Origin of the sequence: Salinigranum halophilum (assembly GCF_007004735.1) — an archaeon.
Taxonomy (GTDB): Archaea; Halobacteriota; Halobacteria; order Halobacteriales; family Haloferacaceae; genus Salinigranum; species Salinigranum halophilum.
The window spans coordinates 112190-166472 of the sequence record NZ_SSNL01000008.1 but is presented as its reverse complement, the minus strand read 5'-3'; the positions used below and the strand labels follow the sequence as shown (position 1 = coordinate 166472).

The 54283-nt window shown below is 67.7% G+C and carries 59 protein-coding genes and 2 tRNA genes (2 of these 61 cut by a window edge); 29 read left to right on the top strand and 32 right to left on the bottom strand.

Features of this window, described 5'->3' with window-relative positions; translation table 11 throughout:
- On the bottom strand, positions 1-325 hold the 5' portion of the coding sequence (locus E6N53_RS19810; RefSeq protein WP_142861145.1) for a DUF8124 family protein. Its footprint begins 50 nt before the window's first position; 325 of the gene's 375 nt are visible here — the first part of the coding sequence; the start codon lies at positions 323-325; its stop codon lies beyond the left edge, outside the window.
- 171 nt (positions 326-496) lie between these two features.
- On the opposite strand from E6N53_RS19810, the gene E6N53_RS19805 reads away from it, so the two are divergent.
- Positions 497-1687, top strand: coding sequence for a redox-regulated ATPase YchF (locus E6N53_RS19805; protein WP_142861144.1), 1191 nt, complete (start codon positions 497-499; stop codon positions 1685-1687).
- Positions 1688-1767: 80 nt separating this feature from the next.
- Complete coding sequence (locus E6N53_RS19800) at positions 1768-2403, top strand: universal stress protein (RefSeq protein ID WP_142861157.1); 636 nt, start codon at positions 1768-1770, stop codon at positions 2401-2403.
- 5 nt (positions 2404-2408) lie between these two features.
- Here the strand turns inward: E6N53_RS19800 and E6N53_RS19795 are convergent, their stop codons facing one another.
- Together E6N53_RS19795 and leuS are read right to left on the bottom strand one after the other, a co-directional pair.
- A complete protein-coding gene (locus tag E6N53_RS19795; RefSeq protein ID WP_142861143.1) occupies positions 2409-2939 on the bottom strand; it encodes a CinA family protein in 531 nt (176 codons plus the stop codon).
- A 45-nt stretch (positions 2940-2984) separates the two neighbouring features.
- Positions 2985-5681 (bottom strand): leucine--tRNA ligase, encoded by a 2697-nt coding sequence (leuS, locus tag E6N53_RS19790; protein ID WP_142861142.1) that lies wholly within the window; start codon positions 5679-5681, stop codon positions 2985-2987.
- Between the two features lie 105 nt (positions 5682-5786).
- On the opposite strand from leuS, the gene E6N53_RS19785 reads away from it, so the two are divergent.
- Positions 5787-6491, top strand: coding sequence for an HNH endonuclease (locus E6N53_RS19785; RefSeq protein WP_142861141.1), 705 nt, complete (start codon positions 5787-5789; stop codon positions 6489-6491).
- A 1-nt stretch (position 6492) separates the two neighbouring features.
- Here the strand turns inward: E6N53_RS19785 and E6N53_RS19780 are convergent, their stop codons facing one another.
- Entirely contained in the window at positions 6493-7200 is a 708-nt protein-coding gene (locus E6N53_RS19780; protein WP_136591934.1) for an HAD family hydrolase, read from the bottom strand.
- Positions 7201-7319: 119 nt separating this feature from the next.
- Between E6N53_RS19780 and E6N53_RS19775 the strand changes: the two genes are divergently transcribed.
- Complete coding sequence (locus E6N53_RS19775) at positions 7320-7955, top strand: DUF7344 domain-containing protein (protein WP_449421041.1); 636 nt, start codon at positions 7320-7322, stop codon at positions 7953-7955.
- Positions 7956-7976: 21 nt separating this feature from the next.
- Here the strand turns inward: E6N53_RS19775 and E6N53_RS19770 are convergent, their stop codons facing one another.
- Positions 7977-9155 carry a thiolase family protein gene (locus tag E6N53_RS19770; protein WP_142861139.1) on the bottom strand — a complete coding sequence of 393 codons (1179 nt, stop codon included), beginning with the start codon at positions 9153-9155 and terminating at the stop codon, positions 7977-7979.
- Positions 9156-9366: 211 nt separating this feature from the next.
- On the opposite strand from E6N53_RS19770, the gene E6N53_RS19765 reads away from it, so the two are divergent.
- From E6N53_RS19765 to queC, 4 genes are all read left to right on the top strand, one after another.
- Positions 9367-10653 (top strand): hypothetical protein, encoded by a 1287-nt coding sequence (locus tag E6N53_RS19765; protein ID WP_142861138.1) that lies wholly within the window; start codon positions 9367-9369, stop codon positions 10651-10653.
- Between the two features lie 24 nt (positions 10654-10677).
- A complete protein-coding gene (locus E6N53_RS19760; RefSeq protein WP_142861137.1) occupies positions 10678-11136 on the top strand; it encodes a 6-pyruvoyl trahydropterin synthase family protein in 459 nt (152 codons plus the stop codon).
- Positions 11137-11138: 2 nt separating this feature from the next.
- Positions 11139-11924, top strand: a complete 786-nt coding sequence (locus E6N53_RS19755) for a 7-carboxy-7-deazaguanine synthase QueE (RefSeq protein ID WP_142861136.1) — start codon at positions 11139-11141, stop codon at positions 11922-11924.
- A 133-nt stretch (positions 11925-12057) separates the two neighbouring features.
- On the top strand, positions 12058-12753 hold the full coding sequence (gene queC / locus E6N53_RS19750; RefSeq protein ID WP_142861135.1) for a 7-cyano-7-deazaguanine synthase QueC: 696 nt from the start codon (positions 12058-12060) through the stop codon (positions 12751-12753).
- Positions 12754-12901: 148 nt separating this feature from the next.
- On the opposite strand, the gene E6N53_RS19745 is transcribed toward queC, so the two are convergent.
- A tRNA-Glu gene (locus E6N53_RS19745) sits at positions 12902-12976 on the bottom strand.
- A 151-nt stretch (positions 12977-13127) separates the two neighbouring features.
- Between E6N53_RS19745 and E6N53_RS19740 the strand changes: the two genes are divergently transcribed.
- Positions 13128-13862, top strand: a complete 735-nt coding sequence (locus E6N53_RS19740) for an SDR family oxidoreductase (protein ID WP_142861134.1) — start codon at positions 13128-13130, stop codon at positions 13860-13862.
- Between the two features lie 14 nt (positions 13863-13876).
- Here E6N53_RS19740 and E6N53_RS19735 read toward each other — a convergent pair whose 3' ends face one another.
- From E6N53_RS19735 to E6N53_RS19725, 3 genes are all read right to left on the bottom strand, one after another.
- Positions 13877-14713, bottom strand: coding sequence for an MOSC domain-containing protein (locus E6N53_RS19735; protein ID WP_142861133.1), 837 nt, complete (start codon positions 14711-14713; stop codon positions 13877-13879).
- A gap of 5 nt (positions 14714-14718) precedes the next feature.
- Positions 14719-15465, bottom strand: coding sequence for an archaeal proteasome endopeptidase complex subunit alpha (gene psmA / locus E6N53_RS19730; RefSeq protein WP_142861132.1), 747 nt, complete (start codon positions 15463-15465; stop codon positions 14719-14721).
- Positions 15466-15568: 103 nt separating this feature from the next.
- Positions 15569-15760, bottom strand: a complete 192-nt coding sequence (locus tag E6N53_RS19725; protein WP_136591924.1) for an HVO_2922 family protein — start codon at positions 15758-15760, stop codon at positions 15569-15571.
- A 191-nt stretch (positions 15761-15951) separates the two neighbouring features.
- Between E6N53_RS19725 and sufB the strand changes: the two genes are divergently transcribed.
- Positions 15952-17385: a Fe-S cluster assembly protein SufB gene (gene sufB, locus E6N53_RS19720; protein ID WP_142861131.1), complete on the top strand. Its 1434-nt coding sequence runs from the start codon at positions 15952-15954 to the stop codon at positions 17383-17385.
- Between the two features lie 302 nt (positions 17386-17687).
- Here sufB and E6N53_RS19715 read toward each other — a convergent pair whose 3' ends face one another.
- From E6N53_RS19715 to thrS, 5 genes are all read right to left on the bottom strand, one after another.
- Positions 17688-20009: a bacterio-opsin activator domain-containing protein gene (locus E6N53_RS19715; protein WP_142861130.1), complete on the bottom strand. Its 2322-nt coding sequence runs from the start codon at positions 20007-20009 to the stop codon at positions 17688-17690.
- Positions 20010-20144: 135 nt separating this feature from the next.
- Entirely contained in the window at positions 20145-21530 is a 1386-nt protein-coding gene (locus E6N53_RS19710) for a hypothetical protein (protein ID WP_142861129.1), read from the bottom strand.
- Between the two features lie 61 nt (positions 21531-21591).
- Positions 21592-22101 carry a dihydrofolate reductase gene (locus tag E6N53_RS19705; RefSeq protein WP_142861128.1) on the bottom strand — a complete coding sequence of 170 codons (510 nt, stop codon included), beginning with the start codon at positions 22099-22101 and terminating at the stop codon, positions 21592-21594.
- A gap of 1 nt (position 22102) precedes the next feature.
- Positions 22103-23104 (bottom strand): thymidylate synthase, encoded by a 1002-nt coding sequence (thyA, locus tag E6N53_RS19700; RefSeq protein ID WP_136603371.1) that lies wholly within the window; start codon positions 23102-23104, stop codon positions 22103-22105.
- Positions 23105-23106: 2 nt separating this feature from the next.
- The gene (gene thrS / locus E6N53_RS19695; RefSeq protein ID WP_142861127.1) at positions 23107-25032 is read right to left on the bottom strand and encodes a threonine--tRNA ligase; all 1926 of its coding nucleotides are present in this window, start codon (positions 25030-25032) and stop codon (positions 23107-23109) included.
- Positions 25033-25188: 156 nt separating this feature from the next.
- On the opposite strand from thrS, the gene E6N53_RS19690 reads away from it, so the two are divergent.
- Complete coding sequence (locus E6N53_RS19690) at positions 25189-25608, top strand: VanZ family protein (RefSeq protein ID WP_142861126.1); 420 nt, start codon at positions 25189-25191, stop codon at positions 25606-25608.
- Between the two features lie 19 nt (positions 25609-25627).
- On the opposite strand, the gene E6N53_RS19685 is transcribed toward E6N53_RS19690, so the two are convergent.
- Together E6N53_RS19685 and E6N53_RS19680 are read right to left on the bottom strand one after the other, a co-directional pair.
- Entirely contained in the window at positions 25628-26989 is a 1362-nt protein-coding gene (locus E6N53_RS19685) for a sensor histidine kinase (protein WP_142861125.1), read from the bottom strand.
- Between the two features lie 45 nt (positions 26990-27034).
- Entirely contained in the window at positions 27035-28546 is a 1512-nt protein-coding gene (locus E6N53_RS19680; protein WP_201741209.1) for an ATPase domain-containing protein, read from the bottom strand.
- 162 nt (positions 28547-28708) lie between these two features.
- On the opposite strand from E6N53_RS19680, the gene malQ reads away from it, so the two are divergent.
- On the top strand, positions 28709-30178 hold the full coding sequence (malQ, locus tag E6N53_RS19675; protein ID WP_136591915.1) for a 4-alpha-glucanotransferase: 1470 nt from the start codon (positions 28709-28711) through the stop codon (positions 30176-30178).
- A gap of 108 nt (positions 30179-30286) precedes the next feature.
- Here malQ and E6N53_RS19670 read toward each other — a convergent pair whose 3' ends face one another.
- Positions 30287-30547 (bottom strand): hypothetical protein, encoded by a 261-nt coding sequence (locus E6N53_RS19670; protein ID WP_142861124.1) that lies wholly within the window; start codon positions 30545-30547, stop codon positions 30287-30289.
- Positions 30548-30698: 151 nt separating this feature from the next.
- Here E6N53_RS19670 and E6N53_RS19665 point away from each other — a divergent pair, with 151 nt between their 5' ends.
- Positions 30699-31652, top strand: coding sequence for a mechanosensitive ion channel family protein (locus E6N53_RS19665; protein ID WP_142861123.1), 954 nt, complete (start codon positions 30699-30701; stop codon positions 31650-31652).
- A 10-nt stretch (positions 31653-31662) separates the two neighbouring features.
- Here the strand turns inward: E6N53_RS19665 and E6N53_RS19660 are convergent, their stop codons facing one another.
- On the bottom strand, positions 31663-32097 hold the full coding sequence (locus tag E6N53_RS19660; protein ID WP_142861122.1) for a DUF488 family protein: 435 nt from the start codon (positions 32095-32097) through the stop codon (positions 31663-31665).
- A 91-nt stretch (positions 32098-32188) separates the two neighbouring features.
- On the opposite strand from E6N53_RS19660, the gene E6N53_RS19655 reads away from it, so the two are divergent.
- The 3 genes from E6N53_RS19655 (at position 32189) to E6N53_RS19645 (ending at position 35212) form a co-directional block, all read left to right on the top strand.
- A complete protein-coding gene (locus tag E6N53_RS19655; RefSeq protein ID WP_142861121.1) occupies positions 32189-33598 on the top strand; it encodes an APC family permease in 1410 nt (469 codons plus the stop codon).
- A 157-nt stretch (positions 33599-33755) separates the two neighbouring features.
- Positions 33756-34718, top strand: a complete 963-nt coding sequence (locus E6N53_RS19650) for a DNA-3-methyladenine glycosylase family protein (protein ID WP_142861120.1) — start codon at positions 33756-33758, stop codon at positions 34716-34718.
- A 23-nt stretch (positions 34719-34741) separates the two neighbouring features.
- Positions 34742-35212, top strand: coding sequence for a DUF555 domain-containing protein (locus E6N53_RS19645; RefSeq protein WP_142861119.1), 471 nt, complete (start codon positions 34742-34744; stop codon positions 35210-35212).
- A 99-nt stretch (positions 35213-35311) separates the two neighbouring features.
- On the opposite strand, the gene E6N53_RS19640 is transcribed toward E6N53_RS19645, so the two are convergent.
- The gene (locus E6N53_RS19640) at positions 35312-35548 is read right to left on the bottom strand and encodes a UPF0058 family protein (RefSeq protein WP_136591908.1); all 237 of its coding nucleotides are present in this window, start codon (positions 35546-35548) and stop codon (positions 35312-35314) included.
- A gap of 171 nt (positions 35549-35719) precedes the next feature.
- On the opposite strand from E6N53_RS19640, the gene E6N53_RS19635 reads away from it, so the two are divergent.
- Positions 35720-36127, top strand: coding sequence for a translation initiation factor IF-2 subunit beta (locus E6N53_RS19635; protein ID WP_142861118.1), 408 nt, complete (start codon positions 35720-35722; stop codon positions 36125-36127).
- Between the two features lie 2 nt (positions 36128-36129).
- On the opposite strand, the gene E6N53_RS19630 is transcribed toward E6N53_RS19635, so the two are convergent.
- The 9 genes from E6N53_RS19630 to trpB form a co-directional block, all read right to left on the bottom strand.
- The gene (locus E6N53_RS19630; RefSeq protein ID WP_136591906.1) at positions 36130-36309 is read right to left on the bottom strand and encodes a DUF7836 family putative zinc-binding protein; all 180 of its coding nucleotides are present in this window, start codon (positions 36307-36309) and stop codon (positions 36130-36132) included.
- 80 nt (positions 36310-36389) lie between these two features.
- The gene (locus E6N53_RS19625; protein WP_142861117.1) at positions 36390-37364 is read right to left on the bottom strand and encodes a transcription initiation factor IIB; all 975 of its coding nucleotides are present in this window, start codon (positions 37362-37364) and stop codon (positions 36390-36392) included.
- Positions 37365-37765: 401 nt separating this feature from the next.
- Positions 37766-38746 (bottom strand): magnesium/cobalt transporter CorA, encoded by a 981-nt coding sequence (gene corA, locus E6N53_RS19620; protein ID WP_142861116.1) that lies wholly within the window; start codon positions 38744-38746, stop codon positions 37766-37768.
- Positions 38743-38898, bottom strand: coding sequence for a hypothetical protein (locus E6N53_RS21190; RefSeq protein WP_201740282.1), 156 nt, complete (start codon positions 38896-38898; stop codon positions 38743-38745). The genes corA and E6N53_RS21190 overlap by 4 nt, the downstream gene beginning before the upstream one ends.
- Before the next feature lie 64 nt (positions 38899-38962).
- Positions 38963-39598 (bottom strand): DUF6517 family protein, encoded by a 636-nt coding sequence (locus E6N53_RS19615; protein WP_142861115.1) that lies wholly within the window; start codon positions 39596-39598, stop codon positions 38963-38965.
- A 45-nt stretch (positions 39599-39643) separates the two neighbouring features.
- Positions 39644-40087 (bottom strand): hypothetical protein, encoded by a 444-nt coding sequence (locus E6N53_RS19610; protein ID WP_236642433.1) that lies wholly within the window; start codon positions 40085-40087, stop codon positions 39644-39646.
- Positions 40088-40123: 36 nt separating this feature from the next.
- Positions 40124-40600: a DUF8009 family protein gene (locus E6N53_RS19605; RefSeq protein ID WP_142861114.1), complete on the bottom strand. Its 477-nt coding sequence runs from the start codon at positions 40598-40600 to the stop codon at positions 40124-40126.
- Between the two features lie 71 nt (positions 40601-40671).
- On the bottom strand, positions 40672-40827 hold the full coding sequence (locus tag E6N53_RS21185) for a hypothetical protein (protein WP_201740281.1): 156 nt from the start codon (positions 40825-40827) through the stop codon (positions 40672-40674).
- Positions 40828-40902: 75 nt separating this feature from the next.
- Positions 40903-42078, bottom strand: a complete 1176-nt coding sequence (trpB, locus tag E6N53_RS19600) for a tryptophan synthase subunit beta (protein ID WP_136591901.1) — start codon at positions 42076-42078, stop codon at positions 40903-40905.
- A gap of 326 nt (positions 42079-42404) precedes the next feature.
- Here trpB and E6N53_RS19595 point away from each other — a divergent pair, with 326 nt between their 5' ends.
- From E6N53_RS19595 to E6N53_RS19565, 7 genes are all read left to right on the top strand, one after another.
- A complete protein-coding gene (locus tag E6N53_RS19595) occupies positions 42405-42599 on the top strand; it encodes a cold-shock protein (RefSeq protein ID WP_136591900.1) in 195 nt (64 codons plus the stop codon).
- Positions 42600-42877: 278 nt separating this feature from the next.
- The gene (locus E6N53_RS19590) at positions 42878-43741 is read left to right on the top strand and encodes an NOP5/NOP56 family protein (protein WP_142861113.1); all 864 of its coding nucleotides are present in this window, start codon (positions 42878-42880) and stop codon (positions 43739-43741) included.
- Positions 43738-44367, top strand: coding sequence for a fibrillarin-like rRNA/tRNA 2'-O-methyltransferase (locus E6N53_RS19585; protein ID WP_142861112.1), 630 nt, complete (start codon positions 43738-43740; stop codon positions 44365-44367). The genes E6N53_RS19590 and E6N53_RS19585 overlap by 4 nt, the downstream gene beginning before the upstream one ends.
- A gap of 53 nt (positions 44368-44420) precedes the next feature.
- Positions 44421-45494: a glutamate--cysteine ligase gene (locus E6N53_RS19580; protein ID WP_142861111.1), complete on the top strand. Its 1074-nt coding sequence runs from the start codon at positions 44421-44423 to the stop codon at positions 45492-45494.
- A gap of 104 nt (positions 45495-45598) precedes the next feature.
- Entirely contained in the window at positions 45599-46204 is a 606-nt protein-coding gene (locus E6N53_RS19575; RefSeq protein ID WP_142861110.1) for a winged helix-turn-helix transcriptional regulator, read from the top strand.
- 57 nt (positions 46205-46261) lie between these two features.
- Complete coding sequence (locus tag E6N53_RS19570; protein WP_136591895.1) at positions 46262-46765, top strand: phosphopantetheine adenylyltransferase; 504 nt, start codon at positions 46262-46264, stop codon at positions 46763-46765.
- A gap of 83 nt (positions 46766-46848) precedes the next feature.
- Positions 46849-47097, top strand: a complete 249-nt coding sequence (locus E6N53_RS19565; RefSeq protein ID WP_136591894.1) for a hypothetical protein — start codon at positions 46849-46851, stop codon at positions 47095-47097.
- Here E6N53_RS19565 and E6N53_RS19560 read toward each other — a convergent pair.
- Positions 47079-47387, bottom strand: a complete 309-nt coding sequence (locus E6N53_RS19560; RefSeq protein ID WP_136591893.1) for a cyclin family protein — start codon at positions 47385-47387, stop codon at positions 47079-47081. The genes E6N53_RS19565 and E6N53_RS19560 overlap by 19 nt on opposite strands.
- A gap of 95 nt (positions 47388-47482) precedes the next feature.
- Between E6N53_RS19560 and E6N53_RS19555 the strand changes: the two genes are divergently transcribed.
- The 5 genes from E6N53_RS19555 (at position 47483) to E6N53_RS19535 (ending at position 51664) form a co-directional block, all read left to right on the top strand.
- Positions 47483-47566, top strand: a tRNA-Leu gene (locus tag E6N53_RS19555).
- A gap of 156 nt (positions 47567-47722) precedes the next feature.
- Positions 47723-48538 carry a diadenylate cyclase gene (gene dacZ / locus E6N53_RS19550; RefSeq protein ID WP_136591892.1) on the top strand — a complete coding sequence of 272 codons (816 nt, stop codon included), beginning with the start codon at positions 47723-47725 and terminating at the stop codon, positions 48536-48538.
- A 2-nt stretch (positions 48539-48540) separates the two neighbouring features.
- Positions 48541-49314: a mechanosensitive ion channel domain-containing protein gene (locus E6N53_RS19545; RefSeq protein WP_142861109.1), complete on the top strand. Its 774-nt coding sequence runs from the start codon at positions 48541-48543 to the stop codon at positions 49312-49314.
- A 272-nt stretch (positions 49315-49586) separates the two neighbouring features.
- Positions 49587-50339, top strand: a complete 753-nt coding sequence (locus E6N53_RS19540) for a hypothetical protein (protein WP_142861108.1) — start codon at positions 49587-49589, stop codon at positions 50337-50339.
- Positions 50340-50602: 263 nt separating this feature from the next.
- Complete coding sequence (locus tag E6N53_RS19535) at positions 50603-51664, top strand: ATP-binding protein (protein ID WP_142861107.1); 1062 nt, start codon at positions 50603-50605, stop codon at positions 51662-51664.
- A gap of 8 nt (positions 51665-51672) precedes the next feature.
- On the opposite strand, the gene E6N53_RS19530 is transcribed toward E6N53_RS19535, so the two are convergent.
- The 3 genes from E6N53_RS19530 to purD all read right to left on the bottom strand — a co-directional run.
- The gene (locus tag E6N53_RS19530) at positions 51673-52122 is read right to left on the bottom strand and encodes an acyltransferase (protein WP_142861155.1); all 450 of its coding nucleotides are present in this window, start codon (positions 52120-52122) and stop codon (positions 51673-51675) included.
- 157 nt (positions 52123-52279) lie between these two features.
- Complete coding sequence (locus tag E6N53_RS19525; protein ID WP_142861106.1) at positions 52280-53302, bottom strand: Acg family FMN-binding oxidoreductase; 1023 nt, start codon at positions 53300-53302, stop codon at positions 52280-52282.
- Between the two features lie 44 nt (positions 53303-53346).
- Positions 53347-54283 carry the 3' portion of a phosphoribosylamine--glycine ligase gene (purD, locus tag E6N53_RS19520; protein WP_142861105.1) on the bottom strand. It continues 350 nt past the right edge of the window, so only the last 937 of its 1287 coding nucleotides appear in the window; its start codon lies off the right edge, out of view — the gene reads right to left on this strand; its stop codon occupies positions 53347-53349.

Here is a 54283-nt window from a genome sequence, read left to right as displayed (position 1 = left end):
GCGTGTGGTCGACGACTGTGCCGTCGGGCAACAGGGTGACGGTACCGAGCGTGACCGTCTCGCCCGTCGTGGCCGACACGGCGATTTCGCGGAGCGTCGACTCCTGCTCGAGGTGGTCCCAGACGACACGCTCGACGAGCCGCTGGAACGCCTCGGGGTCGGTCCACCCGGAGCCGATCGAGGAGGGAACGTGGACGACGAACTGGAACTCCTCGTCGGTGACGTGGATACCGACGCCGAACGTGTCGGCCTCGTCCGCATCGGCAGCCTGCCGCGTGGCCCCGGAGTCGGTCTCCCCGTCGTGATCCGGGTCGGCGTCGCTCATGTCACACCGTCCGGACGCGCGCGGCAAATACCTCGCGGTCGTCGGCTCCACCGCCCGTGCTCACACACCGCCGCCACTCGGACGCGTCCACACTATGCGTGCCAGGAGACGACGTGGCACTGCCGGTCCGGATAGCGGCGTTTTTGCCCACCGACGGGCGAGCGTGACACAATGAGCTATCGCATCGGTCTCGTCGGCAAGCCCTCGGTGGGCAAGTCGACGTTCTTCAACGCAGCGACGATGAACGACGTCCCGGAGGGAGCGTACCCGTTCACGACCATCGACCCCTCGATCGGCGAGGCGTACATCCGCGTCCCCTGTGCGGCCCCGGAGTTCGAGGAGACGTGTACGCCGTCGGTCGGCTTCTGCGACGACGGGACCCGGTTCGTCCCGGTGAAGCTCATCGACGTCGCGGGGCTCATCCCCGGCGCACACGAGGGGAAGGGCCTCGGCAATCAGTTCCTCACCGACCTCAACGAGGCCGACGTGCTGGTGCACGTCGTCGACTTCTCCGGCGAGACGGACATCGAGGGCGAACCCACCGAGGGTCACGACCCGCGCGAGGACATCGCCTTCCTCGAGGAGGAACTCGACCAGTGGTATCTCGACATCCTCGAGAAGGGGCTCGAACGCTACCGCTCGGGCTACCACGGCACCGAGGGCGACGTCGAGGTGGACCTCGCGACGCAGATGGACGCCTTCCGCACCTCCGAGGAGGAGATCAAACAGGTCATCCTCGCGCTCGGGCTCGACCTCGACCCCGACAGCTGGAGCGCGGACGACAAGCTCGAAATCGCCCGCGAGCTCCGAACCAGAACGAAGCCGATGGTCGTCGTCGCGAACAAGATGGACACTCCCGCTGCCCAGGAGAACTACGCCGACATCACGTCCGACCCCGCGTACGACCACCTCACCATCGTCCCGGCGTCCGCGCACGCCGAGAAGGCGCTGAAAGAGGGTGCGGAGGCGGGCGTCGTCGACTATCAGGCCGGCGAGGACGGCTTCTCCGTCGAGGGCGACCTCTCTGACGACCAGCTGAAGGGGCTCGAGCGGATCCGTGGGTTCGTCTCCGAGTACGGCGGAACCGGCGTCCAGCAGGCGCTCGAGACCGCGCTGTTCGACGAACTCGGTGCGCTCGCGGTCTTTCCCGGCAGCGCGAACGGCCGAGCGGACACCCAGGGCGTCTTCCGTGACTGCTTCATCCTCCCGGAGGGGGCGACGACGGAGGACTTCGCGTACCACATCCACTCGGACATCGGCGACGGCCTCTTACACGGTATCGACTGCCGCTCGGGGCGACAGATCGGCGGCGACCACGAACTCGACCACCGCGACGTGGTCGAACTCGTCACGACCAGCTGAGTGGGGGCTCGATTCTCACGGGGTCGGAAGCGGAGCCAGCTATTTGTGAACTCGTCGGGACGCTTCGAACGGTGAGTCTCATGTACGACACGCTACTCGTCCCGACCGACGGGAGCCCAGGTTCCGAACGTGCCGTCGAGCACGCCGTCGAGTTGGCGGAGACCTACGATGCGACGCTCCACGCACTGTACGTCGTCGACGACAGTCAGGTTCCCGTCGCGGGCGCGGAGGCGCTGGACGACGACCTGTCCGCGCGGGGGAAGGAGGCCATCGACGTCGTCCGCACACGGGCGGCCGAGAGCGACGTCGCGTTCGTGAGTGCGCTCCGTCGAGGCGACCCTACCCAGGAGATACTCGGCTATCGTGACGAAATCGGTGCCGATATGATAATCATGGGAACGCACGGCCGGACGGGCCTCGAACGCCACCTGCTCGGGAGCGTCACGGAACAGGTCGTCCGGTCCTCTCCGGTCCCCGTCGTCACCGTCGGACTCCGGACCCCGACCGACGCGGTCCCGTCCGAGGAGTCGGCGCGAACGGTCGCCCGTGAGGCGCTGGTCGAGCGGTACGGCGAGGAGGCGGTCGCCCTCGACGAGGGGGCGTACAACGAGCGCCACGCGTGGGTGTTCGAGGGGAACGTCGAGGACAGACACGCCACCGTCTACGTCGACCGGTCGACGGGTGAGCCCCGTATCGTCACCGCGCCCGAGGACTGAGACGGTCAGCCCTGGCCGTCGACGGCCTCGACGGCAGCGAGCAGGTCCGAGAGCGCCTGGGTCGCGCTCCGTGTCTTCACCTCGCCGCGGTCTCCGTCGAAGACGTACCGGTCGGCTCGAGTGTACGACTCGCCGCTCCTCCACGGGGCGGCGTAGGCGACGCCGACGTAGACGAGGCCGACCGGTTTCTCCGCGGTCCCGCCCGTCGGGCCCGCGATGCCCGTCGTCGAGACACCCCAGGTCGTGCTCGCGGTGTCGCGCACCCCCTGTGCCATCTCGCGCGCGACGGCCGCGGACACCGCGCCGTGGGCGTCGAGCGACTCGCGCGACACCGCGAGCGCGTCGAGTTTCGCGTCGTTCGAGTAGGTGACAGCCCCGCGTTCGAGGTAGTCACTCGACCCGGGAATGTCGGTCAGTCGAGCGCAGACGAGACCGCCAGTGAGCGACTCGGCGACGGCGACGGTGTGGCCGCGCTCGCGAAGCGCCTCGCCGACGCGGGCCTCGACGGCGTCAGCTTCGTCGTCTCGTTCGGACATACGCTCTGGCGGACCCGCGAGAACATGAATCCCCGCGCTGTGCTCTCAGTCGATGTGGATGGCCGGCTTGTCGGGGCGGGCCTTGCGAGCGAGGTCGTCGTCGGGGTCGTCCGTCGCCCGCCGCACCACGACGTCGGCACCGAACTCCTCCTCGAAGAGCCAGGTAGCCTGTTCGAACAGCGCCTGCTCGGTCTCGGGATCGAGCGCCGGTTCGAGCCCCGGCTTCTGCTCGGCGACGTCGGCGGCGAACTCCGCGGCCGCCTCTCCTCGGGCCTTGACCTCGCTGTCCGCCATCACCGTCCCGACGACCGCCGCGTCGGGGTCGGCGTCGCGGGCAATCTCGTACGCGCGGTACTTCCACGGCTGGGCGACCACGAGTTCGATTCGCTCGGGGGCGTCGATTCCGACGACGTCGGTGATGCCGCGAACGTCTTCGAGCGTCTTGCGGACGAGTTCCCGCTCGATGCGGTAGTCGGGGACGTCCTGGAGCGGTTCGGGCCAGCGCGCCTCCGCGACGAGGCCGTCCTCGCCGAGCATACTCCACAGCTCCTCCCCGAGGAAGGGCGTGATGGGTGCGATGACGCGCGTCAGTGCCCGCAGTCCCCGTTCGTAGGGGTACTTGTACGGCGTGTCGTACGCCTGGTAGCGGCGGAGGAGGCGGACCACCCCGTGAATCTCGCTCACGACGCGGTGGAACCGGAACCGGTCGTAATCGGCGGTGATGGCCGCGATGGTCCGGTCGAGTTCGCGTTCGAGGTAGGTGTCGTGCGGCGCGTGTTCGTCACGGGCGGCCACCTCGTCGCTCTCGGTGTACGACCGGACGAGCCCGTACACCTGCTGTTGGAGGTCGTACGACGTCGAGACCTTCTTCGCGGTCCACTCGAAGTCCTGTCTCGGGTGCGCTGCCGAGAGCACGAACAGCCGCGTCGTCTCCGCGCCGTACTCGTGGGGGGCGATGGCGTTCCCCTTCGACTTCGACATCTTCTCGCCGTCGTAGAGGACCGTCCCTTGGTTGACGAGTCGGTCGATGGGTTCGCGGACGTCGAGGAGCCCGAGGTCACAGAGCGCCCGGGTAAAAAAGCGGATGTAGAGGAGGTGGAGCACGGCGTGTTCGTCGCCGCCGACGTAGACGTCGATGGGGAGGAGGTCGTTCGCCCGGTCGGTGTCGAACGGGGCCGTCTCTAGCTGTGGTGAGAGAAAGCGGAGGAAGTACCACGAGGAGTCGACGAAGGTGTCCATCGTGTCCGTCTCGCGTCGTGCCGGCTGGCCGCAGTCGGGACACGCCGTCCGGACGAACTCGTCACTCGCGTCGAGCGGGTTACCCGTCGTCTGGACGAACGCGGGGAGTTCGACGGGCAGGTCCTCGTCGGGCACGAGGACGTGTCCACAGTCGTCACAGTGGACGACGGGGATGGGCGTCCCCCAGTAGCGCTGTCGCGAGATGAGCCAGTCGCGGAGGCGGTAGGTGACGTGCGCTTCCACCCCGTCCGCGTCGAGGAGTCGCTCGCGGGCGGCCGCGCTCGCGAGGCCGTCGTACTCGCCGCTCCCGGTGAGCATCCCGTCCGCGGTGAAGGGCTCGTCGGGGAGGTTCGCCCCCGACCCGTCGACGGGTTCGACGACCTGCTCGACGGGGAGGTCGTGCGTCCGTGCGAAGGCGTGGTCACGCTCGTTGTGGGCCGGGACGCCCATCACCGCGCCCGTGCCGACGTCGTCGAGGACGTAGGCGGCGACGTAGACGGGGAGGGACTCACCGGTGAGCGGGTGTGTCGCTCGCACGCCCGTGTCGAGACCCGACGTGCGCTCGCCGTCCGGCCCGTTGCGGACCATGTCGACGTACTGTGCGACGGTCTCGTCCTCGGTGGCGAGTTCCCGAGCGAGGTCGTGTCCCGGGGCGAGCGCGACGAACGTCCCGCCGTAGACGGTGTCGAGGCGCGTCGTGAACACGTCGACGGTGGCGTCGCGTCCGTCGACGTCGAACGTCACCGTCGCGCCCTCGCGGCGGCCGATCCAGTTGCGCTGTATCTCGCGGACGCCCTCCGACCAGCCGCCGAGGTCGTCCAGGCCCTCGTGAAGCTCGTCGGCGTAGTCGGTGATTCGGAAGAACCACTGGTCGAGGTCGCGCTGGCTCACCGGCGTCTCACACCGCCAGCAGACCTCGACGGACTCCGCGTCCTCGGTGTCGACGTCAGCGTCAGCGTCATCGTCGGCGCCCCCGGAATCGACCGCCTTCGTCGCCACCTGTGCGTCGGCGAGCACCGTCTCGCAGTCCGGGCACCAGTTGACCGTCGCGGCCTCGTAGTCGACCAGGCCCGCCTCGTAAAAGCGCGTGAACAGCCACTGGTTCCACCGGTAGTAGTCGGGGTCGCAGGTCGTCACCTCCCGCGACCAGTCGTAGCCGAACCCCATCGTCTCCATCTCCTCGCGCATCTGTGTGATACACGTCTCGGTCCACGACCGGGGGTCGGTGTCGCGGTCGTAGGCGGCGTTCTCGGCCGGGAGGCCGAAGGCGTCCCAGCCCATCGGGTGGAGCACGTCGTCGCCCTGCATCCGTCGGTAGCGGGCGTACGCGTCGGTGATGGTGTAGTTCCGGACGTGACCCATGTGGAGTTCGCCGGAGGTGTAGGGGAACATCCCCAGCACGTACGTCGGGTCCGACGCGTCGTCTGCGCGGTAGACCCCCTCGCGTTCCCACACCGACTGCCAGTACTCCTGCACCCGCCCGTGACTGTAGCCCTGAGACATGGTAGAACGTCTTGAACCTCCCTGCGGCGCGGAGGGATATGATTGTTCGGGCGGCCCCCCGAACTCCGCCGACAGATCAAAGCTCACTGCCCGTCTCGTCGAACTATGTCGGAGTGGCGTGATGCGGTTCGGCGTGAACTGGACCGGTTCCGACGTGAGACAGGGTCGTCGTCCGTCTCGCGGCAGGAACTCCTCGAACAGGCGCTCCCGCGATTCGAGCGACAGTTCCCCGGCGCGCAGACGCCGGGGCAGACGATGAGCCGTGTCCTGCAGGAACTCGGCAGACGCGACGAGATTACGCTTCACGGGGGCGGACTGTACGAGATACACACCCTTTCGTACGAACACGGCACGCCCGACGTCGAGGTCGAATCGGACGGCGAACCGTACCACGCCGAGACGTCCGACACCGTCGTCGGTGCGCGGTCGCTCCCGACGAGCTTCCGACGGACTACACTCGCACGGTTCGGCTGTCGCTGTCCCGTCTCCGGTGTCGACCACGAACGCCTGCTGGACGTCGCCCACGTCCTCTCGTGGAGTGAGCATCCGGACCACCGACTGGACCCGGGTAACGTACTCGTCCTCGACCGGACCCACCACGCCGCGTTCGACCGCGGCCTGTTCACCATCGACGCCGGGCTCACGCTCCGGACGAACCCCTCGCTCGAGACCGACAGTGCGGTCCTCGAACGAACCCTCGTCGAGGCGGACGGGTCGACCCTCACACTCCCCGACCCGGTCGTGCTGGACACCTCCTACCTCTCGGCGCGAAACGAACACCACGAGAACCTCGACTGGTTCCCGGCGTGAGTTACGGTGAGGTCGGCCCCGCGCCCGCGTCGTCGAGCACGTCCGGAAGGTCGTCCATGCGTTCGAGGACGTACGCCGGTCGCTCGACGCCACCCCGTGTCTCGGCGTCCCACTCGGTTTCCCCCGCGAACCACGCGGCGTGGAGTCCTGCCCGGTGGGCCCCGGCGACGTCGTACTCGACCGAATCGCCGACGTAGAGCGCCGCGCCCGGCTGCACGCCGAGGGTCCCGAGCGCCGCCTCGAACGGCTCCGGAAACGGCTTCCGCCGCGACAGGTCGCCCGCGTAGACGACGACGTCGAACGCCCCTTCGATGCCGAGCGCCTCGAGCTTGACCGCCTGCCGCGACGACGGCCCGTTCGTGAGCAGTCCGACGGGGCCGTGCTCGCGCGCCGCGTCGAGTGCCCGCTCTGCCCCCGGAACGAACGAGACGGCGCGGTAGTCGACAGTCGCGAGGAACCCCTCGGCGAGACGTCCCGCATCCACCGCCACCCCGTGCGTGGCGGCGACCCGCTCGAACCCGTCGGCGAGGTAGTCGGTCGGGTCGTGCGGCGGCGGGTCACCGTCGAGCGCCCCCCAGAGGTCCGACGGACTCCCGACCGGGTCGACGTCGGCCCACTCGAACGCGCCGAAATAAATCGTCTCCGCCGACTGGTCGCCGCGACAGAGCGTGTTGTCGAGGTCGAACAGGACGGCGTCGAAGACGGACACGCTCCGACTACGCAGGGAACGAACAAAAACGCACTCGCCCCGGGGGTGTGTGATGAACACTCACACCGACACAGTTCGGGCATACGACTACGTGGCTTGGCCACGAAGCGTCACACGTGATGGGGAGCACGGAACGGGGAGACGAGTCACCCGAGGGGAACCGAGCGCGGCGAATCTACGCGGTGTTGAGCGACGCTCGCTGCCGAACCATCCTGTCGACGCTCGACCGCGACGGGCCGATGCAACAAGCGCGGCTTGCGGCGGCGGTGGTGGCCGACGAGCGCGGCGTCTCGGTCGAGGCCGTCCCCGACAGTGACGCCGAACGCGTGCTGTGTGAACTGTACCACCTGCACCTGCCGAAACTCGACCGGGCCGGACTGATCGCGTGGGAAGACGAGACGGTCCGGACGCGCCTCTCCGAGCCCCGCCCGGTCGTCCCGGACGCACAGGCGTTCCTGGAAGCCGACCGAACCCGAGCGGCGCGTTGCTTTCGGCTGCTCGCCGTCGACGAACGGCGCGCGGCCCTCACCGTCCTCTCGCGGATAGACGGGCCGGTGGCGCTGTCGACGCTGGTGACGGCGGTGCAACACGCCGACGCCGTCGATACGAGTGGACGCGACCTCGACGCGCTCCGCCTCGCGTTCCACCACCTACACCTGCCGAAACTCGACCGGGCCGGACTCCTCCGGTACGACGCCGAGCGCAAGCGGGTCGAACCCGTCGCGGCAGGGGCGGTCGTCGACGACGTGGTCTGACTGGCCCCTCCCACCAGCCGTTCACGTGCGCTGCCACAGCGACATGACGGCCCCGCCGCCGCCGAGACTCATGCCGACCAGGCCGTACTCGAGGTCGTCGGCGACGAGCTGATACGCGAGCGACGTCGCGAGCATCCCACCCGACGCGCCGATGGGGTGGCCGAAGGCGACGGCACCGCCGCAGGGGTTCATCTTCTCGCGCGGGATGTCGAGTCGCTGTTGCACGTACGTCGACTGGGCGGCGAACGCCTCGTTCACCCAGAACGCGTCGACGTCGTCGACGGCGACACCGGTCGAATCGAGCAGGCGTTCCGTGACGTCGCCGACGGCCTCGTTGAACTCGTCTGGCGCACGGTAGACGAAGTCGTAGTCGACGAGGCGGGCCATCGGTTCGAGCCCTGCGTCCGCCGCCGCGTCGGCGTCCGCCAAGAGCACGATGCCCGCGCCGTCGGAGAGCTTCGAGGCGTTCGCGGGGGTGATGGTCCCGTCGGGACGGAACGCCGGTGCGAGCCGCGCGAGGTCCTCCATGGTCGAGTCGGGACGCGGCCCCTCGTCGCGGTCGACCACCTCACGTCCCGTGTCGACCGGGACGAGTTCGGCGTCGAAGCGTCCCTGGTCGATTGCCTCCGCGGCGCGTCGGTGACTCTCCAGCGCATAGGCGTCCTGTGCCTCGCGCGAGAGGTCGTACTCGTCGCCGAAGCGGTCGACGAGCCGTTCGGTTATCTCGCCCATGTGGATGTCGAGGTTCACGTCCCAGAGCGCGTCGAGCAGCATCGAGTCCTTCAGCGTGACGTCACCGTGCCGTCTCCCCTTCCTGAATCCGGGCAGCACCCACGGGGCGTTCGTCATCGACTCGAACCCGCCGGCGACGGCGAAGGAGGCCCGTCCCGCGGCGATGCGGTCGGCGGCGAGCGTGATGGCTCGTAGCCCCGACCCCGAGGCCTCGTTGACCGTCGTCGTCGGCGTCGACTCCGGGAGGCGTGACTCGACGACCACCTGTCTCCCGGGGACCTGTCCGATGCCGGCCTGGATGGCGTTGCCGAGACACACCCAGTCGACGACCGTCGGGTCGAGGCCGACGCGGTCGAGCAGACCGTCGAGGGCGACACGTCCGAGTTCGACGCTCTCGACGGCGGCGAGCGAGCCGAGGAGGGTTCCGTGTGGGGTCCGCGCGCCGTCGACGAGGACGATATCGCTCATACCACTCCCCTCGTCCACGACATTCATCAGTGTTTGTGCGGCTGCCGGTCTCCGTCTCGGCCGTCCGCACCTCCCGTGATGGCCGCTGGCCCGCGGGTTGCAGACCAACCGCGTTTGTCTCCCTCGTACGCCCGTGCTCGAACCGAGAGACGGATGGCTGAACCACCAGTCGGCACCGAAGCTTCTTCACCGTCGACCGGGAGCCGTGCGCATGGCCAGTGCCGCATCGCTCCCCGAACCACACGTCCTCGCGCATGCGAAGCGGCGGCTGTTCCCCGACGCCGACGAACCGGACACCTACTCGGTCGTCGACACGCAGTTCGCGGCCGACGAGTGGCTGCCGGGAACGCCGATTCCAGCCGACGTCCGCGCGCAGTTGGCCCCGTTCAACCACGTCCAACTGGGCGGGGGGTATCCGGACCTCGTCGGGGTGCGCCGACTCGAACCGGACCTCCTGGCCGTCGAGCGGTTCGGCGAGCACCCCCCGCTCGTCGCTGTCGAGGCGAAAGGACACACGGCGGACGGGTTCGTCGACGTCGAGCGAGGAATCGTCCAGGCGTACGACCGGCTTCACGAGGCCAACGCGGCGTACCTCGCGGCACCGACCTCGGCGCTCTCCCAGTCGGCGCGCACACTCGCTCGCGAACTCAACGTCGGGGTGCTGGGTGTCGCGGCCGACGGGAGCGTCGAACCGCTCGAGGTGCCACGGGTCGTCGGCAACCGGACGTCCGACGACGCGAGCGCCATCCGGTTTCAGGCGACCGCGCAGGGCGTCGCGAACCGGTCGTTCGGCCTGAACCACCCGAAGAACTACCTCGCGTATCCGCTCGCGCACTACCACGCCGGTGACACCGAGACCGTCCTCGAGGAGCACGTCGTCGGGGCGACGGTCAGCGCCCGTCGGGGGGCGGCGTTTCTGGGGCTCGTCGAAGACGCCCCCGCCGGCGTCACCCTCACGCCACTCGGCGAGGAGGTGATTCGGTTCGCGCTCCATCGGTACGAGTCGGTTGACGCGTCGCTCGAGGCCGTCGCGGAGTGGAAGGGGTCTCGGAGGCGCTTTTGCGACCTCGCTCCGGAGTGGGGGCTGCTGGCTCGGCGGGTCGTCTGGGCGTACCCGGCGACGACGCTGCTCGTCGAAGAGCTCCAGGCAATGCACGACGAGGGCGTTCACACCCCGTCGCTCGTCGACCTCGTCGAGTGGCTCTTCACCCACCATCCGACGTTCACCGTCGAACTCTTCGTCCGCGGAACCGACGACGTTCGGTCGCGCGTCCTTGACGCGGAGGGGGCCCTCCGCGCGGCCGCGCTCGCCGACGGCAACGTCTATCACTCGCCGACGGTCTTCCAGCTGAAGACCATGCTCTACCACGCCGGCATCCTCACCGACCGCGGGCGTGAACCGAACCGCCTCGACCCGACGGCGGACGTGTGGTGCCTGCGGGAACCGCTGGACCCCGGCCGACGGGTCGCGGCTCTCGGCCGGGATGAGCATCGTTAAGTAGCCAATCGGTAAGTGCTGAGTATGGCTGGGAGAGTACTCGAAGAATACCAACCGGACGTCATCTCGGCCGCCGGCGAGCGGACCCTCCACGTCGGCCGCGACCGTCCCATCCGAATCAGCGCCGGCCATCGAATCCTCCACCACGACGGCAAGTGCTCGCGCCCGCACGGACACAACTACGAGATATCGGTGACGGTCACGGGCGAACTCACCGAGGAGGGGTGGGTCGTCGACAAGGGCGACGTCACGAGCGTCGTCGACGAGTGGGACCACCGGTTCCTCCTCGAAGCGACCGACCCGCTCGTCGACGCGTTCGAGCAGTCGGGTGACGGCGACGCCGTGGTCGTCCTCGACCACCCGCCGACGGCGGAGGTGATGGCGGTCGTCCTCGAACGGAAGCTGCGCGAGGCGTTCCCCGACACCGTCTCCGACGTCGCCGTGGCGGTCGCCGAGACGAACGAACTCTGCGCGAGTCGCTGACCGTGCCCGTCAACGCGGACGCGAGCGACTTCGACGCTCCGAACACCGTCGGCGACGACGCCCTCCCCATCAACGAGGTGTTCCACTCGCTCCAGGGGGAAGGAACGTTGGCGGGCGTCCCGAGCACGTTCGTCCGCACCTCCGGCTGTAACCTCCGATGTTGGTTCTGCGACTCGTACCACACCTCCTGGGAGCCGACGCACGGCTGGGTCGACGTCGAAGGCCTCGTCTCACAGGTCGACGAGTACGGCGGCGACCACGTCGTCGTCACCGGCGGCGAACCGATGATACACGACCCGGTCGAGTCGCTCCTGTCCGAACTCTCGGACCGTGGGTATCACACCACCGTCGAGACCAACGGGACGGTCTTCCGCGACGCGCCGATCGACCTCGTCTCCATCAGCCCGAAACTCGCCTCGTCCACTCCGACTGCGAAGCGACCGCCCGACGGCGGCGACGCCGACATCGGCGTGTGGGAGCGACGTCACGAGGCGGACCGCCTCGACTTCGACGCGCTCGCGGCGCTCGTCGACGCGTACGACGTCCAGCTGAAGTTCGTCGTCACCGCTCGGGCGGACGTCGACGAGGTTGAGGCGCTCGTCGACACGCTCCGCTCGGTGAGCGACGCTCGCATCCGGAACGACGACGTGCTGTTGATGCCCGAGGGGACGACGCGCGAGCGATTGGCCGAGACCCGTGCGTTGACCGCCGAACTGGCACTGGAGTACGGCTACCGCTACACGCCGCGCCTGCACGTCGACCTCTGGAACGACGCGCCGGGAACGTGACCACGAACACCGAGACGGAGACGGAGCCACCGATGACGATGACCACGAAGACGAAGACGAAGCTGACCCCGAACCCGACGAGACACGTGTCCACGAAACAGCGATTACGCACGACGAGTTGGAGCCACCGCCCATGAGTCGCGACGAGACCGCAGTCGTCTTGGTGTCGGGCGGGATGGACAGCGCGACGGCCGTGTACGAGGCGAGTGAGCGCGGATACGACCCGCTCTTCTTGCACACCTCCTACGGCCAGCGGACCGAAGACAGAGAGTACGAGTCTGCGCGGACACTGGCCGACGTCGTCGACGCCGCGGACTTCCTCCACATCGAGACCGAACACCTCGCGCGCATCGGCGCGTCGTCGCTCACCGACGACGACATCGACGTCGACGACGCGGACATGGAGAGCGAGGAGATTCCGACGTCGTACGTCCCCTTCCGGAACGCGAATCTGCTGGCGATGGCCACGTCGTACGCCGAGGCACAGGGAGCGTCGGCCGTCTTCATCGGCGCTCACGCCGAGGACTTCGCGGGCTATCCGGACTGTCGACCGGCGTTCTTCGAGGCGTTCCAGACGGTCGTCGACGTCGGAACGAAGCCGGAGACGAACATCACACTGGAGGCTCCGTTCGTCGAGTGGTCGAAGACCGACATCGCCGCCCGCGGGCTGGAACTGGGCGTGCCGTACGAACACACGTGGTCGTGTTACCGCTCCGAGGCACCGGCGTGTGGGACGTGTGACTCGTGTGCCTTCCGCCTGCAGGCCTTCCAGCGGGTGGGCGTGCGGGACCCCATCGCGTACGACGAACGGCCAGACTACGTCGACTGAGCGTCGGCCTGTCCACTACTGTCTCTTCTCGGGGAGACGCTGCGCTGGTTTCATTCGCTTCGGCGTGAGTGGTGCGTCGAACTCGACACGACCGGGAGTCGTTCGGAGGGCCGTGTCACTGGATATCTGTGAATTCAGAGAGGAGAAGTGCTCCGTCAGGGATTCGAACCCTGGTCCTTGCCGTGAGAGGGCAAGATGATTGGCCGGACTACACCAACGGAGCGTGCACTCTTTCGTAACGCTGAGATACGTAAAACGCTTCCGTTTCACGCCTGCTGTGTGCCGGTTTGACGCACGTCGCGGGCGCTTCCAGACGGGTCGGCAGGCGCGGTGGCAGGGGTCGGACTCAAGTGGGTCGCCCGTGCACAGCCCCTATGCACGACTTTTCGACGCGATCGGTCCTCGTCACCGGAGCGAGTTCGGGAATCGGCGAAGCGACGGCGCACGCCTTCGCAGAGGAAGGTGCCGCCGTCGCGCTCGCGGCCCGACGCGAATCGCGCCTCGACGCGCTCGCCGACGAACTCACGGACGCGTACGGCGTCTCGACGGCCACCCTTCCGACAGACATCCGCGAGGAGAAGCAGGTTCAGCGAATGGTCGACGAAACCGTCGACGCTTTCGGCTCACTGGACGTCGTCGTGAACAACGCCGGCCTGGGGAGAGGCTCGGACGTCGAGTCCCTCTCGACCGACCAGTATCGACAGATGATGGCGACCAACACTGACGGGTCGTTCTTCACGACCCGAGCGGCCATCCCCCATCTCACGGAGTCGGCGGGCAACCTCGTCTTCGTCGGGAGCTTCGCCGGGCAGTACCCCCGGCCGTTCAACCCCGTGTACGCGGCGACGAAGTGGTGGCTCCGTGGCTTCGCCCACAGCGTCGCCGCCGAACTGGGTGAGAGCGGTGTCGGCGTGAGCGTCATCAACCCGAGCGAGGTCCGCACCGAGTTCGGGAGCGAGGACGGCGAACCGTTCGAGGAACGCTTCGAGGCCGGCGAGGTGACCGAACCCGACGAGATCGCCGACGCCATCGTCTTCGCGGCCGCGCAGGACCGCTCGACGGTGCAGGAACTGGACCTCTACCGCCGCGACAAGTTCAGCGGCTTCTGACCCGTCCGAGGGCGCTATCGGTCCGCGGGACGGGTCTCCCCGACGGTGACCGGGTCGCCGACGGACACGGACGGTTCTCGGCCGACCGCTTCGACACGAGTGTTGACCATCACCCGGAAGGTGTGGTCGAACCAGTCACCGCCGCTCCAGGGCGGCATCGTCTCCTCGCGCCGCGTGACGAATCGTCGTCGGAACCCCGCCGTCTCCTCGCCGGTGTCGGGGTCGCGACTCGGGACGATACAGCGCTGGCAGGGGTTTACCCCTTCGAACTCGACGTCACCGACAGTAAACGAGACGACGTGGTCGCGGTTGTCGAAGAGGGTGTCCTCCCAGAAGGCGGGGACGCCGCCGATCTCGAGGTTCGCGCGGAGGCGGCGTCGCATCTCGTCGGGCGAGATGTCGGGATACCACGACGCGACCTCCCGGATGGTCGCCGTCGAGATGACGGTGGGTCCCGAGGCGTCCGTGTCGTCGGGGAAGCCGTGTGTTCGGTCGTGGCGGAGCGACACGGGGTAGCCGAAGTACGCCGAGAGCCACTCGGTGAGCGCTTCGGTGTCCTGTGGGTCGCCGGCTTCGTCACGCGTGAGGTCGAACGCGGTCGACTCGCGGTCGGGTGCGGAGAGTTCCAGGGTTCGCGACTCGACGTCGAACTCGCTCCGGAGGCGGTGGACTCGGCGTTCGCGCTTGCCGTTGACGTACTCGCCGTCCGCGTCGACGAGGGCGTATGTACGGTCGTGTTCGAGCGCGCCGCCGGAGACGAACCGCGCGCTGTCGAGGGCGACACCGTCGAGCGACTTGACGGGATAGACGGTGATGCGAGCGAGGCGTGGGTCGGGGTCCCTGTCGCTCACGCGTCCTACTCGTCTTCGCCTTCGTCGGCGGCAGCGTCTTCGGGCAGGACGTCTTCGAGCACCTCGTCGACCTCGTCGACCGAGAGATGCCGGTAGCCGTCAGCCGTGACGACGGCGACGCTCGCCTCCTCGCCGGTGAGGGAGTCGACGCCGGAGAGCAGTGCTTCGAGGGCGAGCGTCACCGCGTCGTCCGTCGAGAGGTCGGCCGACCAGTTCTCCTCGAGGAACTCCTGAATCTCCCCGCGCGACCCGCCGATGGCGACCGCCTTCCACTCCTGGGGGGTCCCCGATGGGTCGGTCGCGAACAGGCCCGGCTCGCCGCCGTCCATGCCGCCGATGAGCAGTGACGCGCCGTATGGGCGGGTGCCGCCGAACTGCGTACTCTCCTGGATGTCGTCGGTGAGCGCCTTCGTGAGCGTCTCGAGGCCGATTGGCTCGCCGTAGCGGAGACGGTTCACCTGACACTCCTGCCGAGCGTCGTCGACGAGTTGCCGCGCGTCGGCGACGTGCCCGGCGCTGGCCGCGCCGATGTGGTCGTCGAGCTTGTGGAGCTTCTCGACGCTCTCGGTCTCCATGAGCGACGAACTCGTCCGCGTCTGTGCGGCGAGGACGACACCATCGCTCGCGCGGACGCCGACGGCGGGTGCGCCGCGCTTGACGGCCTCCCGTGCATACTCGACCTGGTAGATGCGGCCGTCGGGAGAGAACAGCGACGTCCCGCGGTCGTACGCCTGTTGGTCGTTCCGCTTCATTACCGTCTTCTCGTCGCTACGGACGGATAAAGGCTCTCGAGTCGGCCGTGGTTCCCGTGTCCGACGGCGTTTAATGTGCTCGTTCTCGAGCCCCTGCTGGGCCTCACTCGTCGTCGACGACGACGACCTCGGCTCCCGGGGCGTTCTCTTTGACGCTCTCGAGCCCCTGCTGGGCCTTCTGCCGCGACGCGTACCCCTCGCCGCTGTCGGCGATGACGTTCCCGTTGTCGTGGACGAGCCGCCAGCGGTGCTCGCCCGCTCGGTCGACGAACAGCTCGAACGTGGCGTTGCTCATATCTGGGGGTCGTGGCGGTGACACAAAAACTACCTGCCGGCGAACACCGGTGTCCGCGCCCGTCCGGTGTCTCGTCGCGCCGGCACCGCTCGACCCGGTCACCACCTCCTACGGTTCACGTCTCGTTCTATTATCTCGAAATAAATCACGAATAAGATATCTTCATGCCCGCTCGGACCCGAGATGAGAACATGAGCACCCGCGAGGAGCAACACTTCAAGCAGACGGACGCACAGGCCCGCTTCGACTTCAAGAAGGAACAGCGTGCGGCGTTCGCCGCGGAGAGGGGCCTCACCGAGGAGACGGTCAGGGTCATCTCCGAGGACAAAGACGAACCGGAGTGGATGCTCCAGCGACGGCTCCGTGCGCTGAAACAGTTCCACGCGATGCCGATGCCGACGGGCTGGACGAACCAACCCGACCTCTCGGAGGTCGACGTGAACGCCATCATCCCGTACATCCGGCCCGACGTCGACGTGCGTGGTGGCGTCCGCGACTGGAACGACCTCCCCGAGGACATCCGTGACACCTTCGACAAACTGGGCATCCCCGAGGCCGAACGAAACGCGCTCTCGGGCGTCGGTGCCCAGTACGAGTCCGAGATCGTCTACCAGAACATGCGCGAGGAGTGGGAGTCTCAGGGCGTCGTCTTCATGGACATGGACAAGGCGGTGCGAGAACACCCCGACCTCGTCGAGGAGTACTTCATGACGAAGTGCGTGCCCCCGTCGGACAACAAGTTCGCCGCGCTCCACGGCGCTATCTGGTCGGGCGGGTCGTTCGTCTACGTCCCCGAAGGCGTCACCCTCGACATGCCCATTCAAGCCTATTTCCGCATGAACTCGGCGGGGATGGGACAGTTCGAGCACACGCTCATCGTCGCCGAGAAGGGCAGCGAGGTCCACTACATCGAGGGCTGTTCGGCTCCCAAATACTCGGTGTTCAACCTCCACTCCGGCTGCGTCGAGGTGTTCGTCAAGGAGGACGCCCACGTCCAGTACTCGACGGTGCAGAACTGGTCGAAGAACACCTACAACCTCAACACCAAGCGCGCCATCGTCGACCGCGGCGGGCGGATGGAGTGGGTGTCGGGGTCGATGGGTTCGAAGGTCACGATGCTGTACCCCGCGACCATCCTCAACGGCCGCGGTGCGTCTGACAATCACATCACCATCGCCTTCGCCTCCCGCGGGCAGGACATCGATACGGGGGCGAAGGTGTACCACAACGCACCCGAGACCAACTCGACCATCGTGTCGAAGTCCATCGCCCGCGAGGGCGGTCGTACCAACTACCGCGGACTGGTCCGTATCGCCGACGGTGCCGTCGACTCCTCCTGCACCGTCGAGTGTGACGCGTTGATGTTCGACAACGACTCGCTCTCCGATACGATGCCGCACATCGAAATCCTCGAAGACCGCGTCGACGTCGCCCACGAGGCCACCGTCGGCAAGATCGGTGACGAGGACGTCTTCTACCTCCAGTCTCGGGGGCTGGGCGACGACGAGGCGAAACAGCTCATCGTCTCGGGCTTCATCGAACCGATCACCCGCGAGTTACCCATCGAGTACGCGGTCGAACTCAACAGGCTGGTCGAACTGGAGATGGAAGGCAGCCTCGGCTGAGCGGCGTTCGCCCGGCGCGTGACTGGTGGGACGACCCTCCCGAGTTCGTCCCACTCCGCGCTGCCCCGTTCGTCCCACTCCGCGTTGTCCTGTTCGTCCCCCTCCGCACTGCCACCGTCGTCGTTCCATGCGGGGCCAGTCTCGAACCACGGCGCACCCCGAGACTCGTCTGGGTCGTGGGTCGTGACCCTCTTCACCGCGCTCAGACCGTTTCTCGCGTTGGACGCGGACTGTCCGAGACGCGGAGTCCGGCGAGGCGAACGGGTGAGCGTCCTCCGGCCACACGAGCGTCGCCGCCGACGCTACCGGAAGAACGCCCCGACGAGTTTCCCCTCGGCGGCGCGGAGGTGCTGGTGGTAGGTCGCGGGAGCCACCCCGAGCGCTTCGGCGAGTTCCTGTGCGCTGCTTCCGCGCCGGGGCCAGTCGTAGTACCCGCCGGCGTACGCCGCCCGGAGCGCGGCGAGTTGCTTCTCGGTGAGCGACCGTGTCGCGTCGTCGGTCGTCGAGAGTCCCCCGCCGACGTAGCCCGCACGCGTCGTCGAGCGGCGCTCTGTGAGTTTACGCACGAGCCGCGTCTGTGGGTAGTCCGCGACCAGGCCCGAGACGAGGTTCCTGACGTTCGACTCCGCCGGCACCTCGACGACGAGTGTCCCCTGGCCATTCGTCGAGGTCACTGTCCGGACGTGCGTCCCCTGCGCCTCGAGCGCCAGCGCGGGCGAACTGTCGGCGTGTACTTCGAGTTGGATGTCGTCGTCGGCCGAGATGATGCGGCAGGCCCCGACCCCGTCCAGCGATTCGACCGCCTCACAGAGCGTCTCGGCGTCCCACTCGTCCGTGACGTCCGAGCCGTCCATCGTGAGATAACACGCGTGTCGACCGTCGGCGATCGGGACGAGCGCGGTCACCGTCACCCTCGCATCCACTCGTCGACTCAGTTCGTTGAAGACGTCGTCGGCGTCGTCGACGGTGAACTCCAGGGTCACCACCTCGTCCGCGTGGAGGAGGCGGCGGGCAGTCACGGCCGTGATGGCCTTCCCGACGGTCGTGCCGAGGTCGTCGAGGAGATGCTGTTCCTCCCCGACGAGGACGGGTGTCTCGCCGCTCCGGTCCGCCCCGATCACCAACACCCCGTGGACCGTCTCCCCGTACGCGAGCGGGAAACAGCCGAACACGTCGGCGTCGACCGTCGAGCGGACCACCGCCGGCGTCGGCGCGATGACCGACGTCGCGCGCCGGCCGGCCGCCGTCAGTTCGCGCTCGAACGCGGCGACGACGGCCTCGGCGGCCCCGGCCGTGAGCCCCGACGCGGCCGCGACCTCGAATCGACCCCCGGCCGTCTCGGTGGCGACGAGCGCGTGCTGGTAGACGTCGGCGGCGACCAGCCGTCGACAGACCCCCGACAGGACCTCGTTCGGCGTGTCGGCCCCGACGATGGCCAGATTCACCTCCCGGACCAGCCGGTTGATGTGGTTCAGATGCGCGAGTTCGTCGCGCTGGACCTCCAGTTGGCGCTCCCGTTCGACGCGTTCGGTGATGTCGCGGAGGACCGAGAGGTGTTCGCCCGGGCGGATATCGGCGCGGGCGGCGAAGTCGGCGACTCGCGTGTCGCCGTCCGGACGCACGAGTTCGAACTCGCCGCGCATCGACCCGGCGTCGAGGAACGCGCTCCACGCGCTCTCGAAGTCGAACTCCTGGGACGCGAAGTCCGCCACCGACCGGCCGACCAGTTCGGCTCGCGGCAGGCCGAACAGGTCGCACGCGGCCGGGTTCGCGTCGAGGTACTCGCCGCTGTCGTCCGCGAGGACGAGCGCGTCGAGCGTTCCCTCGAACAGGGCGCGAAACCGTGCTTCGCTCGCTTCGAGCGCTTGCTGGTCTTCGACGCGTTCGGAGATGTCCCGGAAGTACACCGACAACCCGGTGTCGGAGGGGAAGACCCGCGCCTCGTACCAGCGGTCTTGCGGCTCGAAGTAGGTCTCGTACGACAGCGGCTCGCCAGTCTCCAGCGCCAGCGGGAAGAGTTCGAACGCCCGGGTCGACTCGGGGTCGGGCGAGAACGACCAGAGGTGTGTGCCGACGAGGTCCGTCCGGGGCCGCCCGAACAGCTCCACGGCGTGGTCGTTAACGTCGGTGATGACGAACTCCGTATCGAGCGCGACGAACCCGTCGGTGATTCTGTCGAACAGCTCGGCGAGTTCCCCCCTCAACCGCTCGGTGTCGGTCACGTCGCGGCAGGCGTACACGAGCGGGCCGTCCACAGCATCGACCTCGTCCGCTCCTACAGCGTCGACTTCGTCCGCCTCGTCGTCGACCATGCGCGTGACGGTCACGAGGAAGTGGTGGGCGACGCCGTCGCTGTCGGTGACGGTGACCGGCTGGTTCTCGAGCCGTCGCGTATCGGGGGCGAGTGGGTCGACGAACGCCGGAGACAGCAGCGAGGCGACCGTCTCCGACTCGACGATGGTCGCCGGTTCCGGCCCGAAGACCGCGGACACGTTGTCACAGACCCAGCTGATGCGTCCGTCGCTGGACGCGACGAACACCGTGTCGGGGAGGGACTGCATCGCGAGGCGATAGAAGCGGGCTTCGGGGAACGACCCCGAACCAGGACCGGGTGAAGTCGCCATGACTCACCCTTCGTGGCGTGAGGATATACCTCTTCTACCGTCACACGTCGGTATGGCCAGGCACGATTGGAGGTACGACCGTCACGCGGCGGACGGGATACCGGCAGATATCGGTTCGTGCCGACGCGGTCGGCCTCAGTCGGTCGCCCCCGCCGTCGCGTTCGCGGGTGTGGCCGTCGCGTTCGTGACAGCCGCCGGTGTGGTCGTCCTCGCCGTCGCGTTCGTCCTCCCGACGTGTTCGTCGTACCACCGTGGAGGGGTGACCGTCGTCGTTCCGACGTCGGTGTACCGGATGCTCACGACGGCCGAAACGCCGGTCGAGCCGGGGTAGTCGTACTGCCGCCTGACCTCGTAGACGAGGCCGTCTTCGCCGACGAGAGCGCTGCCCGTGGAGTTCTCGACGCCCGGGTACGTGTCGGCGCCGAGGCGCACCCAGTAGTACCGGGTCCCGTCGCGCTCGATGCTGTCGACGACAGCCGAGTCGGAGACCGAGAGATACCAGTCGACGTACTGTTCGACCCGGTCCGCGTACCGACCCTCTCCGTTTCTGACCCCGCGGACCGGTTCGGAGTCGACGGTGTCAGTCCCCTCGAACTCGTCGGCGACGACGCGGCGGTGGTACCGCGTCTCCCCGTCGGCGAACGCCTCCGCTCCCGAGACGACGAGCGGTCCCCGTTCGAAGCGCCCCGCTCCCTCCAGTTCCGTCCGGTACACCGTCGGCTCGGCGACGAACACCGTCTCACGCCGGTAGGCGGTCGGCCGCCCGTCGACGTACTCACGGTGAGTGATGGTCACCCGGTACGACTGCCCCGTCGTCGCCTTCGCGTGGGCGTCGGCGAGCGCGCCGGCGTCGGCGACGCCGTCGGGCCCGAGCCCTGGCGGGAAGGACGCGGCGTCGACTGACGGCTCTTCAGCGTCATCCGCGTTCGTCGGGGTGGACTCGGCCGTCTCGCCGTCGTCGACCGGGTCGGCCCCGACCGACGCGGGTGCCCCGAACACCGGGTTCGGTCCTCCGTACAGCATCGGCCCCCCGAAGACGCCGGCGACGAGGAGAGCGAGCCCCACCAGGCCGACGACGAGCGACGCCGAGTGCGCGGGCACACGGGGTGCGCTCTCGGACCTCGCGTCGGCCGCCTCGGTCACGAGCGCCTGGTCGAGAAACCGCCGACAGAGGTCCTCGGCCACCGACCGGGGAACCGCGTACAGCAGCATCCCGTGGATACCGTCGCTGTCGACGATGCGCCCCTCGAACGCGTTCGTCCCGCGGACGGACGACGAGGGCCGGGCGAGGACGAACACGTCGACGTCTCGGCCGTCGGCCTCGGGTGGGAGCCGCCGTCCCGTGACGACGCCGAGGCGTGTCGTCCGCCCGTCCCGCCGCGCCTCAACGACAGCCGTCCCTTCGACGACGCGTGTCTCCGCCCCGCGTGCGCTCCAGAGCGCACGGACGAACGCGACGAACCGCTCCTCGGAGAGCCCACGGAGACGCCGCCTGACCGTCTCGACGGGGACGAGACCCATGCGAACACGTGCCGCGCCAACGAGTCAAGCGTTTCGGCGCTCGTGTCCGGGGCGACGCCTCTCAGGCGCGCTCGTACGTCACGAAGTCGAAGCCGTCGTGCGACTCGCGTTCGACCTCGGCCCACCCGTCCTCGTCGTACGCCGGAAAGGTGGTGTCGCCCTCGTACGCCTCGCGGAGTTCGGTGAGGACGAGTCGGTCCGCGTCCGGGAGGAACTGCTCGTAGACGGTGGCACCGCCGACGACGTACACCGTCTCGACGCCCATCCGCGCTGCGGCGTCCGTGGCCGCGCGGCGTGCCGCCTCGACGGAGCCGACGACTGTAGCCCCCGCGGGCAGGTCGAGGTCATGCGAGGAGAGGACGACGCTGTGGCGGTCGGGGAGTGGCCCGCCGAGCTGCGCCGCGATGGACTCGTAGGTGCGCCGTCCCATCACGACCGGGTGACCCGTCGTCGTCTCCTTGAAATGTCGGAGGTCCGCGGGGAGGTGCCACGGCATCTCGCCTTCCCGACCGATGACGCCGTTCGCCGCGACGGCCGCGACGAGGACGTACTCGACGTCGCTCTCGCTCATCTCACTCGGCCACCGCGAAACGGATGCCGGCGTCGGGCTCGTACCCGCTGAGGACGATGTCGTCGAACGTCAGGTCGTCCAGCGGCTTCTCGGCGATGTCGAGCGTCGGCTTCGGGCCCGGCTCGCGCGAGCACTGTTCGAGGAGCCCGGGCACGTGGTCGTACCGCTCTTCGTCCGCCGCTTCCGGTGGGGCCGCCGACTCGAGCCACTCGCGGACGTCGCGGTACTCCGCCTTCGAGCCGACGGCCGCCAGCCGCGACTGCAAGCGGTCGAGGTTGTCGGCGTACCAGTCGCCTCTCTGTCCCGTCCCGCAGTAGACGTGGGCGTCGACGATGGTGTGCCCGAACTGTCCGAGTTCGAATCCGGTCTGTGCGGCGACGGCCTGCGCGAGCATCGCGTACGCGGCGATGTTGAATGGGACGCCGAGGGCGATGTCACCGCTTCGCTGGGTGAGATGGCAGTTCAGCTTGCCCCCCTGGACGTTGAAGACGAACGTGTAGTGACACGGCGGCAGCGTCGAGACGGCGGCGTTCGCGGGGTGCCACGCGTTGACGACCATCCGGCGGGAGTTCGGGTTCTCTTCCAGCGTGTCGAGGACGTACTGTATCTGGTCGAACGCTCCCTCACTGACCCAGCGGTGAGCGTCGTCCGGCCACGACTCCCCGGGGAGTTGTTGTGACTCGTCGGGCACGGGAAAGCGCCGCCAGAACCGACCGTAGGCGGTGTCCAGTCTCCCCTCCTCGTCGGCCCAGGCGTCCCAGATACCCGTCTCCTCTCGCAGCGAGCGGATGTGCTCCTCGCCCGAGAGGTACCACAACACCTCGTGGACGAGCGAGTTCCAGCGGAACCCCGAGAGGTCCTTCGTCGTGAGGAGCGGGAACCCCTCCGAGAGGTCGACCGTGTAGTGCGTGCTGAAGCCGGCGATGGTGTCGACGCCCGTACGATTGGGCTTGTACGTGCCCGACGCGAGCACGTCGTCGACGAGGTCGAGATACTGCTGCATGCTCAGGCGAGGAAGTCCGGGTCGGTCCGTTTTTCGGACTCCTCCTCGCGGAGGTGGTCGCAGAACGCCTCGACCGAGACGTCCTTTCGTTCGCGCTCTTTTCTATCTCGGACGGAGATGGTGCCCGCTGCTTCCTCGTCACCGCCGACGATGACCATGTACGGGACACGGTCCTCCTGGGCCTCCCTGATTTTCCGCCCCAGCGTCCACGAGCGCTCTTCGATGTCGACCCGGAAGTCGCCGAGGTAGCGGTTCTTAATCTGCTTGGCGTAGCCTAACTGGTCGTCACTGATAGGCAGGATGCGGACCTGTTCGGGTGCGAGCCAGAACGGGAACTTCCCGTTGAAGTGCTCGGTGAGCAACATCAAGAATCGCTCGTAGCTCCCGTACAGGGCACGGTGAATCATCACCGGCTGGTGCTCCTCGTTGTCCTCTCCGGTGTACGAGAGGTCGAACCGCTCGGGCATGTTGAAGTCGAGTTGGACCGTCGGGCCGTCCCACTTCCGCCCGAGGGCGTCCTCGAACGCGAAGTCGATCTTCGGGCCGTAGAAGGCACCGTCGCCGGCTTCGAGTTTGTAGTCCATCCCCTGGGCGTCGAGGACTGACTCTAACTGGGCCTCCGCGTGCTCCCAGATTTCGTCGCTTCCCACACTCTTGTCGGGGCGGGTCGCCAGCGCCACCTCGTAGTCGAGGTCGAACGTGTCGAAGACCGTCAGGATGGAGTCGATGATGAGGTTGATCTCGTCTTCGATCTGGTCGGGGCGACAGAAGATGTGGCCGTCGTCGATGGTGAACGCCCACACGCGCGAGAGCCCCGACAGTTCGCCGCGCTGTTCTTTCCGGTACACCTTCCCGTCCTCGAAGTACCGAACCGGCAGGTCGCGGTAGCTCCAGTTCTTCTGCGCGAAGATGGTGGCGTGGCCCGGGCAGTTCATCGGCTTCAACCCGTACTCCTCGTCGTTGACGTCGAGGAGGAACATGTCGTCGACGTAGTTGTCGTAGTGACCCGACTGCTTCCACAACTCCGTTCGGAACAGGTGGGGCGTCTCGACGGGGTCGTAGCCGGAGTCGAGGTTGAGTTCCTCGGCGTAGTTCGACAGCGCGTTGAGAACCCGCTTGCCGTTGGGGTGATAGAGGGGAAGTCCGGGCCCCGTGACCTCGGCGATGGAGAAGAGGTCGAGCTCCTGGCCGATCTTGCGGTGGTCGCGCTCCTTCGCTTCCTCGCGCATCTGGAGGAACTCCGCTAACTCGGACTCGCTCTCGAAGGCCGTCCCGTACACGCGCGTGAGCTGTTCGTTTTCCTCGTCGCCGCGCCAGTACGCCGAGGAGATGTTGAGCAGCCGGAACGCACCGATTTCGCCCGTCGACTCCACGTGTGGGCCCTTACAGAGGTCCTGCCAGTCGTCCTGCACGTAGAACGAGAGCTCCTCGTCGCCGGCCGCTTCAGTCTCGAGGATGTCCTGTTTGTAGGGGTTGTCCGCGTAGAGTTCGAGCGCCTCCTCGCGGGAGCGCTCGACGCGTTCGATGTCGTAGTCGGCGTCGACGATGGCCTGCATCTCCGCTTCGATCTCGTCGAAGTCGTCCTCGTCGAGGTCGACGCCCGTGACGTCGTAGTAGAAGCCGTCGTCCGTAGGCGGCCCGATGGCGAGTTTCGCCTCGGGGTACACCCGCTGGAGCGCCTGCGCGAAGACGTGCGCGGCGGAGTGTCGGAGTACCCGTCGGTACTCGTCGGACTGGTCGGTGACGATGACGAGCCGCGCACCGTCGTGCAGTTCGTCCGCCCTGTCCACCAGGTCGCCGTCGACCACGCCCGCGACGGTGTCTTTGCCGAGACCCGGCCCGATGGCGTACGCGGCGTCCTGCACCGTCGACCCCTCCTCCAGTTCCAGTTCGGAACCGTCCGGGAGGGTCACCACGATATCACTCATACGTCGCAGAAAACGAGGCCGGAGATTAAGTGTTGTTGGAACGGGCGCGCGACGGCCGGCTCCGCGCCCAGCGACAGCTTCTCTCGGACACGAGGGCGTGCGTGAGTACTTCACGCAAGCGTCGACGATTTATACCTCACCGACCGTATTCCAACCATGAAGTCCCTCCTCGGCGAGCGCCGGCACGCCCTCGGGACACTCCTCGTCGCGGCCGCCGCCGTCGTCTTCGTCGGTTCCGTGCTCCCCCTGCCGACCACCGGCGGGGACGTCGCGCTCGCCGGCCCGCTCGGCGTCGGTGCCGACAAGTGGGTCCACGCCGCCAGCTACGCCGTCATCGCCGGGCTGGCGGTGCTGGACGGGCGGCCGCGACGGGTGACGTTCGGCGTCGTCGGCCTCGTCGCCGTCGTCCTCGCCGTCGCGGCGTTCGGCGCGGGCATCGAGGCAGTCCAGTCGCTCGTCCCCGGACGGACGGCCTCGGGCGGTGACATCGTCGCGAACACGGTCGGCGCGGTCGTCGGTGCCGTCACCGGCACGTGGGTCACCGCTCGACGTCGACGTATCGGTCCGTTCGAGTGAGGTCGTGACGAGCACACTGTCAGGGGGGCGACGACGTGACCCGACAGAGCGCGACGCAGGCGACGACCCCGCCACCGGAGGCGTCCTCGAACCAGACGCGCCCGCCGTACGATTCGACGAGGCGCTTGACGAGCGAGAGACCGAGGCCGTCACCGGGACTGTCGCCGCGTTTCGTCGCCGGCTCGAACACGCGCTCTTTCTGGTCGTCGGGGATGCCGGGCCCGTTGTCGGTCACGCGGACCACGACCTCGTCCGGTTCGACGTCGACGGTGACGCCGATCTCGACGGCGTCGGCGTCGTTGTGCCGGACCGCGTTCGAGAGCAGGTTCGCGAACACCGAAGGGAGCATCCCGCCAGCCACGACCTCGACCGCCGGAAGCGGCGACACGAGGTCGACCGTCACGGCCTTCATCGTCGAACCGTGGATACGCCGGACGTTGTCGACCTCCACGCGGAGGATCGGCCCCAGGAGCATCGCCTCGGTCTCGAGGTCGTGGCCGGCGTCGATGAGCATCGTCAGGTCGCGGCTGTTCTCGACGAGTTCGGTGATGCGCTGTCCGCCGCGAAGGACGCGTTCGAGCGCCTCGACGCCCGCGGGGCTGACGTCCCCACGCAACAGTTCGCCCCAGCCCGTGACGACCGTCGCGGCGTTCGCGATGTCGTGTCTGACGACCTGCGCGAGCAACGAGAGCTGGTCGTGACGCCGCTCTAGCTCTGCGGCCATCTCCCGGAGGCTGAGATACGCGCGGAGTCGCCGGTCGAGTAACGCGGGGTCGACGGGCGTCGCGACGACGTCGTCGACGAGCGTGCGCCAGCCGTGGGGGGCGTTCGACGAGAAGAGTTGCCGCGTCGTCGATTCCCCGGCGAGCAACAGACACGGGAGCGGCAGCGGCCGTTCGAGTTCGAGCCGGCGCCTGACCCACGTCTCGTACCGCTCGAGCGCTGACGCGTCGACGAGCACGACGTCGATGGCCTCCGATTCGAGCCCGTCGAATCCGCGGTCACACGCCCGCGAGCCAGCCGCGGCCCCTCGGTTCGTCGCCGCCCGCTCCGTCCCCGGACCCGTCGGGGAATCGGTCGTCCGCTCGGTCGGCGTGTCGTCGTCTCGCCCCGTTCGCTCACTCCCGTCGAGGATGGCGATGCCATCGAGCGCGTCGTACGTGGACTGCTTCGCGAACCAGTCGAGGAGGAGCGTCCTGTTGCGACGGTGAGCGATCAAGAGCAGAACTCGGTGTGGCGACGTGACGGCCACCGGCGGCAGGAACGTCCCGTCACCGCTGTTCGGAGACGCCTCTCTCGTGGTGTCACTCGTCCCGGCGGTGTCGGGTGACTCCCACATGACGTTACCGACGCCCGTGCTCCGACGGGTGGCTCGACTCACGCCCCTGTCGGGGTCGCTCCCGAGCGACCCGTGCGGGGACGTCTCTCACAACGCGCCCTCCCGCTCCGGGTCGGTGCCGACCCACTGCGGGTCGCCGGTCAGCACGCCAGAGAGCCCGGTGAGTGGGTCGCCGACGCGGATTCCCTCCTCGGTTATCTCGAACCGTCGCAGTCGGTGCTCGAAGTCGCTCGTCCGTTTCTTCAACACGCCGATGGCGCGGTGTATCTCGCCGTTGAACTCGAGATACCGCATGAAGACGATGTTGTCCGCGATGGCCGTCTCGCCCGACTTCGTCGGGCGGAAGTCGCCCGTGATGTTCGGCATCTCGTCGGTCAACACGACGGTGACTCCACGGGCGGTCAGATAACTGCGGAGCGCCGACAACTCCTCGCGCTCCTCGGAGAGGTTGGTGAGTTTCTCGAACCCTTGGACGCCGTCGATCATCACGAACGTCGTGTCGTCCGTGACGTCGCTCTGGACCTGTCCGAGGAACTCGCCGACCGTCAACAGCGAGGGCGTCACGCTGACCACCTCCAGCGTCCCGTCGTCGAGCAACTCCGTCACGGGTGTGTCGATAGCCGCACAGCGCTCGATGAACGTCTCCGGTTTCTCTTCGAGGTGGTACAGGACGGAGTGATGCCCGCGCCTGGCCGCCTCGATCAGAAAGAGCGCACTGACAGTCGTCTTCCCGATGCCCGTCGGCCCGCTGAAGAGCGTCGTCGTTCCCAGTTCGATACCCCCGTGCAGCAGGTCGTCGAGAGCCGGGACGCCGGAGGAGGTGAGCCGCCGGGTGAACGGCCGTCCGTCGCGTTCGGGGACGACACGCGGGTAGACGGACATGCCTCCCTGGTCGACGCGGACCGCGTGCGGGCCCGCGGTGACCTCGGCACCGCGGAACTTCGGTACGTCGAGGACCCGCCCGCCGTTCGGGCGGCGCAACTCGAGAATCCCGTCGCTCATGAACTGCAGGTCGTCGTCGGGCGTCTCGGGGCTCGTCTGGGAGGTGAAGAGGACCGTCTCGCCCCGCCCCGTCAACAGGTCCATCAGCGAGAGGAGTTCGCGCCGGAACTGATACTCGTCCGGGGCGAGATACCGTAGCTGTGTCACCGGGTCGAGCAGCACCCGACTCGGCGGGTCGGCTTCGACCTGCGTCTGGACGCGTGCGGTCAGCGCCTCGTACTCGACCGCGGAGGGGGCGAACACGTCGTAGCTGCCGCCTTCGGCGACCGACCGCGCCTCGGGGCTCAAATCCAAGATGGTGACGCCGTCGAGGTCGAGCCCCAACGACGCGGCGTTTCGCCGAATCTTCTCGGGTCGTTCCTCGAACGTCACGTAGAGGGCGTCCCCGCGGCCACCGGCGGTCAGGAAGTGCCAGCCCAACACCGTCTTGCCGGCCCCGGGCGTGCCGCGAATCAGATAGTGATATCCCGTGAGGAACCCCCCGCCGAGGACCGTGTCGAGTCCGCTGATGCCGCTCGAGAGGCGCTCAGCCTCGGGGTGGCTTCCCTCGTCGCCCGACCCGACGTCGTTCCCGCTGCGTGATGGAGGTTCAGCCATTTGATTCGTGCTGGACACTCTCAACCAGAGGTCAATACTGTTTCTCACGACCACCAGAGAGTACAGCTGACAGACAGCACCGCACCAGACGTCGGCAACGCCCCGTTTCGCGCGTCCGCCGAAGCCCTACGCTTAATGTGTCCCGCTATCGAACCGGCGCGTATGCGATTCCAGCGTCAGGGCGGCGTGTTCATGCACGTCACGTCGCTCCCCGGCCCACACGGTATCGGTGACCTCGGACAGGGGGCGCGTGATTTCCTCGACTTCCTCGACCGCGCAAATCAGTCGCTCTGGCAGTTCTGTCCGCTCGGGCCCATCTCGCAGGCCCACGGCAACTCGCCGTACCAGTCGTTCTCCGCGTTCGCCGGCAACCCGCTTCTCATCAGCCTCGACCGTCTCGTCGACCGCGGCCTCCTCACCGAGGCCGAACTCGAAGGCGAGGAGTTCGACGCCCACCACGTCGACTACGACCACGTCGCGTCGTTCAAGCGCGACCGCCTCCACACGGCGTTCGAGCGGTTCGAGCCCACCGACGAGTACCACGACTTCTGCGAGCGCGAGGCCTCCTGGCTCGACGGGTACGCGCTCTTCATGGCGCTCAAACACGAGTTCGAGGGCGCGCTCTGGACGACGTGGCCCCACGAGGTGAAGACGCGCGACCCCGACGCGCTCGACCGATACCGTGACGAACTCTCGGAGGAGGTCGCCTTCCGGCGGTTCGTCCAGTACGTCTTCGACCGCCAGTGGAAGGCGGTCCGCGAGTACGCCGCCGAACGCGGTATCCAGCTGGTCGGTGACCTGCCGATCTACGTCGCCCTCGACAGCGCCGACGTCTGGACCGCCCCCGACGCCTTCCGTCTCGACGAGAACAACGAGCCTACCGTGGTCGCGGGCGTCCCGCCGAACCCCCAGGACGACGGCCAGCGCTGGGGGAACCCGCTCTACGACTGGGACCGTCTCCGCGAGAACGGCTACGACTGGTGGCTCGCTCGGTTGAAACGGCTGTTCGACCTCGTCGACATCACCCGCATCGACCACTTCAAGGGCTTCGACGAGTACTGGGCCATCGACGCGCACTCGGACTGGGCCGGCGACGGTGAGTGGGTGGACGCGCCCGGCCACGACTTCTTCGAGACGGTCGAACGCGAACTCGGCGAACTCCCCTTCATCGTCGAGGACCTCGGCTTCCTCGACGAGGGGCTCGTCGACCTCCGCGACCGGTTCGAGTTCCCCGGGATGCGCGTCCCGCAGTACGCCGACTGGTGCGAAGGCGGACACATGTATCAGCCCATGCACTACCCCGACAACGTCGTCGGCTACACCTCGACGCACGACACCGACACCATCGTCGGCTACTACCAGGACCTCGGACAGCGCCAGAAGGACTGCCTCCACTACAACCTCGGCGTCGACGGCTCGAACATCCACTGGTCGATGATCGAGGCCGTCTGGAACTCCGAGGCGGTGATGGCCTTCACCACGATGCAGGACCTCCTCGGACTGGACTCACACGCCCGGTTCAACACACCCGGAACCGCAGAAGGCAACTGGGGCTGGCGCGTCACCCGCGAGGGATTCGAAGACGGCATCGCCGACGAGCTCGCGAGCCTCACCGACATCTACATCCGCTGAGCGGGCGCTGTGTCGCGAGCACGACACGGTCGGGACGACTCGGTCCGGGTCGGTTCGGCGAGGCGTCCACCGTGACGGGCGCTCCTGCCTCCAGTCCGTTCTGGCCGACTACTGCCCTTTTCGGTTCGGTGTCGTGTCGGCCGGAGCGAAGGCGAAGTCGAGGTCGAGCGCCGAGGCGCTCAGCTCACGGCGGGTACCCTTCACGAGTCGCGTCGCCATCACCGGGAACCCGGCGAGGACGGCCCCGACGAAGAGGCCGACACCGACGAGACTCACACTACTCACGCCGAACAGTTCACCGACCGCGAGCACCGCCAGCCCGACGGCGCTCCCGAGGTATACGAGGTCCAGCGTCGCGTTCCAGTTCATACCCGACGTTCGGGGCTCCAGGCGCTTAAGAGCCGCTAGAGCCGTGTTTCACGGGCTCTCGGTACCGCGACTCACGGCAGCACCCCACTCGTTCTCGACTCCCGGTGTCGTCGCCGACACTGTTTTGCCCCGCCGACACAACCTCCGCGCCGTGACGCGCCGACTGGGTTCCTCCGCGCTCGCCATCGCCGCCCTCGCCGCGCTCGTCGCGGGGTACATCCAGGCGACGGCCCCCTTCCCCGACCCGTTCCCGACGACGGTCCTTCCGGGGAACGTGGTGCTCACGAAGGTCCTGCTCGTCGTCGCGACCGTCCTCGGCTTCTACGGCGTCTACGTCATCGTCTTCCGGGCGCTCTCGACCCGCTTCACGAAGCGCCGCGCCCACGACGTCCGCAACGTCCTCCGACTCTTCCTGGGCGGCACCGCTCTCATCTCCGTCCTCGGTATCATCACCGAGCAGTGGGTCGGCGTCCTCCTCTCGCTCGGTGTCGTCGGGTTCGCCGTCACCTTCGCCCTCCAGCAGCCGCTCCTCTCGCTTCTGGGCTGGGTCTACATCATGCTGAAGCGCCCCTACGCCGTCGGGGACCGGGTGAAGATAGAGGACTCGAAGGGCGACGTCATCGAGGTAGACTTCCTCGTCACGACCCTCTGGGAGGTCAACGGCGACCTCGTCTCGACCCACCAGCCCTCCGGCCGGGTCGTGACGGTGCCCAACAGCGTCGTCCTCAACGCACAGGTCGTCAACTACACGACGCTCGTCGACCACGTCTGGAACGAACTGTCGGTCCAGGTGGCGTTCGAGACCGACCTCCGGTTCGCCCGGCAGACGATGGTCGACGTTGCCGACGACTACCTCGGCGACGCGATGGCCCGCGAGATTGCCGACTACCGCGAGCGTCTCGCCGAGACCGCAGTCGAACTCGAGGTTCAGGACGGACCGACGGTGAACGTCGTGCAGACGGAGTCGTGGGTCGAACTCCGCCTCCGGTACCTCGTCCACCCCCGACGCGGCGCACGAACCCGGAACGTCCTCTACGAGCGTATCCTGGACCGGTTCAACGAACAGCCCGACCGCGTGAAGTTCCCCGTGAGCAGAAACCGGTAGCCACCGGGACTCAGTCGCCGGCGAGCACCGACGCGAGGACGGCCCGGTGACACCGGAACCCCGGCTGGCGGTCCGTCGCGAGGACGATACGCTCGCGCTCCCTGCGCACAGCGAGCGACGCCAGGGCCTCCCGCGCGTCCTCACTCGACAGGTGGGCGCGGTAGTGTTCGTCGACGTCGAGTTCCTCCCACGCGGCGTTGTGTGCTCCCTCCGCGCAGAGCCCCTGCATCCGCAGGTCACGACGGCGGCGCACGAGCGTCTCGTGCGTCTCTACCGAGAGCCCCAGCGCGGGCAGGGCGACGTCGACGCGTCGGTGGAACCACCCTGGTGGTGAGCGGACGACGCCGACCCACACCGGGGTGTCGGGGGTGACCGACGCCTGTGTCGCCGCGCGCTCGACGGCGCGCTCGCGGACCCGCTGTGCGTGAGCGGTCTCGACGGACATCACTCTCACTACGGGAGCCAGGGTCCTCACTCTTCGGCCGCGCGGACCGCCGAACCGAGATTATTTCGCGCCGGACGCCTTCGACCCGCCAATGGCTGGCGGGCACCGGCGGCTGTCGCTTCCCCACGCGCTCGCCGTCGTCACCGGCGCGTTGCTCGGTGTCGGCGCGCTGTACATCCCCGAGCGCGTCGAGACCCTCGCCGGACCGATGACACCGGTGGGCTTTCTCATCGCGACGGCCGGCGCGCTCGCGCTGACGGTCGGATACGCGACGTTCCTCTCGGGGCCGCTCGGTGACCGGAGCGCGGGCGCGTACCTGCACCTCTCGCGGACGTGGCGCTCGCGCGCCGTCGGCTTCTTCACCGTCTGGCCGAAACCCGCCGCGTACGCCGCGCTCCTCGCGCTGTTGGCGCAGTATCTCGCCCGCCTGCTGGCTCTCCCCGTCGCACAGGACACGGTCGCGCTCGTGGTGCTCGGCGGTCTCCTCGCGCTCCACCTCGCGGGGCCGGCCGTCGTCGGTCGACTCGGCCTGCTCCTGTCGGGCGGGTTCACGCTCTTCGTCCTCGTGCTCGCGGCCGCGGCGCTCTCGGTCGTCGTGCCGAGCAACTTCGTCCCGCTCTTGCCGACACCTGTCCTGCGAGACCAGCCGGTGTTGTCGCTGGGGCGCGGAGCGCTCGTCGCGCTCTTCGGCTTCGTCGGGTTCGAGGCGTGTGTCGGCCTTGCCGGCGAGGTGGAGTCGCCGCGGGAGACGCTTCCGCGGGCTCTGCTCGGTGGGGTCACCGGGGTGGGACTGCTCGTGACGCTGATTGCCTTCGTCACGCTCGGCGTCATCCCGTGGGCGCGCATGATTTTCGCGACCGTCCCCTTCGTCGACGCGGCCGCCTCGGGTCTCGACGTCGCTGCCACCGCCCTCGTCACGCCCGGACTCGTCCTCGCCACCCTCGCCGCGCTCGTCGCCCTGTCGTGGGCACCGACCCGCACGCTCGCCGGACTCGGAGAGGTGGTGCCGCCGCTGGCGCACACGAACCGTTTCGGCGCGCCGGACGTCGCGAGCCTCGTCGTCTTCGGTCTCGCCGGGACCCTCGTCTTCGTCGACGCCGTCTTCGTCGGTCTCTTCCTCGTCGTCCCCGGCCTGCTCGTCCTCTACGTCGCCCACGGGCTGACGACGGCCGCGCTGCCTGTCGTGAACCCCGACCTCTATCGGGCGTGTGCGTTCCGCCTCTCGCCCCGACTGCTGGCGGTCTGTGGGCTGAGCGGCGCGGGGCTCACAGCGCTGTTGCTCTGGCAGGCACTCACTCTCGACCCGGTCGTCGTCCTCGGCTACACCCGCGTGGGTCCGACCCTCACCGGGCCGGTCGCCGACCCGCTCGTCCGTCGCCCGCTGGAGAGTGCGGTCCCGGCGCTCGTCGGGTGGGAGACGCTCGGCGTGCTGGTGTACGTCGCCGCCCGGGACTACAGAGCGGAGGTCGGTGTCGAGTTGGAGCCGTTGACGCGGTTCTGACCGCTCACGCCGGCGTTCCACTCGCTGTGCCCCGACGTGTCGCCGACACGGAGGGACGGGCCTCGACGACGGCGGGAGCGCCGCGCGGTGAGGCTCTCGCTGGCCAGTCGACTGCGGACCGAAACCGACAATCCGCTCGCGTCCGTCGCATTCGTCGATGAGTAGCGAGTCCACGACGAGCGAGTTCGAGACTGGCGTCATTCCGCTCTCCGAGGTCGGCCCGTTCGACCTGCAGGCCACGCTGGAGAGCGGGCAGTCGTACCTGTGGGACCGCGCCGACGGCCGGATGTACGACTCGCTGCACGCCCACGGCGGCGACGCCTGGTACGAGACGGTCGTCCCCCCTATCGACGGCGTCTCCGACGAACAGGCCGTCGTTCGGGTTCGGCAGCAGGACGGACAGCTCGCGTGGGAGTCGACCACCGACGCGGTGCCCATCCTGACTCACCTCCTCCGCCTCGACGACGACCTCGACCGCATCCTCGCTTCGACGCCCGACCTCCCGCTGCTCCGCCGGGCCTACGAGCGGTATCGAGGCATGCGACTCGTTCGCGACCCGGCGTTCGCCTGTCTCGTCTCGTTCATCTGTTCGGCGCAGATGCGGGTCTCCCGCATTCACGAGATGCAGCGGCGCTTGGCGCGCGAGTACGGCGACGAGGTGGTGGTCGGCGACGAGACGTACCACGCCTTTCCGACACCGACCCAGCTCGCGGCGGCGACCGAGTCCGACCTCCGCGAACTGAAGCTCGGCTACCGCGCCCCGTACGTCCAGCGGACGGCGACGATGGTCGCCGACGGCGAGGCCCACCCGACCGAGGCGCTCGGCCTCGACTACGAGGCGGCCCGTGACTCGCTCACCCGGTTCGTCGGCGTCGGCGACAAGGTGGCCGACTGCGTGCTTCTGTTCTCGCTCGGCTTCCTCGAAGCCGTCCCGCTCGACACGTGGATTCAGACCGCCATCGCCGACCACTACCCCGACTGCGAGCGGGAGAACTACCGCGAGACGTCGCGCGCCGTCCGCGAGCGGTTCGGCGGCGACTACGCGGGTTACGCACAGACGTACGTCTTCTACTATCTCCGCGCGGGCGGCGACTCAGAGCCGCCGGGAGAACCTTCTTGAATCCAGGGCGACATCTATCGGACATGGATTGCAGAGTCGTCGTCGAGGCCGCGGTCCCCGTGTACGACGTCGAGACGGAAGACGAGGCGATCCGTATCGCGATCTCGAAGACGGGCGAGATGCTGAACCCCGACCTCAACTACGTCGAAATCGAGATGGGGTCGCGGACCTCGCCCTCGGGGGAGGAGCTCCTGCCCGCGTTCGTCGCGGCCGACGAGGCGCTCGTCGCGCTCGAACTGGAGATGCGCGTGTTCAACGTCGAACAGGAAGAACACGCCGCCCGCATCGCGCGCAAGGAGATCGGGAAACGACTCACCAACATCCCGCTCCAGGTGCTTCTCGTCGAGCCGATTCCCGAGGAGGGAGAGAACGAGACGGCAGAGCACGCGGACTCCGGCCGAACACCGACAGAAGAGGACGAGTCGGGCCACGGCGACGGTGAGAGTGACGACGACCTCATCCCGGAGTTCGAAGACCTCGTCGAGGACAACTGAGGGCCGCGGCGCTACGCGGTCAGTCCGTCACCCTGGCGCACACCGCATACCAGTCGCTCTCTGGGTAGTAGGCGAGTCGCGGGGACTACGAGAAGTAGTTCAGTCGGCTTTCGGGGCCACGCGGCCGGTCTCTGCTTCCTGCATCGCTGTGGTGATTCCCGCGGCGATTTCGAAGACGGCTGCCTTGTGGTCTGTCTTCGAGCGGTGAATCGACGTCGGACGGACTCCCATCGCCTCGTACTCCGAGATATCCAGTTCTTCGTCTTCCCAGGCCTCCATCTGCGTATGTACCTCTGACAGTAGGCCGTGCAGGTGGATGAGCTCCTGTTTCTTCATGAGCAAACCCACGTTACCACCGAGGGATTATATTATTATCTTGAGTCGCGTTAACATACATTTCGGCGACGGTTAACATGAGAGTCACAAACCATTAAAAAAACGTGCTGACACGTGCACCGTCTTCCGGTCGTGAACGTTTTGTCGTCAGCGGCTCCAACGCCGCACTGTATGGACTACGACGACGCACTCAACCGTGGGCTCGAGCGCTCGCCGGACATCGAGGAGACCGGCTCCCGTGACGAGGTGCCGGACGCCTCCGTCCGGCCGGAGGGGAACGTCACCGTCTACGAGAACTTCCAGGCGACCGCCGACCGCCTCGGTCGCGAACCGGACCACCTGCTGAAGTTCCTGCAGTCGGAACTCGGGACGGCCGCGAAAATCGACGAGGCGGGGCGGGCGCGGCTCACCGGCTCGTTCAAACAGTCGCGCGTTCAGACGGCGCTCGAGGCGTACGCCGACGCGTTCGTCCGCTGTCCGGAGTGTGGCCTCCCCGATACGCGGTTGGTCACCGAGAACGGCGCGACGATGCTGAAGTGTGACGCGTGTGGGGCGCTGTCGGCACTTCCCGACGCCTGAGACTACTGTAACTGCTTCAGCGTCTTGAGGTCGTGTTCCGTCCGCATGAACTCCGCCAACCGCCGCGTCGCGTGACAGCCCGGACAGGAGAAGTTGTTGCGTGGACCGGGGAGTTCGGCCGGCCTCGTCTCCCAGTCTTTCTTGCACTCCGGACAGAGTAGTCGCACGAAGGCCTCAACCATGGGTCTCCATGTCACGGTGTGGGTGGATAAAGCTTGTTGCGCACGGGGACCGGTTCGGCGGGCGACCCACCGCGACGTGCTCAGGCCGTGAGCCCGGTGTCTTCGGCCTCGAGGAGTTCTTTGTAACGGTTTCGGATGGTGACCTCGGAGATGTTCGCGACCTCCGACACCTCCGACTGGGTGACCTTCTCGTTCGTCAAGAGCGCGGCCGCGTATACGGCGGCGGCGGCGAGGCCGACGGGCGATTTGCCCGAGTGGATGCCCGCCTCCTTCGCCGTCCGGAGGAGCTGACGGGCGCGGCGCTCGGACTCGTCGGAGAGGTCGAGGTCTGACGCGAACCGGGGCACGTACTGCTCGGGGTCGGCGGGCTGAATCTCGAGTTTGAGCTCACGGACGATGTACCGGTACGTCCGGGTCAGCTCCATCTTGTCGACGCGCGAGACCGCGGCGATCTCGTCGAGCGAGCGGGGCGTGCCGGCCTGTCGAGCGGCCGCGTACAGCGACGAGGTGGCGACGCCCTCGATGCTTCGGCCGGGCAGGAGGTCGTCCTGAAGCGCGCGGCGGTAGATGACCGACGCGGTCTCACGAACGGTCTCGGGCAGGCCGAGCGCGCTCGCCATCCGGTCGATCTCGCCGAGCGCCTGCTTGAGGTTGCGCTCCTTGGAGTCGCGGGTACGGAACCGCTCGTTCCAGGTGCGGAGCCGCTGCATCTGCTCGCGCTGGCGGGCAGAGAGGGTGTTGCCGTAGGCGTCTTTGTTCTGCCAGCCGATGTTGGTCGACAGCCCCTTGTCGTGCATCATGTTCGTCGTGGGGGCACCGACGCGTGACTTCTGGTCCTTCTCCTTGGAATCGAACGCGCGCCACTCGGGGCCGTGGTCGATGTTCGTGTCCTCGACGACGAGGCCACATTCGGAACAGACCGTCTCGCCGTCGTCGGAGTGCAGGGTGCCACCGCACTCGGGGCATACCTCCTCGGACTCCTGTTCGTCCGCTGTCTCTCGTTCGAGGGCTGTCTCGTGCTCGCTGTTGAAGGTTCGGAGTGTCGTGTCGCTCATCATTGGGTGGGTTTGGTGGTGAGACGTGCGTGGCCGTGGGAGGGAAGCTGAGAAGATAGAAGGCCGGCCACCGTCTCCTTACCAGTAGTAAGTGCGAAAAGTATATAAACCTTTCGCCATCGCGTGTCGGTGTAATCAGCGTACAGCGTCGGGTCACTTGGGTAGGTGTCTCGTCTCACGGATGGCGGGCCGAAGCGGAAGCGCAATATAGCTGTTTCGCCGCACGGGGAACCCGGTTCGGGGGGTCGGTGCGGGACCGACAGCGTCGGGCTCGGGGTATCCCACTGCGCTTCCGGGAGACGATTCGTCGGAGTAAGTAAGAGGATTTGCCGAACTCTCACCCAAATCTCTCCGGATTCGCCGTCGCTCGGTGCGTCGACGCTCGTCGGTCGCCGCGCGCCTCAGAGCCAGCGCTGCTGTCTGAAGTACGCGACCAAGATGACCGTGACGGAGGCCATCCCGAGCATCACCGCGGGGTAGCCGAACCGCCAGCCGAGTTCGGGCATGTTGTACGGCCCTCCGGCGAAGTTCATCCCGTACACGCCGACGACGAACGTCAGCGGCAGGAGGAGCGTCGCGACGACGGTCAGGGTCTTCATCACCTCGTTGGTCGACTGCGACAGCGAGTTGAGATAGATGTCTCGGGCCCCGCGGGCGAGGTCGCGGTACGTCTCCGTCAGGTCGACCAACTGGACCAGGTGGTCGTACACGTCACGGTAGTACTTCTCCGTCGCCGGTTGGATGTAGTCGGGGTCGCCACGGGCGAGGATGGCCGCCGCCTCCCGGGTCGGCCACAGCACCTTCCGGACCGAGAGCAGGTCGCGTCTGACGTCGTTCAGCGCGACGAGCACCTCCTCGCTCGGTCCCGCGAGGACGCCGTCTTCGATCTCCTCGATGAGGTCTTCGGTCTCGTCGAGGACGAGAAAGTACCCGTCGACGACACGGTCGATGACGCGGTAGGCCGCGAAGTCCGCCCCGAGTCGGAGGATGCGCGCGTCGCCGCGCTGGACGGACGCCCAGACCTCCTCGACGGCGTCGAGTCCAACCGTCGACATCGACACGAGCCAGTCGCGCCCGATGAACAGTCCGACCTGCTGTGTCCGCAACTCCTCGTGGAACGTCGTCTCCCCGGTCCGGAGCGAGGCGGTCTTCACGAGGACGAACGTGTGTGAGGCGAACTCCTCGGTCTTCGGCCGGATGTCGCGCTGGACGTCCTCGACCGAGAGGTGGTGGATGCCGAACACCGAGGCGACCCGGTCGAGTTCGTCGGGGCCGGCGTCCCACGCGCGGACCCACGTCGTTCCGTCGGCGTCGCGGGCGCGTTCGAGGTCGTCGTAGCTGTCGACCCCCGACTCGGTGTAGACGACCGCGCTGACGGTCATCGCAAGACCCCCCCGATGGAGAGGAAGGTGAGCCCGACCATCACGCCGGCGACGCTGAACCCACGACCGGGATACGGCGCGAACACCCCGAGGAGGTACCCGACGACTCCCGCGGCGGTGAGGACGGTACCGACCGTCTGCAGGTTGTTCATGCCCGCTACCTCCGAGGGACTGCAGAAAAGCGTTGTCCGGGTCGCTCGCCCGCTGGCGGCTCCCCTACGCCGGATGTTCGACGGCTCGCAGCAGCGAGAGGATATCCGCCTCCTGGTCGAGTTGCTGGGGGTAGACACCGATGCCGACCAGGAAGTCGCCCTCGTGGCGGACTTTGGTCACGTGGACGAACACGTCGATGTTCTGGCCCTGTGCCGTCGTCGTCGCGGCGTACTTCGTCACGGTCGTCTCGGTCCCGAGCACCGTGAGCTGTCGCGAACTGACCTGTTCGACACCCGAGAGCGACCCGAATCGGTTCGTCACCAGCTGGACGAGCCGGTCGTTCGAGTAGTCCGCGAGCGGGTTGAACGTCTGCCCGGCGACTTCGACGGCGGGGCTCGACACGATGCTGAACACGCCGAGTCGAGCCGTCCCGAGGAGCGGTATCTCGAGCGCCTTCTCGTACGTCGTCACCTTGTTGACGACCTGCACCGTCTCGGAGACGCCCTCCGGACCGACCTCTCGGGTGACCACGCTGTCGCGCGTCCCGTTCTTCTCGAAGCCGGTCTGGGAGGCGGCCGCCTCGTCGACGTCGGCGGGCTCGGCCTCGAACGTCGTCGTCCCGCCCGAGAAGACGCCGAGACAGCCGCTCGTCGCGAGGACGGCGGCGAGGGCGACCACGAGGAGCTGGGTTCGTCGCATTGATTTCTACTGGCTCCGGACGAGGAAAAAAGCCTGTCGTTCGCCTCAGGAGGTGGGTTCTCCCCCGTCGACATCGGCGTCGGCGTCATCCGTGTCGTCTCCGAGTCCCTGCCTGTGCTTTCGTCGCTCGTTCTCCCGACGCACGACGCGCCCGCTGTAGAGGTAGTACGCCGGAGCGACGAGCGGGAAGACGAGCGTCGCGGCGAACCAGAGGTGCCGGGAGAACCCCCACTCGACCCCCTGCTTACGGATGGATTTGATGTCCTGCCGGACGAGCCCAGCGAGGAACAGGTGCGAGACGAGGAGGACCCACGGGATGGTCGCGGCGGCCTGGCTGAACAGCGACAGCACGAACAGCAGGGCGAGGCCGACGCCCCAGACGACGACGATGACGGGCCGGTAGCGGGGATTGACCTTCGGCTGCCGTCGCTGGCGCTTCTCCTCCGTCCGGCCGCGGCTGTACTCGTCGCCGGTCGTGTTCGCGCTCACGGTTCGAAGCAGATGCCACCGGTAGAAAAGCCCTGCTCACCCCGACGACTCGGCCCGACGGCCCAGATACTTCACGTCGACGGCGTGGCTCGTCGTCTCGGTCTCGAGTTCGAGCCGGCCGACGAGTCCCGCTCGAACCGACTCGCGCCACGCGTCGACGGCCTCCTCGTGGAACTCGCGGTGACGTTCGACGGAGTACTCACCCTGCTGGCGGAGTTCGTCCTCGGTCTCGTCGACGAGCGGGACCGTGTCGACGTCGGAGTCGACGAACGCCGCCGGGTGGATGTGCAGCGGCGCGGCACCGCCATCGTAACCCCCCTCGCCGCCGACGAGATGCAGGCGGGCCCGCATCCGTCCGGCGAACGGCGGCGTCACCCGGAGGACGGCCGGCCTGTCGGCACGCTGGTGGGCCTCGAGCGCCGTCACCACGTCGTCGGCCGTGACCGCGAGGCTGCGGATGGTCGTCGGGTCGTCACTCCCCCGTTCGCGTCGCTTATCGAAGCCCGTCGTCATCGCTCTGTACTCACGCACTCCGCGTCAAGGAAGCTGTCGGTCACGTCCTCGGCCGGTCGGCTGTCTCGGTCTCAGACGCCCTCGTCGCGGGCGGTGGCTGTCGTCGCGGGGTCGCCGTACGCTTTCGGGCGGAGTTTGCCACCACACTCCGGGCAGAAGGCTCGGTACGAACCCGACGTCACGGGAGCCTCACAGTCTCGGCACACGTAGGACGGCCGTTCTGACATCACTCTCCCGTACGGACGATTTCTTGTTAAATGTTATCATGATTCGTGTCCCGTCGAGGACCTGGCACGGCCGCGTCAGCTGCCGAGGTCGAACAGCGTCGCCGCCTGCTCCATATCCTTGTCGCCGCGTCCCGAGAGGTTGACGACGATGGTGTCGTGCTCGTCGGCGAGGTCTCTCGTGAGCGCGACGGCGTGGCTCGTCTCCAGTGCCGGGATGATGCCCTCGGTCTCCGAGAGGGTACGGAACGCCTCGAGTGCCCGGTCGTCCGTGACACCGTGATACTCACAGCGTCCCACCGCCCGGAACATCGCGTGCTCGGGGCCGACTCCGGGGTAGTCCAGCCCCGCCGAGACGGAGTGGACCTCGACGTCGTCGTCGATGACCCGCGTCTGCATCCCGTGGATGACGTCGGACGTGCCCTTCGCGAGCGGTGCGGCGTGCTTCTTCGAGTCGGCACCCTCGCCGCCACCTTCCGCGCCGTAGAACGCGACGTCGTCGTCACGGAAGGCGTGGAACAGCCCGATGGCGTTCGACCCGCCGCCCACGCAGGCGACGCAGGCGTCCGGGAGGCCGCCCGTCTGTTCGATGACCTGCTCGCGGGCTTCCTCGCCGATGACCGACTGGAACTCTCTGACCATCCGCGGGAAGGGGTCCGGCCCCACCGCCGACCCCACCAGATAGTGCGTGTCCTCCACGTTGTGTGCGAAGTCCTCCAGCGCGGCGTCGACGGCGTCGGCGAGCCCCGACCCACCGCGGGTAACCTCGTTCACCTCCGCGCCCATCAGGCGCATGCGGAAGACGTTCATCCGCTGGCGCTCGACGTCCTTCTTCCCCATGTAAATCTCCGTGTCCATCCCGAACAGCGCGCCGACCATCGCCGTCGCCGTCCCGTGCTGGCCGGCACCGGTCTCGGCGATGAGCCGTGTCTTCCCCGCCTTCTTCGCCAGGAGCGCCTGCCCGACGGCGTTGTTGATCTTGTGCGCCCCCCCGTGTAAGAGGTCCTCGCGCTTGAGATAGATGTCCGCGCCGTACTCCTCGGAGAGGTTCCCGGCGTAGTAAAGCGGCGTCGGCCGCCCCGCGTACGGTTCGAGGACGTCGCGGAACTCCGCGTGGAACTCCGGCGTCCGAACGATGGTCTCGAACGCGTGGGTCAACTGGTCGAGCGGCTCGTCCATCACCTCGGGCACGTGCCGGCCGCCGAAGTCGCCGAACTGTCCGCCCTCGCCGCGGGGGAGTCGGTCGTGAGACATGACACATCGTGTCTCACTCTCGTACAAATATCTGCCGCCGTACCGAACCGTCGGTAGAGCCGTCGAACCCACCGATTTCGTGCGTCCCTGTCTTATATATCTCCCGTGTTCACTGTGCACATGACACCCGAACGAACCGAGAACTGGACGTTCTCGGAGGAACCGGGCCGAACGACACGGAAACGGAACCCACGACACCTCTCTCCCCACACATCAGAATATTCGTCCATCTAATCAGAGATTTGTAAAACAATGTTTTGCTGAGAACGCTATTTGTGGATGAATTCACAAGCCTTATCCGTGTGTCGGGCCGCAGTACAGATGCAATGGCGAAAGGAAACGTTGATTTCTTCAACGACACTGGCGGCTACGGTTTCATCTCGACGGACGATGCGGACGACGACGTGTTCTTCCACATGGAAGACGTTGGCGGCCCGGACCTCGAAGAGGGACAGGAAGTCGAGTTCTCCATCGAGAGCTCGCCCAAGGGTCCCCGCGCAGCGAACCTGACGCGCCTGTAAGGTCGATTTCGACCGAAGACGACTCGACTCTCGACAACTCGTGATGGGCGTGCGGTGCCCTGCTGACGAGCGGACGCCCGTTTGACCGGTGCAGTCCCTGTTGCAACTGTCTACACAGCCGACCGTACGACAACGTGCGGTCGGCTGTGTGATGACTTCGACTGGGACTGCATTTCCCGGCAGACGCCGTTTTCACTCCTCCTGAGCGGTCGCGCTGTGGCCACCGACGTGTCGACGCTGACCGGGACGGCTATACCGGCGGGCGTCCGCGTGAACGTATGAACGACGGAACCGCTCCACCGAACGGGGGCTGGTTCGAGGGTGTCGACCGAGCGGACCTCGACGGGGCCGCCGCCGCAATCACCGACGGTGAGGCCGACGAGCCGGACGACTGGCCGGCGCTCGCCGTCGCCTCCGGACGAACAGAGTCGACGGACGCGTACTACGAGTGGCTCCACCAGGTGACGGTGCACGCCACAGCCCGCGTCGTCCGCGAACGCGAACGCGCCGACGACCAGCAGCTGAAACACGCCGTCCGGGCCATGGACGACGCCGCTCGGACGGCGAACGAACTCGCCGAACGCGTCGAGGAGTGGGCCGGAGCGCTCTTCGACGACGTCGGGACAGGAGTCGACGTCGCCGCTCGCGACCCACAGGACCCCACCGAGGAACGGGTCGTCGCGCTCGCCTCGCAGGTGGCGGCGCTGGCGGACGAGCGCGACAGCCTGCGACAGTACCTCGAAACCCACGCGCCCACCGTCGTCCCGAACCTCGCCGAGATGGCCGGACCGGTGCTCGCGTCGCGTCTCGTCGCGCTCGCCGGCGGCCTCGAACCACTGGCGAAGATGCCCGCCGGGACCGTCCAGGTCCTCGGCGCCGAGGACGCGCTCTTCGCGCACCTGCGCGGGCGTGCCCCGTCCCCCAAACACGGCGTCATCTTCACCCACGAGTTCGTCCGCGGGACGCGTCGGGACGACCGGGGGTCGGCCGCGCGTGCCTTCGCCGCGAAGCTCGCACTGGCCGCCCGCGCGGACCACTACGCCGGCGAACGCCGCGACCGACTCCACGCCGACCTGGCCGAGCGGATGGCGCGTATCCGTGCTCGGGCGGAGGAGACAGACGAGAGAGGTGACGGCGCGTGAGCCTCCCCGACGGCGTCGAGCGTCGAACCGTCGACGGACGGTCGCGGCTCGTCACGCGGGGTGAGCCGGTGTACGGCGAGCCCACTGTGGGTGAGTGGCGTGTCTGGGACGCCGGCCGGTCGAAACTCGGTGCGATGCTCGCACTCGACATGGAGACCGGTCTCGGACCCGCACAGTCGGTCCTGTATCTCGGGGCTGCGTCGGGAACGACAGTCAGCCACGTCGCCGACGTCTGTGGCCCCACCTACGCGGTCGAGTTCGCTCCGCGCCCGACACGTGACCTCCTCTCGGTGGCCGCCAGTCGGGAGCGCCTCTTTCCCCTCCTGAAAGACGCCCGGCGGCCGGAGACCTACGCCCACGTCGTCGAAGCGGACCTGGACCTGCTCGTCCAGGACGTCGCGACGCGCGGGCAGGCCGACGTCGCCCTGCGGAACCGACAGTTCCTCGCCGACGACGGTCGGCTGCTCCTCGCGGTGAAAGCTCGAAGCGAGGACGTCACGGCCGCACCCGAGGACGTCTTCGAGCGCGTCCGTGAGCGGCTGTCGGACGGGTACGAACTGCTGGAGACGCGCCGACTCGACAGGTACCACGCCGACCACCTCGCCGTCGTGGCCCGCCCGCGGTGAGAGCCGGCCGGGGTCCACGGTTTATTTAACAGCCGGGAGCGAAGCCCGCGTCGATGGATATCGGTTCGTCGGAGGCGTTCTCACAGCTCGGGACGCTCGGCGTCGAGGAGGAGTTCTACATCGTCGACGAGCGCGGTCGACCGACGTCGGGAATCGGCGACCTGGTGTACGGTGCCGCCCCGCCGGACCTGCTCGAGGACCGACTCGACCACGAACTGTTCAAGTTCACCATCGAGACGCAGACACCGCTTATCGAGTCCGTCGACCGGGTGGACGAGACGGTGCGGTCGGTCAGAGCGGCGCTGGTCGACCACGCCGAACGCCACGGCTACCGCATCGCCGCCGCCGGGCTCCATCCGGCCGCGAAGTGGCGCGAACTCGACCACGCCGAGAAGCCGCGCTATCGCGCACAACTCGACCGGATTCAGTACCCTCAGCACCGTAACACGACGGCGGGCCTGCACGTCCACGTCGGTGTCGACGACGCCGACAAGGCGACCTGGGTCGCGAACGAACTCCGCTGGTACCTCCCGCCACTGCTCGCGCTCTCGGCGAACTCGCCGTACTGGAACGGCTTCGATACGGGACTCGCCTCCGCCCGTGCGAAGGTCTTCGAGGGGCTCCCCAACACGGGGATGCCGACCGCGTTCGACTCCTTCGACTCGTATCTCGCGTTCGAGCGCCAGATGGTCGAGACCGACTCGATCAACGACCGTGGAGAGCTGTGGTACGACGTCCGACCCCACACCGGTCACGGGACCGTCGAGGTGCGGACACCGGACGGGCAGACCGACCCCGCCCGCGTAACCGCGTTCACCGAGTACGTCCACGCGCTCGTCATCGACCTCGCCGAACGGTACGAGGACGGGGAGTCGGGGACCGAAATCCGGCGGGAACTGCTCGACGAGAACAAGTGGCGTGCGATGCGCCACGGTCGGGAGGCGTCGTTCGTCGCGCCCGACGGCGAGTCGGTCGTCGACCTCGTGACCCACGTCGACGCCGAGTGTGACCGGCTCGGCGTCTCCGGACTGCGCGATATCCTCGACGGCGAGTGCTGTTCGACCCGCCAGCGCCGCCTGCACGACGAGGAAGGGATGGACGCGCTCTGTCAGTCACTCCTCCTCTGAACGGCTGTGGTGTCGGGCCGGTCGGCCGCGCCGTTCCCTCCCGCTCGACACACGCCGGCACAAACTATTTCCATCCAGCGTTTTGACCTTCTCCCGAGAACACGATGGCTCCAGAGGACACCGACCCGACCGACGAGACGCACGACACGCCCGACGACGGGTCCGTGACCGACGATGGGCCCGCGGGCCCCGTGGAAGACGCGTCCGACGAGTTCGACGACCTCACGGAGGCGGCGTCGAGCGACAGTTCGACTGCGGCGAAAGCGAAGGCCGCGCGGGAACGGCTCGAAGCCGAGGCCGACCGCGCGGTCGAGGGGTTCGACGAGAACGTCGTCGACCTGCTGGCGTGGCTGCTCGACACCGAGACGCGCGCTCGCATCTACGTCTACCTCCGGCAGCACCCGAGGTCGACGAGCGAGGAGGTCGCCGACGGCACCGGTCTGTACCCGAGTACGGTCCGCGAGGCGCTCGCTGAACTCCACGAGGAGGAGACGGTGACGCGTGGCAAGCGCGAGAGCGCCGGCGCGGGCAACAACCCGTACGAGTACGAGGCCATCGCGCCGTCGGACCTCGTCAACGGCGTCGTCGACCAGGTCCAACGACAGCTCAACACGGTGTTCAACCTCGACCGTCGCCTCGGCGGGGCTGACGCGGCAGACGACGAGTCGCCCGTGACCATCACGGTCGAAGAGGAGGACCGAACGGAGTGACCGAACGCGGGCCCGAAAGCAGTCGATTTTAAGACGTGGCGTCCCCACGCCCGGTGTATGCACGTCGCGCTGGGCGGGACGTTCGACCCGGTCCACGACGGGCACCGTGCCCTGTTCGAGCGGGCGTTCGAGATCGGGGACGTCACCGTCGGCCTCACGAGCGACGACCTGGCACCGAAGACGCGGAACGTCGACCGGTACGTCCGCCCGTTCGAAGAACGCAAGCGCGACCTCGAAACCGAACTCGCCCGGTACTCGACACAGCACGACCGCGAGTTCACCATCCGTCGCCTCGACGAACCGACCGGCATCGCGACCGAACCCGGCTTCGACGCGCTCGTGGTCTCCCCCGAGACGAAGTCGGGGGCCGAGGCGGTCAACCGAATCAGGCGCGAACGCGGGCTCGACCCGCTCGAAATCAGCGTCGTCGACCACGTTCCCGCCGCCGACGGTGACCGCATCTCCTCGACGCGTATCGTCCGCGGCGAAATCGACGAACACGGGTGCCTCACACCCGGTCGTGAGGGACGACCACCCGCACGTGACTCGCCGAACCGCTGACCGCTGACTGCTGGCCGTCGATTGCCGACCGCTGCCCCCTGACCGAGCGAAACCTTCTCACACCCCGTGGATGTATCACGACCATGCGCCCGAAGACTCTCGCCGTCGCCGGGAGCGTCGTCGTCGGCCTCGCCACGTTCGCCTTCGTCGGCTTCGGCGTCACCCACCTCATCGCGCGACGGGCCGCCATCGGAGCCACGTCGGAAGCGTCGCCGCTCATCGGCGCGCCCGCGGGCGTCACGGCCGCCATCGTCAGCGGACTCGTCACCTATTACGTGCTGTGGCGGCACTTCGGCGTCCGAACGGCCCGCGATCACCACTCCGGCGGCTGAAACCCCGCGTCGCGGAGGAGGTCCTTCCAGCGGGTCTGAATCGACAGTCGCGAGACCTCCATCGTCTCGGCGACGCGCGACTGCGAGCGCTCTTCGCCGACGATGAGGCTCCCGGCGTAGAGGCTCGCCGCTGCGACGGCCGCTTTGGACCGCTCGGCATCGGGGACGTGTGAGAGGAAGAGGTCGACCGCGACGGAGCGGGTCTCCGAGCCGACGTCGAGGCTGTCGGCGGCGCGGTCGATGCGGGCCAACCACTCCTCGTTCTCCACCCGGTCGCGCGCCCGGTACATACGTCGTGTTCGACCGCGAACGGTAAAAACCGTCCGTCGGGTCGCCGGGTTCGAAGCGATGGGTTGAATCCGGCGGAGGGAAAAGCGGAGGACGCGCGTGGGTAGCCAAGCCAGGAAACGGCGCAGCGCTTAGGACGCTGTCTCGTAGGAGTCCGCCGGTTCAAATCCGGTCCCACGCACTGAGCGAACGGAGTGACGTCTCGGCTCGGTTCGAATCCGGTCTCACATATCCCGGCTCGAACGTTCGCGTCGTCGACGGCCGGCAGCCGAATCACCGGACAGCCCGACCCCGACGACGTAAACCCTTATCCCACCGGCGTTCGAGGTACTGACCAATGGCGACCCTCTCGGAGCTCCTTGACTACCTCATCACGGACGTCGACGGTGTGTTCCTCTTCTCACCGAACAGTTCGTTCTACGAACAGGTCGTGAACAACGACGCCGAGACCGAGGTCGTGGTCGTCGCCCCACAGAACGCAGTCGATGCCGAGTCGTTCGTCGAACTCCCGCTGGAGTTCGAGAACGTCCGCGACCGCATCCGGTTCGGCATCGAGGGCGCCATGGACCGCGGCCTCGTCGCGGAGGGTGACGACCTCGCGTGCTCGGTTGCGGTCTTCGACGGCGACCCCGACTCCGTCGTCCGCGTGCGCGTCGACGAGTCGATGCGCTCTGGGCTGTACGACCTCTTCACGCACTCCCGGGCGGAACCGGGCGTCATCCGCGACGTCTTCGAGGTGGCCATCGAACTGGGCAAGAAGGGACAGAAGGGCAAGCCCGTGGGCGCACTGTTCGTCGTCGGCGACGCCGGCAAGGTGATGAACAAGTCCCGACCGCTGTCGTACAACCCGTTCGAGAAGTCCCACGTCCACGTGGGCGACCCCATCGTGAACGTGATGCTGAAAGAGTTCTCGCGGCTCGACGGCGCGTTCATCATCTCCGACTCGGGCAAGATCGTCTCCGCGTATCGCTACCTGGAACCGTCGGCCGAGGGGGTCGACATCCCCAAAGGGCTCGGCGCACGGCACATGGCCGGTGGTGCGATCACGCGCGACACGAACGCGACGGCCATCGTGCTGTCGGAATCGGACGGCCTGGTGCGGGCGTTCAAAGGTGGCCAACTCATCTTGGAGATCGACCCGGAGGACTACTGACGATGCAGACGGCTGTGGAGGCGCTCGATGCGGTCCCGACACGTGTGTGGATTGCGCTGGCCGTGGTCGTCCTCGGCGTCCTCTTGGGGTATCTGACGAGCGCCGTCCTCGTGCGTGTCCTCCAGCGCCTCGGCGTCCCGGACACCATCGAGGGAACGTCGTTCGAGCGTACCGCCCGCGACTTCGGCACGTCAACGGTCGTCATCATCTCTCGGCTCGCGCGGTACTTCGTCATCGGCTTTGCGGTCCTCGTCGCGCTCTCGCTCGTCGGCCTCAACTACGTCGACCAACTCGGCAGCGCCATCGCGGCGTTCTTCCCGCAACTGTTCGCGGCGACGCTCATTCTCATCGTCGGACTAGTGGTCGCGGACAAAGTCGAACTGTTCGTCGCCGAACTCCTGCGAGGGGTCAAACTGGAGCGCGTCGACGTCATCCCGCTGGGAGCGAAGTACAGCGTCCTCTTTCTCGCCACGCTCATCGCTCTCTCGCAGGTCGGTGTCGCGACCGGAGCGCTGATGGTGCTCTTCGCGGCGTACTTCTTCGCGCTCATCGTGCTCACGGTCGTCGCGTTCAAACAGATGCTCGCCTCGGGCGCGGCGGGCATCTACCTCCTGCTGAATCAACCGTACGGAATCGGCGACGAGATACGCGTCGGCGACACCCGCGGTATCGTCTCCGAGATGGACCTGTTCGTCACCCACATCGAGTCCGACGGGGAGGAACTCATCCTCCCGAACGACCAGGTGTTCGAACGTGGTATCGCTCGAATCCGCTGAACACCCCGGTCACCGGGCCGGTCGGAACCCACTTCGTTGGGCTTCCGTCCCCCGTTTCACGCGCCATTAATCGAGGACGGGTTCGTTTCACGCACTCATAATCGAGGACGTCGCTGTTACCATATATTCATTAAATACTGACTTTCAGATTAATATTGAATTTTCCACATTTTCACCCGTGATAGTTGGTGAGTTGATGTTATATACCTCCTCTCGAACGGTGAAACTGACGACCCCGCGGCAGGGGTCGCCTGGCACGCGAACCATCAACCATGTCCGAATCTTCGAACTCTCTGGCACGCGAACCCACGCGGACGACGACGGTCCGCAGTACCGACACGACGACCCCACGCACCGGCTACGACGCATCCACGGTGGCCGAGACGCTCCTCCGGGCCTTCTACGCACAGGACGAGCGCGAGGCCTGCATCCGGGCCGGCGATGCGGCCGGCGCCACCCACGCGGCGAACACCGCCCGCGACCTGATGGGCGAGGCGTTCGCCGCGGAGTTCCCCCACGTCCCCGAATCGGAGGCGCACCTCGCCGGCGTCCGCTTCGTCGAGGCGCTCTTCGTCCAGGACGAAATCGAGAACCGCGACGACTTCGCGGCGGCCGTCGAGGGCGGACTCGACGCGACGCTCCTCCTGACGGACGCGACCCCTCGCGACGGGCCGCTCCTCGACGACGCCCGCTGGGACCTGGTCGAGTCGTACCTCGACGAGGTCTGTGAGTACGCAGGTATCGACGGCGACTACGCCGAGGCACAGACTCGCTTCTGGAAGCTCCACGGGCAGCAGATGAACTGGATGGACGCTGCGGCGACCGCCCACCGGATCAAGGTCGAGTCGATGCTCGACGGGGCCGCGGCCGACCCCGGCGACGTCGCTCGCCTCGCCGACTACTTCGTCGCCGGTGTCGCCGGCCACGACCAGTGGGCCGACGACGAGGTCGAAGCCGTCGACGGCGTCGTCGGCCTCGTCACCACCTACTACGACGAACTGTTCACCCTCCGCGACGACGAGTGAGTACACGTACGACGGCGCACACACCCCTCGACTGAATCGCGGTCCCGATACCCGGACAAGACACGAGACCCCTCACGCACGAGACCCAAAACGGCCCTCAGTCGTCCTGCCTGGCACGCACGGGACGACGACCCCTCGTTTCTCTCACGCCCTCCTGCTCGTCGGCCGACACCGGGCGTTCTGTTCAGATTCACAGAAATTCTTCAAACCGTTGTAGTATCGGACGCATTAAGCCGCCTGGAACAGTACTGGTGACACCTACGATGTCTTCGCTGTCCCCGCCTGTCTACGTCGAAGCTCTCCACAGCGCAGATACCCCGATGCTCATCTTCGATCTGAACTTCCTCGTCCGCGACGTCAACCGCGCGGGGCAGTCGTTCACGGGCTACACCCGCGATGAACTGGTCGGTGAACCCGTCTCGGTCCTCGCCGGTGACGACGACGTCGTCGACGAGATCGTCGAGACGCTCATCCGCGGCGAACCCTGGCAGGGTGAGTTCGGTCTGCAGACGAAGTTCGGCACCCGGGTGTACGGCCGGGGTTCGACGGCTCCGATCATCGTCGGCGGGAAGACGAAAGGGTACGTCGCGGTCTTCGTCGACACGACGAAGCAGCGCCGGTACGCCAGCACCTCGCGCGTGCTGAGCCGACTGCTCCGCCACGACCTGCGCAACGAACTGAACCTCCTGTACGGCTACGTCGACCAGGCCGCGGCGCAGACGGACGACCCCGACGCGCTCGACGCCCTCGAGCGGGCGCGCGAGCAGGTGATGCAGGTCGTCGGCCGCTCCGACCGCGTCCGCAAACTCCGTGAACTCCTCGAGCAGTCGTACGACGCCGAGAGCAGCCCCGTCCGTCTCGCGGAGGCACTCGAAGAGCGTGTCACCGCCGCCCAGCGGCGGTTTCCCGACGCCGAGTTCTCGCTCGACCACGTTCCGGGGGTGCGCGTGTACGCCGACGACCTCCTCCCCGCGGCGCTCGACGCCCTCCTCGAGAACGCGGTGGTCCACAACGACAAGGAGGTCCCGCGCGTGACGGTCGACGCCGTCGACAGGCAGACCGACGTGCTCATCAGGATCTGTGACAACGGCCCGGGCGTCCCCCCCGCACAGCGCGACCTCATCTTCGGCCGCGAAGACGAGGACGTCGTTCACCACGGAACCGGCCTCGGACTGTTCTTGGTCGACAACATCGTCGACAACTACGACGGGGCGGTCTGGGTCGAGGACAACGACCCTGAGGGCGCGGTGTTCGCCGTCCGCCTCCAGCACGCCTCCGACGCAGTCGTCGAACAGGACGCCGTGGAGCCGAGCGTCGAAGACTGATTCCTCCCCTAGTCGTTCGCCGCGTCCTCTCGGGAGACGACACGCGCGGGGACGCCGGCGACTGTCGCCCCCGGCGGGACGTCCCGGTCGACGAGCGAGTTCGCGGCCACCTGTGCGTCCGCGCCGATTCGGACCCCCGGGAGGACGACCGCTCCGGCCCCGATCATCGCCCGTTCACCCACGTGTACCTCCCCGGTCCGATACTCCTCCTGGAGGAACTCGTGACAGAGGAGCGTCGCGTCGTACCCGATGATGGCGTCGTCCTCGACGGTGATGAGTTCGGGCCAGAAGACGTCCGGCGTCGACTCCAAGCCCCACGCGACGCCCGCTCCCACGCGCATCCCGAGCGCCCGGAAGAGGTGGTTCTTCAGCCGGAGGCTCGGGGAGGCGCGGGCGAGGAGGACGACCGCGTAGTTCCGCGACACCGCGAGCGGCGACTTCGCTTCGGTCCACCGCATCAGGGAGTTGCCGTCTCCCCGCGTCGGATGCCGTGTCAGGCGGTCGTGGCGGCGTCCCGTCTTCGCGTCCTCGTCGGCGCCGTCGTGGGCGTCTGTCACGACTCCGGCTTCGACAGCGGCGAGTAAAAAGCCTCTCTGCGTTCGTCGCCCCCGTCGCTCAGTCCACGACGGCCGCGAGCGGCCGTCGCGACGACCGGCCCGGTTCGGGGTCCGCGTAGCCGAGGCGGAAGAGGTGCTGGACGACCCCCGTCTCGACGCCGAGCGTCTCGACCAGTTCCTCGCGGAGGTCGGCGAGTTCGAGCACCTGGCTCATCGGATGGACCGAGAGCCCCTCGGTGGTCGCGAACAGTGCCAGTCGCTCGAACGTCTGCCCCACCCGGACGCGCGCGCTCAGCGTGTCCGCGTCCGAACCGAGGGCGACCACCACCGGCGCGCTCTCGACGAGCACCGAATCCGTCGCCGCCTGCCGGTCGCCGAGGTCGAGATGCGTCACCACCAACTGCCCCAGTTTGGCCTTCACCCACGACGGTTCGAGCGCCCCGTTGCCGATCCACTCGCCCAGTTCGCGCCGGTACGACGGGTTCTCGAACTGTCTGCGGTCGGCGCGGGTTACCAGGTCGCCGAGCGCCGCCTTCGTCTCCGCGCTCTCGACGAACCGGGCCCAGATGTCGGCGTCGGTCACAGCCTCGGCGAGCGCACCGCGCGTCGTCGGCGACACCTCGCCGTAGAAGGGGCCGTGGTTCGTCGACCGCTCGGTGAGCGCCTCGAACAGGCCGCCACGGAGCGCCGACCGCGACCCGTCGGGTGCGAGCACGACCCGCGCGACGTGGACGAAGCGGTCGTCGTCCGGGTGGTCGCTCGTCCCGTCCGGGAAGTAAGTCACCTCGTGGTCGAAGTCGAACCGCTCGGCGGCGACGAGGAGGTTCTCGAGCGCACAGCCGACGCTCACGAACAGTTCTCTGCGGTCGGCGTCCGCGACCGGCAGCCACCGCTCGGTGTCGGCGTAGACGTCGACCCCGCCGTCGTCGACCGAGAAGCGCCACGGCTGGGTGTTGTGGCTGGAAGGGGCGAGAACCGCGTAGCGGACGAGGAACGCGAACTGCGTCTCGGGTGACGCGTCGTCGGGGAACTCGTCCGCGGACACGGCCCACGGGTCTCCGGCGTCTGCTGGACGGTCCATGCTCCTCGTTCGTCACGAGGGGCGAAGAAGATTGTGCGGCGGGGTTACTCGCCGCGGAGTTCGTTCATGTGGTCGATGCGCCGTCTGACCAGGTCGTGCTTGCCGATGTCGTGGCGGACCCGGAGGCCCTCCCCGGCGGCGGCGAGCGCGCCGTCGGCGACGGCTTCGGCCTTCTCGATGGTGTCGCCGAGGCCGACGACGGCGAACGACCGCGACGTGGTGGTGTAGATGCCGTCCTCGCGGGCGTCGACCGAGGCGTAGAACAGCAGGGCGTTGCCGACGCTCTCCTCGTCGACCGTTATCTTCGCCCCCGCGACGGGGTCGGTGGGGTAGCCGTCGGGGACGGCGTACTTGCACACCGTCGCCTGCTCGTCGAAGTGGAGTTCGGGGAGCGGTTCGCCCTCTCGGGCGGCGGTCAGGACGTCGAGGAACGGCGTCCGGAGCACCGGAAGCGTGTTCATCGCCTCGGGGTCGCCGAAGCGGGCGTTGAACTCGACGACCTTCGGCCCCTCGGTGGTGAGCATGAACTGCCCGTACAGGACGCCTTTGTAGTCGGGCAGGGCGTCGACGACGGCCTCGATGACCTCGACGGCCGCGGCGTAGTCACCCTCGGTCATGAACGGCAGGTCGAGCGAGGCGTCCGAGTACGACCCCATCCCGCCCGTGTTGGGTCCCTCGTCACCCTCGTAGGCGCGCTTGTGGTCCTGGACCGCCGGCGTCACGCGGACGTCGCCGTTGGCGACGAACGCCTGGACGGTGAACTCCTCGCCGACCAGCCGTTCCTCGAGGACGACTCTGTCGTACTGTTCCTCGCGGAGGTACGCCTTCGCACCCGCCTCGTCGACCTGGTCGCCGATGACCTTGACGCCCTTCCCACCTGTCAGGCCGGCGGGCTTGACCGCGAGGTCGCCGTCGAACGCGTCGATGTAGTCGCAGGCGGCCTCGACGTCGTCGAACACCTCGAACGCCGGACAGCCCGGG

Bases quoted from the DNA above. Each gene is read 5' to 3' on its own strand.
- E6N53_RS19545 (WP_142861109.1), top strand. From the start codon at position 48,541: ATGCAGACGGCTGTGGAGGCGCTCGATGCGGTCCCGACACGTGTGTGG.
- E6N53_RS19565 (WP_136591894.1), top strand. From the start codon at position 46,849: ATGCGCCCGAAGACTCTCGCCGTCGCCGGGAGCGTCGTCGTCGGCCTC.
- E6N53_RS19525 (WP_142861106.1), bottom strand. From the start codon at position 53,302: ATGGACCGTCCAGCAGACGCCGGAGACCCGTGGGCCGTGTCCGCGGAC.
- E6N53_RS19635 (WP_142861118.1), top strand. From the start codon at position 35,720: ATGGACTACGACGACGCACTCAACCGTGGGCTCGAGCGCTCGCCGGAC.
- E6N53_RS19785 (WP_142861141.1), top strand. From the start codon at position 5,787: ATGTCGGAGTGGCGTGATGCGGTTCGGCGTGAACTGGACCGGTTCCGA.
- E6N53_RS19670 (WP_142861124.1), bottom strand. From the start codon at position 30,547: ATGAACTGGAACGCGACGCTGGACCTCGTATACCTCGGGAGCGCCGTC.
- E6N53_RS19590 (WP_142861113.1), top strand. From the start codon at position 42,878: ATGAACGACGGAACCGCTCCACCGAACGGGGGCTGGTTCGAGGGTGTC.
- E6N53_RS19640 (WP_136591908.1), bottom strand. From the start codon at position 35,548: ATGAAGAAACAGGAGCTCATCCACCTGCACGGCCTACTGTCAGAGGTA.
- E6N53_RS19760 (WP_142861137.1), top strand. From the start codon at position 10,678: ATGGCTGGGAGAGTACTCGAAGAATACCAACCGGACGTCATCTCGGCC.
- E6N53_RS19690 (WP_142861126.1), top strand. From the start codon at position 25,189: ATGAAGTCCCTCCTCGGCGAGCGCCGGCACGCCCTCGGGACACTCCTC.
- E6N53_RS19740 (WP_142861134.1), top strand. From the start codon at position 13,128: ATGCACGACTTTTCGACGCGATCGGTCCTCGTCACCGGAGCGAGTTCG.
- trpB (WP_136591901.1), bottom strand. From the start codon at position 42,078: ATGTCTCACGACCGACTCCCCCGCGGCGAGGGCGGACAGTTCGGCGAC.
- malQ (WP_136591915.1), top strand. From the start codon at position 28,709: ATGCGATTCCAGCGTCAGGGCGGCGTGTTCATGCACGTCACGTCGCTC.
- E6N53_RS19800 (WP_142861157.1), top strand. From the start codon at position 1,768: ATGTACGACACGCTACTCGTCCCGACCGACGGGAGCCCAGGTTCCGAA.
- E6N53_RS19655 (WP_142861121.1), top strand. From the start codon at position 32,189: ATGGCTGGCGGGCACCGGCGGCTGTCGCTTCCCCACGCGCTCGCCGTC.
- E6N53_RS19680 (WP_201741209.1), bottom strand. From the start codon at position 28,546: ATGGCTGAACCTCCATCACGCAGCGGGAACGACGTCGGGTCGGGCGAC.
- dacZ (WP_136591892.1), top strand. From the start codon at position 47,723: ATGGCGACCCTCTCGGAGCTCCTTGACTACCTCATCACGGACGTCGAC.
- E6N53_RS19650 (WP_142861120.1), top strand. From the start codon at position 33,756: ATGAGTAGCGAGTCCACGACGAGCGAGTTCGAGACTGGCGTCATTCCG.
- E6N53_RS19530 (WP_142861155.1), bottom strand. From the start codon at position 52,122: ATGCGGTGGACCGAAGCGAAGTCGCCGCTCGCGGTGTCGCGGAACTAC.
- queC (WP_142861135.1), top strand. From the start codon at position 12,058: ATGAGTCGCGACGAGACCGCAGTCGTCTTGGTGTCGGGCGGGATGGAC.
- E6N53_RS19725 (WP_136591924.1), bottom strand. From the start codon at position 15,760: ATGAGCAACGCCACGTTCGAGCTGTTCGTCGACCGAGCGGGCGAGCAC.
- corA (WP_142861116.1), bottom strand. From the start codon at position 38,746: ATGACCGTCAGCGCGGTCGTCTACACCGAGTCGGGGGTCGACAGCTAC.
- E6N53_RS19660 (WP_142861122.1), bottom strand. From the start codon at position 32,097: ATGTCCGTCGAGACCGCTCACGCACAGCGGGTCCGCGAGCGCGCCGTC.
- thyA (WP_136603371.1), bottom strand. From the start codon at position 23,104: ATGCAGCAGTATCTCGACCTCGTCGACGACGTGCTCGCGTCGGGCACG.
- E6N53_RS19715 (WP_142861130.1), bottom strand. From the start codon at position 20,009: ATGGCGACTTCACCCGGTCCTGGTTCGGGGTCGTTCCCCGAAGCCCGC.
- thrS (WP_142861127.1), bottom strand. From the start codon at position 25,032: ATGAGTGATATCGTGGTGACCCTCCCGGACGGTTCCGAACTGGAACTG.
- E6N53_RS19535 (WP_142861107.1), top strand. From the start codon at position 50,603: ATGTCTTCGCTGTCCCCGCCTGTCTACGTCGAAGCTCTCCACAGCGCA.
- E6N53_RS21190 (WP_201740282.1), bottom strand. From the start codon at position 38,898: ATGAACAACCTGCAGACGGTCGGTACCGTCCTCACCGCCGCGGGAGTC.
- E6N53_RS19710 (WP_142861129.1), bottom strand. From the start codon at position 21,530: ATGGGTCTCGTCCCCGTCGAGACGGTCAGGCGGCGTCTCCGTGGGCTC.
- E6N53_RS19605 (WP_142861114.1), bottom strand. From the start codon at position 40,600: ATGACGACGGGCTTCGATAAGCGACGCGAACGGGGGAGTGACGACCCG.
- psmA (WP_142861132.1), bottom strand. From the start codon at position 15,465: ATGAAGCGGAACGACCAACAGGCGTACGACCGCGGGACGTCGCTGTTC.
- E6N53_RS19615 (WP_142861115.1), bottom strand. From the start codon at position 39,598: ATGCGACGAACCCAGCTCCTCGTGGTCGCCCTCGCCGCCGTCCTCGCG.
- E6N53_RS19765 (WP_142861138.1), top strand. From the start codon at position 9,367: ATGGCCAGTGCCGCATCGCTCCCCGAACCACACGTCCTCGCGCATGCG.
- E6N53_RS19575 (WP_142861110.1), top strand. From the start codon at position 45,599: ATGGCTCCAGAGGACACCGACCCGACCGACGAGACGCACGACACGCCC.
- E6N53_RS19595 (WP_136591900.1), top strand. From the start codon at position 42,405: ATGGCGAAAGGAAACGTTGATTTCTTCAACGACACTGGCGGCTACGGT.
- E6N53_RS19775 (WP_449421041.1), top strand. From the start codon at position 7,320: ATGGGGAGCACGGAACGGGGAGACGAGTCACCCGAGGGGAACCGAGCG.
- E6N53_RS19625 (WP_142861117.1), bottom strand. From the start codon at position 37,364: ATGAGCGACACGACACTCCGAACCTTCAACAGCGAGCACGAGACAGCC.
- E6N53_RS19770 (WP_142861139.1), bottom strand. From the start codon at position 9,155: ATGAGCGATATCGTCCTCGTCGACGGCGCGCGGACCCCACACGGAACC.
- E6N53_RS19630 (WP_136591906.1), bottom strand. From the start codon at position 36,309: ATGGTTGAGGCCTTCGTGCGACTACTCTGTCCGGAGTGCAAGAAAGAC.
- E6N53_RS21185 (WP_201740281.1), bottom strand. From the start codon at position 40,827: ATGTCAGAACGGCCGTCCTACGTGTGCCGAGACTGTGAGGCTCCCGTG.
- sufB (WP_142861131.1), top strand. From the start codon at position 15,952: ATGAGCACCCGCGAGGAGCAACACTTCAAGCAGACGGACGCACAGGCC.
- E6N53_RS19795 (WP_142861143.1), bottom strand. From the start codon at position 2,939: ATGTCCGAACGAGACGACGAAGCTGACGCCGTCGAGGCCCGCGTCGGC.
- E6N53_RS19805 (WP_142861144.1), top strand. From the start codon at position 497: ATGAGCTATCGCATCGGTCTCGTCGGCAAGCCCTCGGTGGGCAAGTCG.
- E6N53_RS19540 (WP_142861108.1), top strand. From the start codon at position 49,587: ATGTCCGAATCTTCGAACTCTCTGGCACGCGAACCCACGCGGACGACG.
- E6N53_RS19645 (WP_142861119.1), top strand. From the start codon at position 34,742: ATGGATTGCAGAGTCGTCGTCGAGGCCGCGGTCCCCGTGTACGACGTC.
- leuS (WP_142861142.1), bottom strand. From the start codon at position 5,681: ATGTCTCAGGGCTACAGTCACGGGCGGGTGCAGGAGTACTGGCAGTCG.
- E6N53_RS19580 (WP_142861111.1), top strand. From the start codon at position 44,421: ATGGATATCGGTTCGTCGGAGGCGTTCTCACAGCTCGGGACGCTCGGC.
- E6N53_RS19705 (WP_142861128.1), bottom strand. From the start codon at position 22,101: ATGAGCGAGAGCGACGTCGAGTACGTCCTCGTCGCGGCCGTCGCGGCG.
- E6N53_RS19560 (WP_136591893.1), bottom strand. From the start codon at position 47,387: ATGTACCGGGCGCGCGACCGGGTGGAGAACGAGGAGTGGTTGGCCCGC.
- E6N53_RS19570 (WP_136591895.1), top strand. From the start codon at position 46,262: ATGCACGTCGCGCTGGGCGGGACGTTCGACCCGGTCCACGACGGGCAC.